General features: G+C 64.0%; 51 protein-coding genes (2 of these 51 running past the window's edge). 32 read left to right on the top strand and 19 right to left on the bottom strand.

Going from position 1 to position 57,072, the window contains the following annotated elements; genetic code table 11:
- Positions 1–159, top strand: the 3' portion of a protein-coding gene (locus P0D96_RS09320; protein ID WP_408313119.1) for a SurA N-terminal domain-containing protein. 1,779 nt of this gene lie to the left of the window's left edge; 159 of the gene's 1,938 nt are visible here — the last part of the coding sequence; the start codon falls outside the window, past its left edge; the stop codon is at positions 157–159.
- A gap of 93 nt (positions 160–252) precedes the next feature.
- On the opposite strand, the gene P0D96_RS09315 is transcribed toward P0D96_RS09320, so the two are convergent.
- Both P0D96_RS09315 and P0D96_RS09310 read right to left on the bottom strand, forming a co-directional pair.
- Positions 253–594 (bottom strand): hypothetical protein, encoded by a 342-nt coding sequence (locus P0D96_RS09315; protein WP_132374693.1) that lies wholly within the window; start codon positions 592–594, stop codon positions 253–255.
- Between the two features lie 118 nt (positions 595–712).
- Positions 713–1,384, bottom strand: coding sequence for an arylesterase (locus P0D96_RS09310; RefSeq protein WP_207915635.1), 672 nt, complete (start codon positions 1,382–1,384; stop codon positions 713–715).
- A gap of 28 nt (positions 1,385–1,412) precedes the next feature.
- Between P0D96_RS09310 and P0D96_RS09305 the strand changes: the two genes are divergently transcribed.
- Positions 1,413–2,099 carry an ABC transporter ATP-binding protein gene (locus tag P0D96_RS09305; RefSeq protein ID WP_106307454.1) on the top strand — a complete coding sequence of 229 codons (687 nt, stop codon included), beginning with the start codon at positions 1,413–1,415 and terminating at the stop codon, positions 2,097–2,099.
- Positions 2,100–2,237: 138 nt separating this feature from the next.
- Here the strand turns inward: P0D96_RS09305 and pgi are convergent, their stop codons facing one another.
- From pgi to P0D96_RS09290, 3 genes are all read right to left on the bottom strand, one after another.
- On the bottom strand, positions 2,238–3,860 hold the full coding sequence (pgi, locus tag P0D96_RS09300) for a glucose-6-phosphate isomerase (RefSeq protein ID WP_408313116.1): 1,623 nt from the start codon (positions 3,858–3,860) through the stop codon (positions 2,238–2,240).
- 247 nt (positions 3,861–4,107) lie between these two features.
- Positions 4,108–5,697, bottom strand: a complete 1,590-nt coding sequence (locus P0D96_RS09295; RefSeq protein ID WP_408313114.1) for an NAD(P)H-hydrate dehydratase — start codon at positions 5,695–5,697, stop codon at positions 4,108–4,110.
- Between the two features lie 117 nt (positions 5,698–5,814).
- Entirely contained in the window at positions 5,815–7,113 is a 1,299-nt protein-coding gene (locus P0D96_RS09290; RefSeq protein WP_408313111.1) for an FAD-dependent oxidoreductase, read from the bottom strand.
- A gap of 382 nt (positions 7,114–7,495) precedes the next feature.
- Here P0D96_RS09290 and purL point away from each other — a divergent pair, with 382 nt between their 5' ends.
- The 3 genes from purL to P0D96_RS09275 all read left to right on the top strand — a co-directional run bounded on the left by purL (position 7,496) and on the right by P0D96_RS09275 (position 13,468).
- Complete coding sequence (gene purL / locus P0D96_RS09285) at positions 7,496–11,575, top strand: phosphoribosylformylglycinamidine synthase (RefSeq protein WP_408313108.1); 4,080 nt, start codon at positions 7,496–7,498, stop codon at positions 11,573–11,575.
- Between the two features lie 353 nt (positions 11,576–11,928).
- On the top strand, positions 11,929–12,186 hold the full coding sequence (locus tag P0D96_RS09280) for a helix-turn-helix domain-containing protein (protein WP_132376909.1): 258 nt from the start codon (positions 11,929–11,931) through the stop codon (positions 12,184–12,186).
- Positions 12,176–13,468, top strand: coding sequence for a HipA domain-containing protein (locus P0D96_RS09275; protein WP_408313105.1), 1,293 nt, complete (start codon positions 12,176–12,178; stop codon positions 13,466–13,468). Before P0D96_RS09280 ends, P0D96_RS09275 begins: the two co-directional genes overlap by 11 nt.
- 161 nt (positions 13,469–13,629) lie before the next feature.
- On the opposite strand, the gene P0D96_RS09270 is transcribed toward P0D96_RS09275, so the two are convergent.
- The 5 genes from P0D96_RS09270 to P0D96_RS09250 form a co-directional block, all read right to left on the bottom strand.
- The gene (locus P0D96_RS09270; protein ID WP_408206452.1) at positions 13,630–14,409 is read right to left on the bottom strand and encodes a peptidylprolyl isomerase; all 780 of its coding nucleotides are present in this window, start codon (positions 14,407–14,409) and stop codon (positions 13,630–13,632) included.
- Between the two features lie 11 nt (positions 14,410–14,420).
- Positions 14,421–14,735 (bottom strand): BolA family protein, encoded by a 315-nt coding sequence (locus P0D96_RS09265; RefSeq protein ID WP_408175464.1) that lies wholly within the window; start codon positions 14,733–14,735, stop codon positions 14,421–14,423.
- Between the two features lies 1 nt (position 14,736).
- Positions 14,737–15,267: a septation protein A gene (locus tag P0D96_RS09260; RefSeq protein ID WP_408175463.1), complete on the bottom strand. Its 531-nt coding sequence runs from the start codon at positions 15,265–15,267 to the stop codon at positions 14,737–14,739.
- 167 nt (positions 15,268–15,434) lie between these two features.
- Positions 15,435–15,857 (bottom strand): peptide-methionine (R)-S-oxide reductase MsrB, encoded by a 423-nt coding sequence (gene msrB, locus P0D96_RS09255; protein WP_132374684.1) that lies wholly within the window; start codon positions 15,855–15,857, stop codon positions 15,435–15,437.
- A 93-nt stretch (positions 15,858–15,950) separates the two neighbouring features.
- Positions 15,951–17,507, bottom strand: coding sequence for a protein adenylyltransferase SelO (locus tag P0D96_RS09250; RefSeq protein ID WP_408175462.1), 1,557 nt, complete (start codon positions 17,505–17,507; stop codon positions 15,951–15,953).
- Positions 17,508–17,698: 191 nt separating this feature from the next.
- On the opposite strand from P0D96_RS09250, the gene P0D96_RS09245 reads away from it, so the two are divergent.
- The 3 genes from P0D96_RS09245 to P0D96_RS09235 all read left to right on the top strand — a co-directional run bounded on the left by P0D96_RS09245 (position 17,699) and on the right by P0D96_RS09235 (position 22,899).
- Positions 17,699–19,384: a 3-(methylthio)propionyl-CoA ligase gene (locus P0D96_RS09245; protein ID WP_408175460.1), complete on the top strand. Its 1,686-nt coding sequence runs from the start codon at positions 17,699–17,701 to the stop codon at positions 19,382–19,384.
- 164 nt (positions 19,385–19,548) lie between these two features.
- Complete coding sequence (locus P0D96_RS09240) at positions 19,549–21,633, top strand: 3-hydroxyacyl-CoA dehydrogenase NAD-binding domain-containing protein (protein WP_408313103.1); 2,085 nt, start codon at positions 19,549–19,551, stop codon at positions 21,631–21,633.
- A gap of 87 nt (positions 21,634–21,720) precedes the next feature.
- The gene (locus tag P0D96_RS09235; protein WP_408286662.1) at positions 21,721–22,899 is read left to right on the top strand and encodes an acetyl-CoA C-acyltransferase; all 1,179 of its coding nucleotides are present in this window, start codon (positions 21,721–21,723) and stop codon (positions 22,897–22,899) included.
- 108 nt (positions 22,900–23,007) lie between these two features.
- Here P0D96_RS09235 and P0D96_RS09230 read toward each other — a convergent pair whose 3' ends face one another.
- Both P0D96_RS09230 and P0D96_RS09225 read right to left on the bottom strand, forming a co-directional pair.
- Complete coding sequence (locus tag P0D96_RS09230; RefSeq protein ID WP_408313100.1) at positions 23,008–23,511, bottom strand: LEA/WHy family protein; 504 nt, start codon at positions 23,509–23,511, stop codon at positions 23,008–23,010.
- 70 nt (positions 23,512–23,581) lie between these two features.
- Positions 23,582–23,956 carry a cupin domain-containing protein gene (locus P0D96_RS09225; protein WP_408175455.1) on the bottom strand — a complete coding sequence of 125 codons (375 nt, stop codon included), beginning with the start codon at positions 23,954–23,956 and terminating at the stop codon, positions 23,582–23,584.
- Positions 23,957–24,134: 178 nt separating this feature from the next.
- On the opposite strand from P0D96_RS09225, the gene P0D96_RS09220 reads away from it, so the two are divergent.
- From P0D96_RS09220 to P0D96_RS09195, 6 genes are all read left to right on the top strand, one after another.
- Positions 24,135–25,631, top strand: a complete 1,497-nt coding sequence (locus P0D96_RS09220) for an aminotransferase-like domain-containing protein (protein ID WP_408175454.1) — start codon at positions 24,135–24,137, stop codon at positions 25,629–25,631.
- A gap of 250 nt (positions 25,632–25,881) precedes the next feature.
- Positions 25,882–26,271, top strand: coding sequence for a hypothetical protein (locus P0D96_RS09215; RefSeq protein ID WP_132374676.1), 390 nt, complete (start codon positions 25,882–25,884; stop codon positions 26,269–26,271).
- 409 nt (positions 26,272–26,680) lie between these two features.
- Positions 26,681–27,166, top strand: coding sequence for a PaaI family thioesterase (locus P0D96_RS09210; RefSeq protein ID WP_132374675.1), 486 nt, complete (start codon positions 26,681–26,683; stop codon positions 27,164–27,166).
- Between the two features lie 114 nt (positions 27,167–27,280).
- The gene (locus P0D96_RS09205; protein ID WP_342960283.1) at positions 27,281–28,279 is read left to right on the top strand and encodes an NADP-dependent oxidoreductase; all 999 of its coding nucleotides are present in this window, start codon (positions 27,281–27,283) and stop codon (positions 28,277–28,279) included.
- 58 nt (positions 28,280–28,337) lie between these two features.
- A complete protein-coding gene (locus P0D96_RS09200; protein ID WP_408175790.1) occupies positions 28,338–29,228 on the top strand; it encodes an SDR family oxidoreductase in 891 nt (296 codons plus the stop codon).
- A gap of 81 nt (positions 29,229–29,309) precedes the next feature.
- On the top strand, positions 29,310–30,269 hold the full coding sequence (locus P0D96_RS09195) for an alpha/beta hydrolase (protein WP_408175451.1): 960 nt from the start codon (positions 29,310–29,312) through the stop codon (positions 30,267–30,269).
- Between the two features lie 44 nt (positions 30,270–30,313).
- On the opposite strand, the gene P0D96_RS09190 is transcribed toward P0D96_RS09195, so the two are convergent.
- Both P0D96_RS09190 and ygfZ read right to left on the bottom strand, forming a co-directional pair.
- Positions 30,314–31,159, bottom strand: a complete 846-nt coding sequence (locus P0D96_RS09190) for an NRDE family protein (RefSeq protein ID WP_408175449.1) — start codon at positions 31,157–31,159, stop codon at positions 30,314–30,316.
- An 89-nt stretch (positions 31,160–31,248) separates the two neighbouring features.
- A complete protein-coding gene (ygfZ, locus tag P0D96_RS09185) occupies positions 31,249–32,322 on the bottom strand; it encodes a CAF17-like 4Fe-4S cluster assembly/insertion protein YgfZ (protein ID WP_408286653.1) in 1,074 nt (357 codons plus the stop codon).
- Between the two features lie 78 nt (positions 32,323–32,400).
- Between ygfZ and mltG the strand changes: the two genes are divergently transcribed.
- The 11 genes from mltG to P0D96_RS09130 all read left to right on the top strand — a co-directional run bounded on the left by mltG (position 32,401) and on the right by P0D96_RS09130 (position 43,909).
- Positions 32,401–33,411, top strand: a complete 1,011-nt coding sequence (gene mltG, locus P0D96_RS09180) for an endolytic transglycosylase MltG (protein ID WP_408175788.1) — start codon at positions 32,401–32,403, stop codon at positions 33,409–33,411.
- Positions 33,411–34,031 carry a dTMP kinase gene (tmk, locus tag P0D96_RS09175; RefSeq protein WP_408175446.1) on the top strand — a complete coding sequence of 207 codons (621 nt, stop codon included), beginning with the start codon at positions 33,411–33,413 and terminating at the stop codon, positions 34,029–34,031. Before mltG ends, tmk begins: the two co-directional genes overlap by 1 nt.
- A gap of 94 nt (positions 34,032–34,125) precedes the next feature.
- Positions 34,126–35,160, top strand: coding sequence for a DNA polymerase III subunit delta' (locus tag P0D96_RS09170; protein ID WP_408175445.1), 1,035 nt, complete (start codon positions 34,126–34,128; stop codon positions 35,158–35,160).
- A 101-nt stretch (positions 35,161–35,261) separates the two neighbouring features.
- Positions 35,262–35,786 (top strand): GNAT family N-acetyltransferase, encoded by a 525-nt coding sequence (locus P0D96_RS09165; protein WP_408175444.1) that lies wholly within the window; start codon positions 35,262–35,264, stop codon positions 35,784–35,786.
- A gap of 33 nt (positions 35,787–35,819) precedes the next feature.
- Positions 35,820–36,611, top strand: coding sequence for a TatD family hydrolase (locus P0D96_RS09160; RefSeq protein ID WP_408175442.1), 792 nt, complete (start codon positions 35,820–35,822; stop codon positions 36,609–36,611).
- A 67-nt stretch (positions 36,612–36,678) separates the two neighbouring features.
- Entirely contained in the window at positions 36,679–37,404 is a 726-nt protein-coding gene (locus tag P0D96_RS09155) for an ankyrin repeat domain-containing protein (protein ID WP_408175441.1), read from the top strand.
- A 318-nt stretch (positions 37,405–37,722) separates the two neighbouring features.
- Positions 37,723–38,079 (top strand): Rap1a/Tai family immunity protein, encoded by a 357-nt coding sequence (locus P0D96_RS09150; protein ID WP_132374665.1) that lies wholly within the window; start codon positions 37,723–37,725, stop codon positions 38,077–38,079.
- Positions 38,080–38,479: 400 nt separating this feature from the next.
- On the top strand, positions 38,480–39,703 hold the full coding sequence (locus P0D96_RS09145; RefSeq protein ID WP_408175440.1) for a mechanosensitive ion channel family protein: 1,224 nt from the start codon (positions 38,480–38,482) through the stop codon (positions 39,701–39,703).
- Between the two features lie 212 nt (positions 39,704–39,915).
- Complete coding sequence (gene otsA, locus P0D96_RS09140; RefSeq protein WP_408175439.1) at positions 39,916–41,328, top strand: alpha,alpha-trehalose-phosphate synthase (UDP-forming); 1,413 nt, start codon at positions 39,916–39,918, stop codon at positions 41,326–41,328.
- Between the two features lie 115 nt (positions 41,329–41,443).
- Positions 41,444–42,610, top strand: coding sequence for an AAA family ATPase (locus P0D96_RS09135; RefSeq protein WP_408175438.1), 1,167 nt, complete (start codon positions 41,444–41,446; stop codon positions 42,608–42,610).
- A 231-nt stretch (positions 42,611–42,841) separates the two neighbouring features.
- A complete protein-coding gene (locus P0D96_RS09130) occupies positions 42,842–43,909 on the top strand; it encodes a glycosyltransferase family 4 protein (protein ID WP_408175437.1) in 1,068 nt (355 codons plus the stop codon).
- 286 nt (positions 43,910–44,195) lie between these two features.
- Here the strand turns inward: P0D96_RS09130 and P0D96_RS09125 are convergent, their stop codons facing one another.
- The 3 genes from P0D96_RS09125 to P0D96_RS09115 form a co-directional block, all read right to left on the bottom strand.
- The gene (locus tag P0D96_RS09125; protein ID WP_132374660.1) at positions 44,196–44,783 is read right to left on the bottom strand and encodes a BPSL1445 family SYLF domain-containing lipoprotein; all 588 of its coding nucleotides are present in this window, start codon (positions 44,781–44,783) and stop codon (positions 44,196–44,198) included.
- 400 nt (positions 44,784–45,183) lie between these two features.
- Positions 45,184–45,633, bottom strand: a complete 450-nt coding sequence (locus P0D96_RS09120) for a hypothetical protein (protein ID WP_132374659.1) — start codon at positions 45,631–45,633, stop codon at positions 45,184–45,186.
- Positions 45,634–45,869: 236 nt separating this feature from the next.
- Positions 45,870–46,166, bottom strand: a complete 297-nt coding sequence (locus P0D96_RS09115; RefSeq protein WP_132374658.1) for a PsiF family protein — start codon at positions 46,164–46,166, stop codon at positions 45,870–45,872.
- Between the two features lie 447 nt (positions 46,167–46,613).
- Here P0D96_RS09115 and P0D96_RS09110 point away from each other — a divergent pair, with 447 nt between their 5' ends.
- Positions 46,614–46,910: a YciI-like protein gene (locus P0D96_RS09110; RefSeq protein ID WP_408313091.1), complete on the top strand. Its 297-nt coding sequence runs from the start codon at positions 46,614–46,616 to the stop codon at positions 46,908–46,910.
- A 74-nt stretch (positions 46,911–46,984) separates the two neighbouring features.
- Here P0D96_RS09110 and P0D96_RS09105 read toward each other — a convergent pair whose 3' ends face one another.
- Entirely contained in the window at positions 46,985–47,269 is a 285-nt protein-coding gene (locus P0D96_RS09105) for a hypothetical protein (RefSeq protein ID WP_408313088.1), read from the bottom strand.
- A 234-nt stretch (positions 47,270–47,503) separates the two neighbouring features.
- On the opposite strand from P0D96_RS09105, the gene P0D96_RS09100 reads away from it, so the two are divergent.
- Complete coding sequence (locus P0D96_RS09100; RefSeq protein ID WP_408313085.1) at positions 47,504–48,697, top strand: DUF6566 family protein; 1,194 nt, start codon at positions 47,504–47,506, stop codon at positions 48,695–48,697.
- Positions 48,698–48,826: 129 nt separating this feature from the next.
- On the opposite strand, the gene P0D96_RS09095 is transcribed toward P0D96_RS09100, so the two are convergent.
- A complete protein-coding gene (locus tag P0D96_RS09095; protein ID WP_408175429.1) occupies positions 48,827–50,380 on the bottom strand; it encodes a mannose-1-phosphate guanylyltransferase/mannose-6-phosphate isomerase in 1,554 nt (517 codons plus the stop codon).
- 635 nt (positions 50,381–51,015) lie between these two features.
- Here P0D96_RS09095 and P0D96_RS09090 point away from each other — a divergent pair.
- The 5 genes from P0D96_RS09090 to P0D96_RS09070 form a co-directional block, all read left to right on the top strand.
- Positions 51,016–52,413 carry an undecaprenyl-phosphate glucose phosphotransferase gene (locus tag P0D96_RS09090; protein WP_132374653.1) on the top strand — a complete coding sequence of 466 codons (1,398 nt, stop codon included), beginning with the start codon at positions 51,016–51,018 and terminating at the stop codon, positions 52,411–52,413.
- A gap of 40 nt (positions 52,414–52,453) precedes the next feature.
- Complete coding sequence (locus P0D96_RS09085) at positions 52,454–53,902, top strand: UDP-glucose dehydrogenase family protein (RefSeq protein WP_408313082.1); 1,449 nt, start codon at positions 52,454–52,456, stop codon at positions 53,900–53,902.
- Positions 53,903–53,945: 43 nt separating this feature from the next.
- Positions 53,946–54,401, top strand: a complete 456-nt coding sequence (locus P0D96_RS09080; protein ID WP_132374651.1) for an arsenate reductase/protein-tyrosine-phosphatase family protein — start codon at positions 53,946–53,948, stop codon at positions 54,399–54,401.
- The gene (locus tag P0D96_RS09075; RefSeq protein WP_408175787.1) at positions 54,395–55,624 is read left to right on the top strand and encodes a polysaccharide biosynthesis/export family protein; all 1,230 of its coding nucleotides are present in this window, start codon (positions 54,395–54,397) and stop codon (positions 55,622–55,624) included. Before P0D96_RS09080 ends, P0D96_RS09075 begins: the two co-directional genes overlap by 7 nt.
- A gap of 132 nt (positions 55,625–55,756) precedes the next feature.
- Positions 55,757–57,072 carry the 5' portion of a polysaccharide biosynthesis tyrosine autokinase gene (locus P0D96_RS09070; RefSeq protein ID WP_132376906.1) on the top strand. Its footprint extends 883 nt past the window's final position, so the window shows 1,316 of its 2,199 coding nt (coding positions 1–1,316); its start codon is at positions 55,757–55,759; its stop codon lies off the right edge, out of view.

Below are 57,072 nucleotides of genomic sequence, written 5' to 3'. Positions count from 1 at the left end.
ACGGTCGATCCGCAACGTCTGGCCGCAGCGCAGCAACAGATCGCACAGGTCGATGCGCAGTCCGAAGCAGAGGCCTACGTCGAAGCGCTGCGTGCGCGTTCGAAGGTGAAATTCTACGGCTCGCTCGACAGCAGCAATGCCCAGGCGAGCGGCGAATAACACCGCACAAACACAAAAAAGCCCCGCAATTGCGGGGCTTTTCATTTGACGAGTGCAAGCTCGTCAAACGGTTTGCTGCGGCACGCTGCGGTATTACAGGCAGCCGCTGATTGCACCTGTGGCGTCGCTGCCCGCAGCGCCATTCGCGCGGAAGCCGACCCACGTACCTTTGCCGGTGTACGACGGGCGTACGACAGCGGCGGCGCCATTAGGCGGCTGCTGACCCGGAACATAGACATCCATGGCTTGATCGTTAGCCAGCGTGTCTTGCGACACGACTTGTTGTTGCGAGCTGTCTGCCCACTTCTGCGCGATACAGGTAGCGACAGCCTTCGGCGGTTGCTGGCTTTGACCAACGGACTGAACGCCAGCGGGTGGTTGAGCGGCGCAGGCAGAAATTGCCACGGTCAAAGCGATTAACGGTAAATATTTCACGTTATCTCCTCAAAAGTCGCTCAAAATCGAGCCGGTTACGCGGGATTACGAAAGTGTCAGAGAGAACTTACCGATCCGCGTTCCCGCAGTTCTGGAAACAAGTTGTTAGCAGGCTTTTTCAGTGCGGCGAACTTGTGCGAAGGAGTGGCTTGACTGCGGGCCACACGTTGTTGAGTAGCACTGGCTGTGCCTGCTGGGTCGGATGAATCTGATCGGCCTGGAACATGTCCGGTTTGTCGGCAATGCCGGCGAGCAGAAACGGCACGAGCGGCACACGCAACTGCCTGGACAGTTCGCCGTACAAGCCGTGGAACTTTTGCGTGTAGTCCGGGCCGTAGTTAGGCGGCACATACATGCCCACCAGTACGACCTTCGCGTGACCTTGCTGAGCCTGCTCGATGATCGTGCGCAGGTTGTCTTCGGTGGTGGAGAGCGGCACGCCGCGCAATGCGTCATTGGCGCCGAGTTCGACGATCACGATGCTCGGCTTCAGGCGCTGCATGAGCGCGGGCAAGCGGGCTCGTCCGCCGCTCGTGGTGTCGCCGCTGATGCTCGCATTGGCGACGCTATAATCGATTCGCTCGTCGGTGAGGCGCTGGCGCATCAAGGCGACCCAGCCCGTGTCGCGGGGCAGGCCGTATTCGGCGGAGATGCTGTCGCCGAGCACGACGATCACCGGCTTGGCCGGTTCGGGCGCGTTGGCGGCCCGGGCCGCGAGGCTCACTGAAAACAGGGTAGCGGCCACGGCAACGCCGCATGCCGTTGTCAGCGCCGTGGCGCGAGACGTCATGGCACGCACTTTCAACCTACGCTTCACCATGCTAAACAAAACTGATCCAGTCATTGAAGTGCGGGGTTTGTGCAAGAAGGTTAAGGATGCAACGGGCGAACTGACGATTCTCGACGACATCGATCTTGCTATCGATGCCGGCAGCAGTGTGGCAATCGTCGGTGCATCCGGGTCGGGCAAGTCTACGCTGCTCGGCTTGCTCGCAGGATTGGACAGCGCGAGCTCGGGCTCGGTTCGGTTGCTCGGCCGCGAACTCGGTGAACTGAACGAAGACGAGCGCGCCGCATTGCGCAGCGGCTCCGTCGGCTTCGTGTTCCAGTCGTTTCAATTGATGCCTCATTTGACGGCGCTCGAAAACGTCACCTTGCCGCTGGAACTGCAAGGCGGCATTGGCACCCGCGAAGCCGCAACGCGTGCGCGCGGCTTGCTGGAGCAGGTGGGTCTCGGCAAGCGCACCAGTCATTATCCGAAGCTGCTGTCGGGCGGCGAGCAGCAACGTGTGGCGCTCGCGCGCGCGTTCGTCACACACCCGGCGATCCTCTTCGCCGATGAGCCGACCGGCAGTCTCGATGCCGCCACCGGTCACGCGGTGATCGATCTGATGTTCGAGATGAACCGCGCGAACGGCGCTACGTTGATTCTCGTCACGCACGACATCGAACTGGCGCGCCGCTGCGACACGACGGTGACGATCGAGGCAGGACGTCTCGCCTGAGCGGGCGTCGTTACAAAAGCAAAAGCGGGCCGCAAGGGCCCGCTTTTTTCATTCCGGCTCACTTCGTCAGCAGGCGAATTCGCCAACCACCTCAGCATAAAACTTAAGCGGCGCGGCGACGTACCGCGCCGCTCACCATTACTTCTTCAACGCCGCGCGCGCCCGCGCGATCAATGCGGACGTCGACGAGTCGTGCTTCTTCTCATCGACGCTCGGCGCCGTCAGGTCGGCCTCGACCACCTTGCCGAGAATCTTGCCCAACTCCACGCCCCACTGATCGAATGAATTGATGTTCCACACCGACCCCTGCACCAGCACCTTGTGCTCGTACAGCGCGATCAATGCGCCGAGGGAACGTGCGGTGAGCGCGTCGACCAGCAGCGTGCTGGTCGGACGGTTGCCCGGAAATACCAGATGCGGTGCGAGTTCAGGCTTGTCCGCACCGGCCACTTTCTTCGCTTCTTCGAGCGTGCGGCCGAGCATCAGCGCTTCACTTTGCGCGAAGCAATTGGCGAGCAGCTTAGGATGATGGCTGACGAGCGGATGCTCCGGCGTCAACACAGCGATGAAGTCGATCGGCACGATCGTCGGACCCTGATGCAGCATCTGGAAGAAAGCGTGCTGACCGTTCGTGCCCGGTTCGCCCCACGTCACTGCGGCGGTCGGGTAGTCGACCATCGCGCCGTCCAGACGCGCGGACTTGCCGTTGCTTTCCATCTCGAGCTGTTGCAGATACGAGGGCAGGAAATGCAGTGCTTCGGAATACGGCGCAACCAGGTAGCTTTGCGAGCCGAAGAAGTTGCGATACCAGATGCCGATCATGCCGAGCAGAACCGGCAGATTTTTTTCGAGCGGTGCGTCGCGGAAATGCTGGTCCATCTCGTTGGCGCCGGCGAGCAGTTCGTCGAACTGCTTCGGTCCGATCGCAATCATGATCGACAGACCGACTGCCGACCACAGCGAATAGCGGCCGCCGACCCAGTCCCACATCTCGAACACGTTCTCTTTCGCGATGCCGAACTTGACCACTTCCGCAGGATTGGCCGACACGCCGACGAAGTGCTTCGCCAGCGCGCTTTCCGGGCAGCCTTTCTCGATGAACCAGTCGCGCAGCGAGCGCGCGTTGGTCATGGTTTCGAGCGTGGTGAAGGTCTTGGAGACGATGATCGCGAGCGTCTCTTCAGGATCGATCTGCTGCATCACGTTGTACAGATCGGCGCCGTCGACGTTCGACACGAAGTGCGTGGTGATCTCCGGCGTGGCCAGATGATACAGCGCGTGCACGACCATCTTCGGCCCGAGATCCGAGCCGCCGATGCCGATGTTCACGACATAGCGGATACGCTTGCCGGTATAGCCTTTCCACTCGCCGCTGCGCACCTGGTCGGCGAACGCGGCCATCTTGGCGCGCTCGGCCAGCACCTGAGCGTAGAACGGCGCTTTCGGATCGGTGGCGCGCAGGGCGGTGTGCAGCACGGCGCGGCCTTCCGTCGGGTTGACGATTTCACCGGCGAACATGGCGTCGCGGCGTTTCTCGACGCCGGCTTCGCGCGCGAGTTGCACGAGCAGCTTCAGCGTCTCTTCGGTGATGCGGTTCTTCGAGAAATCGGCCGCGAGACCGCCGCCCGCGAACGCAAAGCGCTCAGCACGGGTGGGGGCGGGATCGTTCTCGGGGGCGAACCAGTCGCGCATATGTGCATCGCGAATCTTTTCGTAATGCGTTTGCAGCGAGGACCAGGAGGGGAGCGAGTTCTGGGTCATAGCGTCCGTCTAACCAAGTGGCACGAAGAAAGGCGCGCGCGTGAAGCGCTGCCGAGGATGATGCAACGATGCTGTTAGAGCGATGCCGCGCGGCCGGGTTCGCCATGGGTGGCGGGGAAAGTTCGCCGTTACCCGTGGTGGCTCCGACGCGCGGCGCAGTCAGTCAGTATAACGGCGTTGCGTGACGGGCGGCAGCGGTTTGGGGCGTCGATCCATAGGTTGGGACGGACAGTTTCAGCACTTCACCTCAGCACTCCGCCGCCGGGTAGAACAAACGGTTCAGCAAGGTTCGCACCATCGGCGCCAGTTCGCCCGCCGTCAGGCCGGCGGGACCGTGGCCTTGCGCGCTCAGCGTGTCGGCGGCGAGACCGTGCAGATAGACGCCCGCGAGCGCCGCTTCGTAACGCGGCAGATGCTGCGCGAGCAGCGCGCCGATGATGCCGCCGAGCACGTCGCCGGTGCCGCCCGTCGCGAGCGCGGCGTTGCCGGTCGGATTGATCGCGAGGCGGCCGTCCGGCGCCGCGATGACGGTGCCGGTGCCTTTGAGCACCACCACGGCGGCATAGCGCGCGGCGAGCGAGCGCGCCGCAGTGAGGCGGTCGCGCTGCACGCCCGGCGCGTCGGTGCCGAGCAAACGCGCGGCTTCGAGCGGGTGCGGCGTGAGGATGCACGGATCGCCTTGCACGCCGCGCGCGGTGACGTCGGCGGCGAGCGCGGAGTCCTTCGAGATCAGGTTCAGCGCGTCCGCGTCGAACAGCTTGGGCACGTCGAGTTGCAGCACGTCGTGCATCACGCGCGTGGCGCGCTCGCGATGACCCATGCCGCAGCCGACGGCGAGCGCGTCCATCTGGTCGAGCGGCAGATCGTCGATGGCATGCAGCATGAGTTCGGGATGCGGCGGGTCGTAGGGCGGCGCGCCTTCGCCCAGCAACGCGACGTGCACCTTGCCCGCGCCGGTGTACAGCGCCGCGCGCGAGGCGAGGATCGGCGCGCCGCACATGCCGGTTTCGCCGCCGACCACGGCGAGGCTGCCGAAGCTGCCCTTGTTGGTCGCGAAATCGCGCGCGGGCAGGAAGGCGGCGAAGAGCTCGGGCGCGTTCAACTGCACGGCCGTGCGGCCGCTAGTGTCGACGCCGATCGGCGCGACCGTGACCGCGCCGGCAAGATCACGCCCTTGCGCGGTGAAGAGCCCGGGTTTGGCGCCGATGAAGGTGACCGTATGGGTGGCATGGACGGCGGCGCCGTCGCCGTTGCCCACAACCGTGCCGGTGTCGCTGTCGAGGCCGCTCGGCACGTCGAGGGCCAGCACGCCGCCTTTGCGCGGCCGCGTTTTGGCCCGTTGCGAAAGCTGCCGGGCGACGGCCGCGAACACGCCTTCGAGCGGACGCGTGAGGCCGATGCCGAACATGCCGTCCACCAGCCACCGGTAGCCGTCCAGCGACGCGGGCGGCGTGCTGCTGATCGCGACGCCGGCCGCGCGGGCCGTGTCGAGAGCCCAGCGCGCGTCTTCCGGCTTGACCTCGACCGGCATGCACAGTTCGACGGCGATGCCGGCTTGGTGCAGTTCCGTCGCGAGAATCAGCGCGTCGCCGCCGTTGTTGCCCGGTCCAGCGATGAGCCACACCTTCTGCCTGGATTTCTCGACCGAGGTATCGCGGGTGATCTGCTCGCGCAGGAAGCTCGCGGCGGATTTCCCGGCGCGTGACATCAGCGTGTGTTTCGGCAGGGCGGCCGCCGCCTGGGATTCGGCGATCCGCAGGTCGGTGAGCGTCAGGAGCGGCAGCGCCCGATTGAGGGGGCTGATGAGCGTCGGCGGCGTGTTGTCAACTTCTGTCATAGCGAGGCTTGGCGGTTCGCCTGGTGGCAGGCGAAAAAGCTTGGGGAATCGCTATGGTAGTGCCGATGGGCGCCCGGCGGGCGCCTCTTGCGGCCCGCTCGCGCGCGGGCCGGCGATTTACCTGAACCGATCCGGACGTAGGGCGGCCAGCGTGTCCGCGGGGACGTCCGGCGTGCCGCCGGAAATCAGGTCGGCAACCAGTTTGCCCGACCCGCAGGCTAGACCCCAGCCGGCGGGGCCGTGGCCCACATTGACGAAAAGCCGCGGATGCAGTGCGTTGCCGATCACCGGCAAGCCGTCCGGCGACAGCAGTTTGACGCCTTCCCAAGGCAAGGCCACCGAGATTCGCGCGGCGCCTGGAATCCAGTCGTGCGTGGCCTGGCCGAGCAGGGCGAGGGCTTCTTTCGTCACCGCTTCGCCCAATGGCTTGTCGATCTGGCCGGCGCTTTGCAAGACCGCGCCGCCCGCGATCCGCAGCCGATGGTTCATGCGGCTGATCGCGATCCGCTTCACCGCGTCGACGATCGCGACGTGCGGCGCGCATTCCTCATGCGCGATCGGTGCAACCAGCGTGTGCAGGCGCAGCGGATGCAATGGCAGCCGCAAGCCGAGTCGTTCGAGCAGCGGCAGGCTGCCGTGGCCGGCCGCCACGACCACCGCGTCGGCGTGGATCACATCCACTTCGCGCGAACGGGAGGTCGCACCCGGCTGCGGCGCCAGTTCCACCGAGGCGCGCTGGCCTTCCAGGCGGATCGACGAAACTTCGCAGCCCAGCATGAATTGCACGCCGCCTTGCGTATCCAGCGTCTGCTTGATCAGCTTGGTGAACAGCGGCGCATTGGCCGTGCGCTCCTGGTCGAACAGCACGCCGCCCGCGAATTCCGGCTCGGTGCGCACGGAGTGCTCGAACGCGGCGCATTGTTCGGGTGTGAACTCGTGGTGCGGCACTTCGAAAAGCTGGAGCAGGTCGCGCCCGGGCCGCATCTGCTGCCACTCCTGTTCGGAGCGCACCAGATAGAGCACGCCGCTGGTCTGTTCGAACTCGAGGCCGAAGCGCGCCTCCATGTCCGCCATGGTTTCGCGCGACAGTTCGATCAGCGGTCGCAGCAGTCCGTATTGATGGCCGAACGCGTCGGGTTCCTGCAACTCGGCGAGCTGCTTGACGAACTGGCGCGCCGATCCGTTGAAGCCGGTCTTGTTGACGACGCCGTTTTTGGCGTTTTGACGGCTCGCCATGAAAGTCGGGCCGAACCAGACGTCGAGCGGGGTCGGCAGGACGGTGCCGCCGTGTCCATAGGTTGCGCCCTGCGCGACCGTGGCGTGGCGCTCGACGACGCATACCCGATGGCCGGCCGCGCGCAGTTGATAAGCGGTGGCGACGCCCACAATCCCGCCGCCGATGACGATGACATCCATGTTCTGATTCGAGTTGCCGACGGGACGCCGAAGCGGCGCATTCCCGTTGAGCGTGACATGCGGCGCGCTGCCCGGCCTGCTCAGGCCGCTCGCGCCGATCTGGTGAAAGGGCGAATGATAGCAGTCAAACCGCTGGCGCGGCCACGCGGGTGCAACGCCGGAGCGCCGCCGCCGTGTGTGCCGCGGGCGAGCCCGAGTCCGGCCGAAACGTGGCCGGGATCCGCACCGAACCGCCGCGGAACCATCTCGAAACCCGCCCGACGCCGCACCGCCAAGCCCGCTGGAAGCCTCTTCCCGGGGTATAATCTCGGACTTCCTTTCCGCCTCACGTCGCCTTCACGCGCGACTCATCGGCATCATTGAGCGACGCAACGTCAAGTCCATGGCCCACTTCTCGTGTTTCCCCGGCGCTTCGGCCCTTTCCGATTTCCGTCAAACCCGCCTGCTCGAAACGCTTACGCGCATCGATCCGAACATCACCGGTGTGCGCGGGCAATATCTGCACTTCGTCAACGCCCAGACACCGCTCTCCGCTGAAGACAACGCGAAGATCGAAGCGCTGATGCACTACGGCGATCCGCTCGAAGAAACCAAAGAGCGCGGCACGGCCGAGACCTTCCTCGTGGTGCCGCGTTTCGGCACGGTGTCGCCATGGGCCAGCAAGGCAACGGATATCGCGCATCTGTGTGGCCTCACGCAGGTGCGCCGCATCGAGCGCGGCGTCGAGTACACGGTCACGCTGAAAAGCGGCCTGCTGGGCGGCAAGAAGGCGCTCACCGACGAAGCTCGCGCGGCCGTCGCGGCGGCCCTGCACGACCGTATGACGGAAAGCGTGTCACCGTCGCGCGACCACGCGCTGCATCTGTTCGACGAACTGCCGGCCAAGCCGCTGCAAACCGTCGACGTATTGAACAACGGCCGCGGCGCGCTGGAAACGGCGAACACGGAACTGGGCCTCGCGCTCGCCGACGACGAAATCGACTACCTGGTCGACGCCTTCACGAAACTCGGCCGCAACCCGACCGACGTCGAACTGATGATGTTCGCGCAGGCCAACAGCGAACATTGCCGTCACAAGATTTTCAACGCGGACTGGACCATCGACGGCGAGAAACAGGACATCTCGCTCTTCAACATGATCCGCAATACCGAGAAGCTAAATCCGCAAGGCACGATCGTCGCGTATTCGGACAACTCGGCGATCATGGCGGGCGGCATGGCCGAGCGCTGGTTCCCGCGCACGCCGGCCGACCCCGGCGCGATGCCGGAGCACTATCGCCGCAGCAATGAACTCACGCACACCTTGATGAAGGTGGAAACGCACAACCATCCGACCGCGATCTCGCCGTTCCCGGGCGCCGCGACCGGCGCGGGCGGTGAAATTCGCGACGAAGGCGCGACCGGCCGTGGCGCGCGTCCCAAGGCGGGGCTGGCGGGCTTCACGGTGTCGAACCTGGAACTGCCGGACGGCGTCGAGACATGGGAAAACGCGCGCGACGCCGCGCAGCCTCTCGCGCACCGCAATCCGGACGACAAGCACGAAGCGTACGGCCGGCCCGACCGGATCGCCTCGCCGCTGCAGATCATGATCGACGGCCCGCTCGGCGGCGCCGCGTTCAACAACGAATTCGGCCGGCCCAACCTGGGCGGTTATTTCCGTGCGTACGAGCAGAACGTCGCGGGACTGGTGCGCGGTTATCACAAGCCGATCATGATCGCCGGCGGTATCGGCAATATCTCGGACCAACATACGCATAAGCACGATCTGCCGGAAGGGTCGCTCTTGATCCAGATCGGCGGTCCGGGCATGCGCATCGGCATGGGCGGCGGCGCCGCGAGCTCGATGGCGACCGGCACCAACACCGCTGAACTCGACTTCGATTCGGTTCAGCGCGGCAACCCGGAAATCGAACGCCGTGCGCAGGAAGTGATCAATGCGTGCTGGCAACTCGGCGAGAAGAACCCGATTCTGAGCATCCATGACGTCGGCGCGGGCGGTCTCTCGAACGCCTTCCCGGAAGTGGTCGACGGCGCCGGTAAGGGCGCGCGCTTCGATCTGCGCAAGATTCAACTGGAAGAGAGCGGTCTGTCGCCGCGCGAAATCTGGTCGAACGAAGCGCAAGAACGCTACGTGCTGGCCATCGCGCCGGCCGATCTGCCGGCGTTCGCCGCCATGTGCGAGCGCGAGCGCTGCCCGTTCGCGGTGATCGGCACGGCCACGGCCGAGCGTCAACTCAAGCTGATCGACTCCGAACTGAACGACGACACCGCGCATGAGCCGGTCGACATGCCGATGGAAGTGCTGCTCGGCAAGGCGCCGCGCATGCACCGCGACGTCAAGCGCGTCGAGCAGAAGCTCGAACCGGTGGATGTCACCGGCCTCGCGCTGTCGGATGTGGCGGTCAGCGTGCTGCGTCATCCCACAGTGGCGAGCAAGTCGTTCCTGATCACGATCGGCGACCGCTCGGTGGGCGGCACAACCGCGCGTGACCAGATGGTCGGCCCGTGGCAAGTGCCGGTGGCCGACGTCGCGATCACCACCATGGACTATGCGGGCTTTACCGGCGAAGCCATGACAATGGCCGAGCGCACGCCGCTTGCCGTGATCGACGCGCCGGCTTCGGGCCGCATGGCGGTTGGCGAGGCGGTCACGAATATCGCGGCGGCGCCGATCGCGTCGCTCGACAAGCTCAAGCTGTCGGCCAACTGGATGGCCGCGTGCGGCGCAGCGGGCGAAGACGCCGCGCTCTACGACACGGTCAAGGCGATCGGCATGGAGTTGTGCCCGGCACTCGGCATCAGCATTCCGGTCGGCAAGGATTCGCTGTCCATGCGCACCAAGTGGGAAGACCGCGGCGTCGCGAAGGAAGTGGTCGCGCCGGTCTCGCTGATCATCTCGGCGTTCGCGCCGGTCGAAGACGTGCGCCGCCACCTCACGCCGCAACTGCGCCGCACCAGCGACGTGGGCGAGTCCGTGCTGATCGCGATCGACCTTGGCCGCGGCAAGCATCGCCTGGGCGGCAGTATTCTCGCGCAGGTCACGCAGCAGGTCGGCGACACGGTGCCGGACGTGGACGATCCGGAAGACCTCAAGCGTTTCTTCGCCGCGATCCAGGCGCTGAACCAGGACGGCAAGCTGCTCGCTTACCACGACCGTTCCGACGGCGGCCTGTGGGCGACGGTGTGCGAAATGGCGTTCGCGGGGCACGTGGGCGTGTCGTTGAACGTCGACATGCTGGTGCTCGATCCCACCCATGAATCCGATTACGGCGACGCCAAAGATTGGGCGAAGCAGACCAGCGGCCGCCGTGAAGACCGCACGATTCGCGCGCTCTTCAACGAAGAACTCGGCGCCGTCGTTCAGGTGCGTGCGTCCGAGCGCGACGCGGTGCTGGCTGCATTGCGCGAACATGGCTTGTCGGCGTGCGCGCATGTGATCGGCAAGCTCAACGAGCGCGACACGATCGAAATCTATCGCGACGCCAAGAAGATTTATGAAGCGCCGCGCACCGAATTGCATCGTACGTGGAGCGAAGTGAGCTGGCGTATCGCGCGTCTGCGCGACAACCCCGCTTGCGCCGACGCCGAATACGACGCGCTCTCCGACGCGGCCGATCCGGGCATCACGCCGGTGCTGAGCTTCGATCCGGCTGAAGACGTCGCCGCGCCGTTCATTGGCAAGAGTGCGCGTCCGCGCGTCGCGATCCTGCGCGAGCAGGGCGTGAATTCGCACCTCGAAACGGCCTATGCATTCGACCGCGCCGGCTTCGACGCGCACGACGTGCACATGAGCGACCTGCTGGCCGGCCGCGCGAATCTCGCCGATTTCGCCGGCGCGGTGGCGTGCGGCGGCTTCTCTTATGGCGACACGCTGGGCGCTGGTGAAGGCTGGGCGAAGGCGATCCGCTTCAACGCGCAACTGGCCGATATGTTCGCCGCGTTCTTCGGCCGCGAAGACACGTTCGCCCTCGGTATCTGCAACGGTTGCCAGATGATGAGCAGCCTCGCCTCGATGATTCCGGGCGCCGAAGCGTGGCCGAAGTTCACGCGCAACAAGTCGGAGAAATTCGAAGCGCGCTTCTCGCTGGTCGAAGTGCAGGCTTCGCCGTCGATCTTCTTCAACGGCATGGAAGGCTCGCGCATTCCAGTGGCGATCGCGCACGGCGAAGGCTACGCGGACTTCTCGCAGCAAGGCGATGCGTCGAAGGTCGCGGTGGCGATGCGTTATGTCGATCACCGTGGTCAGGCGACCGAGCAGTATCCGTTCAACCCGAACGGTTCGCCGAACGGCATCACGTCGGTAACGACGCCGGACGGTCGCTTCACGGTGCTGATGCCACATACGGAGCGCGTGCATCGCGCTGTGCAGATGAGCTGGCATCCGGAAGGCTGGGGCGAGGGCGCCACGGACGCAAGCCCGTGGATGCGGGTGTTCCAGAACGCGCGCCGCTGGTTGGGCTGATGATGTAAGACAGGCTGCCGTGTAGTTGGCACGGCAGCCTGCTGGCCCGACGGCTGTCTAGTCCGTCTGGCGCCGGCAAGGCGGGCGGCACATGCGCCGGCCCTCGCAGCAGTGAGCAGATTGTCGACGCCTTGGTCCGTATCCGATCTGGTACGGGAAGAGCGATACACGCCAAATTATTGTGTTTCGTATCCGTTCGGGTACGAAACAGGTGTATAAGCCTCCAAAGCATCACTTGGTACCCGACCGGGTACGAAATCAAGCCTGCCCCTTCGCCCCGTGGCATAATGTTCCCGAGCGGGTACGAACATACAGGGCGGAAAGTGGTGCAATCCGAGACTTTCATTGGCGATATGACGGCCTTAGGCGATCTTGTGCGGGCATCGCGGCTCGCACAAGGTCTGACGCGCGACGACGTCGCCACCGCGACCGGCCTGTCTCCCAAGTTCATCACGCATATTGAGGCAGGTAAGCCGACAGCGCAGATCGGCAAGGTGCTGCACCTGCTCGGCGAACTGGGCATCACGCTGCGCGCCCAGGTTTCCGTAGACATCCCCGCAGACGTCTCGACCAAGGCGTCCCATCGCCGACGGAATCCTCATGGCCGCTAGAACGCTCGTCGCCTATGCGAATGGCCAACGCGTGGGCATCGTAAGCGATGACAGCGGCGTCTGGTCATTTACCTACGACGAGGATTGGCTGAGTCGTCAGGACGCGTTTGCGCTTTCACCCGCTTTCCCACTGGAAGCCCGGCCTTTCGTCGACGGATCGAGCCAGCGGCCGGTGCAATGGTTCTTCGACAACCTTTTGCCGGAAGAGGAAATGCGCAGTGCGCTCGCTCGTGAGGCCAAGGTCGATGCGAGCGATGCGTGGGGTCTGCTTGCCTATTACGGCCGGGAGTCGGCTGGCGCCTTGACGCTGCTCGCCGAGGGCGAACAGGAGGCACCGAGCGGTTTGCAACCGTTGTCGTACGCGAATCTGGAGGCACGCATTCAGGCGATGCCGCAGCATGCGCTCACCGCCACGGCGCCCAAACGCATGTCCGCGGCGGGCGCCCAACAGAAGCTGCTGTTGACCTTGCGCGGCGACGCGCCGGATTACGCGCTCTTTGAACCCGTGGGCAGTGAACCGTCCATGCATCTGCTCAAGCCCGACATGCGAAGCACGGGCTATCCGCATTCGGCGATCAACGAATTTTTCTGCATGCAACTCGCGCATGCGATGGGTGTGCGCGTACCGCCTACGCATTTTATGCGCGTGCCTTCGGCCTGCTACGTGATCGATCGCTTCGACCGTGACACGAGCAGCGAGCCGGCGCGGCGGCTGCATACCGTCGACGCCATGCAACTGTTGAACTACGACCGCAGCTTCAAATATCAGAACGCCACGGCGCAGGTGCTCAGGGACGCCATCGAGAAAACGAGCACGCGGGCAGTGGCGCGTCTCGATGTATTCCGATGGGCGATCTTCAATGTGCTCATCGGCAATGCCGACTCACATCTGAAAAACCTCTCGTTCTTCGTCACCCCGCGCGGCTACATGCTGGCTCCGTTTTACGACCTGGTCAGCACGGTCGTCTACCATACGCCGACCTACCAGCCGCAGCAGCGGGATCGTTGGCCACACTGCGACCTCACCATGCCTGTCGGAGACGCCACGCAGTTCGCGCAGATTTCCAGGAAGAACATGCTCGCATTCGGCGAAGCGCTTCGTCTCGCGCCGAAAGGCTCGGAAAAATTGCTGGATGACATGCTGGCCACGCTCGACGCCCGCGTGGCGGACACCCGGCGCAACGTCGACAAGATCGCGCAGCCGAATGCCGGTGAGGTCCGGCTGCTCGACTCGATTGTCGCGATGCCGCTTGCGGAGATGAGCCGGGCCCTGCGCAAGTGATTGCCGCCGGCCTGACCAGACATGAAAAAGCCCCGTTCAGTCATTGACTGAACGGGGCCATGAACAGAAGCCGGGACCGCTGACAAATAAGAACCGAAAGGAACCGAAAAGAACCGAAGTACCCGCTCGAAGCGAGCCGCTCGCTCTCCAGGCAAACCTGCTTACTGAATCTTCGCGTTCTTACGAAGACCTTCTTCGAACGCTTGCAGCTTTTCCTGCTGGATCTGCTGCACGATCTGCGGGCGCACTTGCTCCAGCGGCGGCGGCGTGACGTCGCGCACGTCGTCGACACGGATGATGTGCCAGCCGAATTGCGTATGCACCGGCGTGTCGGTCATCTGGCCTTTCTGCAGATGCGTGGCCGCATCCGCGAATTCAGGCACGTAGGCTTTCGGGTCCGACCAGTCCAGATCGCCGCCGTTCTTGCCCGATCCCGGGTCCTTCGAGAATTGCTTGGCCAGATCCTCGAAGCTTGCGCCGGCCTTGATCTTCGCGATCAGGTCCTTCGCCTGCTGTTCGTTATCCACGAGGATGTGGTGCAGGTGATATTCCTTGCCGCCCGCGTCCTTGATCAGCGCGTTGTAACGCGCGGTGACTTCGGCGTCGCTCGGCGTGTTGTTCTTCACGAAGTCTTCGATCAGCGCGCGCAGCACGACGGTTTGCTGTGCCACGGCGATTTGCGCCTTGATGTCCGGACGATTCGGCAGGCCGCGGCGCAGCGCTTCCTGCATCAGGATCTCGCGGTTCACCAGTTCTTCGCGCACGGCCGTTTGCAGTTGCGGCGTATTTTGCTGGCCTTGATGAACCAGTTGGTCGATCAGCGCGTCGGCGCGTGCTTTGGGAATCGGCGTGCCGTTCACGACGGCGATGTTCTGTGCGAATGCAGGTGCGGCTGCAAATGCAGCCAGCAATACCCAGAGGCGGGTTTTCTTCAAGGTCATCGAAAATTTTCCTAGCGGGGCAACAAAGCGAATTCTTCGGGCGTATACGCCGTGATGGCAAGGGCGTGAATGCCGCGCTGCATGGCATCGGCCAGCGCATCATACACCATGCGATGCCGCGCCACGCGGGCCTTGCCGGCGAATGCGGCCGCCACGATCGTGACACTGAAATGACCGCCGGCGGAGGCGCCGGCGTGACCGGCGTGCTGAGCGCTGTCGTCGGTGATCTGGATCGAAGTGACCGGCGCCAGCGCGGCGGCGAGGCGCGCCTCGATCAACGCGGCGCGCTCGGCGGTGGTGGCGTGCATGAATACATCGCTCGTCATGTCATTCTTCCTTCATATACTTCGACAACCACAAACTCTGCCCGACGATGAACACCACCAGGCACCCGGTGGCGCCGAACAGCTTGAAATTGACCCACTGGTCGGTCGTGTAGTTGTAGGCGACGAACAGATTGACCAGCCCGAGCAGCACGAAAAACACCGCCCACACGACATTCAGCTTGCCCCAGATCGCGTGCGGCAGCGTGATCTGCTTGCCCATCATCGCTTCGATCAGGTTCTTGTTGAAGGCCAGTTGCGAGACGATCAGCGCGACCGAAAACGCCCAGTAGAGCACGGTCGGCTTCCATTTGATGAACGTGTCGTTGTGCAGCACGAGCGTGGCGCCGCCGAACACGGTGACGACGCCGAGGCTCACCCACAGCATCGGATCGACCTTGCGGTGGCGGAAGGCCACCCACGCGATCTGCATCAGCGTGGCGACGATCGCCACTGCCGTCGCCGTGAAAATGCCCCAAATCTTGAAGGCGACGAAGAACAGGATGATCGGGAACAGATCGAACAGGAATTTCATTATCTGGTCGGGGAATCGGAAAGTGAGCGGAAAGCGAGTCGAAGAATAAGGGTGCGGTGCGAAGCGTCGGGGCAGCCGGTTCGCAAACTGGATGAAGGGTGTCGCGGCCGGCGCGCGCCTGAATGGTCGCAGACGCCGGCCGGCAACGCGCCGGACTCCGCGCTGCGTTACTTGGGCTCGAATTGTAACGCAGCTGAATTGATGCAGTACCGCAGGCCGGTCGGCGCGGGTCCGTCTTCGAACACGTGGCCCAGATGCGCGCCGCAGTTCTTGCACTCCACCTCGATACGCAGCATGCCGTGCGAACGGTCGGTCTTCTCGGTGATCACTTCGCCGTCGATCGGCTTGAAGTAGCTCGGCCAGCCGCAACCGGCGTCGAACTTGGTGTCCGATTCGAACAGCGGCGTGCCGCAACAGACGCAGTCATAGATGCCGCGGTCCCAGTGATCGTGATAGCGGCCGGTGAACGGGCGCTCGGTGGCCGCGTGGCGCGTCACCTGATATTCGATGTCGGAGAGCTGCTTGCGCCACTCGGCGTCGTCTTTCTGCACGGCGGGGGCGTCGGTCTTGAGTTCGTCGGGTTTGTTCATGGTCGGAGTTCCTGTCTCGGGCTTGTTTTGAGGGGACGCATGATGATCATGCAGATTCGGCTCATCACGCGCGATCACACGGCGTTCAGCACGTCACGACGAGCAGCTCACTTCCAGCGAACTCGCCCAGTCCGGCGGCAGCCCCGCATATGCTTCGTGCTCGGGCTGTTCGTCGAACGGACGGCGCAGCACGGCCGCCAGTCGTTCCACTTCGGAAAAATCCTTCTCTTTCGCGTGACGGATTGCCGTCTCCGCCAGATGATTGCGAAGTACGAATTTGGGGTTCACACGGTTCATTGCAATGGCGCGCTCGGCGTCGTCGCGTGTTTCTTCGGACAGCCGCGCGCGGTAGTCGTTCGCCCAGGCGTCGAACGCGGCACGGTCGAGAAACAGGTCGCGCACCGGCGCGTCGCCGCTCGCGTCGTGCTTCGACATGCGCGCCAGGTTGCGGAAAGTCAGCGTGAAATCCGCACGACTGGCGTGCATCACTTCGAACAGACGATTCACGAGCGAAGCGTCACCGTCACGTTCGGTTTCGAGGCCGAGCTTGGCGCGCATGCGCCGCTCCAGCGCCGGGGCGAAACGATCCTTGAAGCCGCCGAGCACGCGCTGCGCGTCTTCGATCGCCTTGTCGCCGCGCACGCTTTCCTCATGCTTTTCGCCCAGCAGCGGCAACAGCCCCTGCGCGAGGCAGAAGAGATTCCAGTAAGCGATCTGCGGCTGCATCTTGTACGCGTAACGGCCTTGCGAATCGGAGTGATTGCAGATGTAGCCGGCGTCGAAGCCGTCCATGAAACCGAACGGACCGTAGTCGATGGTGAGGCCGAGTATCGACATGTTGTCGGTGTTCATCACGCCGTGGCAAAAGCCGACCGCCTGCCACTCGACCATCAGGTCAGCGGTCGACATGACCGCTTCGTCGAGCAGCGCGAGATACGGATCGTCGGCTTCGCGGCAATGCGGATAGAAACGCTCGATCACGTGATCGGCGAGCGCGCGCAGCGCGTCGGTGCGATCGTTCGAATAGAAGTGCTCGAAGTGGCCGAAACGCACGAAGCTCGGCGCCACGCGCGTGACCACCGCCGCCGTTTCGATCGTCTCGCGCCGCACCGGCTGATCGGAGCCGATCACGCACAGCGCGCGCGTGGTCGGAATGCCGAGGTGATGCATCGCCTCCGAACACAGATACTCGCGGATCGACGAACGCAACACCGCGCGGCCATCGCCCATGCGCGAATAGGGCGTGCGCCCCGCGCCTTTGAGCTGCAACTCGAAGCGCTGGCCGTCGTGTTCGACTTCGCCGAGGCCGAGCGCGCGGCCGTCGCCGAGCTGGCCGGCCCACACGCCGAACTGATGCCCGGAATACACCGACGCATAAGGCAGCGTCTCGGCCGGCCACTCGCGCGTGACGTTGCCGGAGAACAGTTCCGCAAAGCCCGGATCCTTCTCGAGGCCCGGCTCTAGACCGAGCAGCGCGGCGGTTTCGGCGGAGAACCCGACGAGGTACGGCGCGCTGAGCGGCGCCGCGGGCAGACGCGTCAGAAACACGCTGCCGAGCCGTGCGAACGCGCTCTCGTGCAACGTGGTGAGCGCGTCGGAAAGGGCCGTCAAAGGCCCGGATAACCCTGCAATGCTTGGGGAAAACGACATGTTGAGCGCCTCTGGATTAACCGATATTGTAAGTCCGCGCCCGCGGAGCTGCTGGCCGGCCGTACGTCTGTCACGTACCGATCCTGTCCAGATCGTTTGCCGGCTTCGCGCTTTTCGCCGATGGCGCGACGAGGCGCGCCCCCCGAGCTGCAAAACCAATTGAAACGATCAAGCCGAGGAGACCACTCTTTATGACGACGCCGCTGCTTGGCCAGATGATGGACGTGCCGCTTACTGTGCCTTCGTTGCTCGCACACGCCGCGCGGCATTTCGGCAGCACCGAAATCGTGTCGCGGCGTATCGAAGGCGACCTGCATCGCTATACCTATCGTGATTGCGAAAAGCGCGCGAAGCAGCTCGCGCAGGCTTTGATCGCGCTTGGCGTCGAACCCGGCGAACGGGTCGCGACGCTTGCATGGAACGGCTACCGCCATCTGGAAGCGTATTACGGCACGACCGGTTTCGGCGCCGTTTGCCACACGATCAACCCGCGTCTCTTTCCCGATCAGATCGCTTACATCATCAATCACGCCGACGACGCCTACGTGCTGTTCGACACCACGTTCGCGCCACTCGTCGATGTCCTCGCGCCGCAATGCCCGAAAGTGCGCGGCTGGATCGCGCTCGCCGACGAAGCGCATCGGCCCGCCATGCAGACGCCGGCGCTCAGCTACGAAACGCTCGTCACCGCGCAGGACGGCAACTTCGAATGGCCGCCGCTCGACGAGCGGCAAGCCTCGTACCTGTGCTACACGTCGGGCACCACCGGCAATCCGAAGGGCGCGCTGTATTCGCATCGCTCGACGGTGCTGCATGCGTTCGGCGCGTCGCTGCCTGACGCGATGAGTCTTTCCGCGCGCGATTGCGTGCTGCCCGTCGTACCCATGTTTCATGTGAACGCGTGGGGCATTCCGCACGCCGCGCCGCTGACCGGGGCGAAGCTCGTGTTCCCCGGCAAGGACCTCGACGGCAAGTCGCTGTATGAATTGATGGAAAGCGAACGCGTTACCTATTCGGCCGGCGTGCCGACCGTGTGGCTCGGGCTGCTCAACTATCTGCGCGAGGCGAAGGTGCGGTTCTCGTCGCTCAATCGCACGGTGATCGGCGGCTCGGCCTGTCCGCCGGCCATGCTGCGCACATTCGAGGACGACTACGGCGTGCAGGTGATCCATGCGTGGGGCATGACCGAAATGTCGCCGCTCGGCACGTTGTCCAAACTGACGTGGGAACAGAGCCAGCGTCCGCTGGAAGATCAGCGCAAATTGCTCGAGAAGCAGGGGCACGTGCTCTATGGCGTCGACATGAAAATCGTCGGCGAAGACGGGCGTGAACTGCCGTGGGACGGCGTGGCATTCGGCGATCTGCACGTGCGCGGACCGTGGGTGATCAACCAGTATTTTCGCAAGGACGACTCGCCGCTCGTGGACGGCTGGTTTCCCACCGGCGACGTCGCCACCATCGACCGCGACAGCTTTCTGCACATCACGGACCGCTCAAAAGACGTGATCAAGTCAGGCGGCGAATGGATCAGTTCGATCGACGTCGAGAACGTGGCAATCGCGCATCCGGCCGTGGCCGAAGCGGCGTGCATTGCCTGCGCGCATCCGAAATGGACCGAGCGGCCGCTGCTGGTGGTCGTCAAGCGGCCCGGCTTCGAAGTCACGCGCGAAGAACTGATCGCCTTCTACGACGGCAAGGTCGCCAAATGGTGGATTCCCGACGACGTGGCCTTCGTCGACGAACTGCCGCACACGGCGACCGGCAAGCTGCAGAAACTCAAGCTGCGCGACTTTTTCCGCGACCATGTCCTGCCGTCCGCGCTCGAAGACGAAAAGGATTGTCCTCTGACGCCGCTTGCCAGGGGAAACCCCGCCTAGAAATAAAACGAACGAGAATTGAACGAGCGTGCTTTTTTGTGTATTCTGCCTGCTGACCTCGGGAAAATCAGACAATGGGTCGGATCGCTGATCCGGCTCGATGAACCGGAAGGGCGGCGCGCCCACGCGTCGCCGTATTGCATGGATCGCATGGAGGCAGGCAGATGGCAGTGGACTACACAACTCATGACGGCGTGGCCGTCATCACGCTGAACAATCCTCCCGTGAACGGCCTCGGCCTGTCGACGCGAGCGGGTATCGTCGAGGGGATCGAGCGCGCGCAGAACGATCCGGCCATCAAGGCCATCGTGCTGACGGGCGCGGGCAAGGCCTTCTCGGGCGGCGCCGACATCACCGAATTCAATACGCCGAAAGCGACCCAGGAGCCGACGCTCGCCACGGTCATCAAGATCGTGGAAGGCAGCGCGAAGCCGGTGATCGCCGCGATTCACAGCGTCGCGATGGGCGGCGGTCTGGAGTTGGCGCTCGGCGCGCATTACCGCGTGGCCGCGCCCGGCGCGCAAATCGCGCTGCCGGAAGTGAAGCTCGGCATTCTGCCGGGCGCGGGCGGCACACAGCGTCTGCCGCGCGCCATCGGTCTCGAAGCGGCGCTCAATATCATCGTCTCCGGCGCGCCCGTCATGTCGGAGAAGCTTGCTGACTCCGGTCTGTTCGATGAACTCGCGCAAGGCGATCTGGCCGAAGCAGCGCTGGCGTTCGCGCGCAAGGTCGGCGCGAAAGAAGGCCCGCATCCGAAAGTGCGCGACCGCAAGATCGAGCATCCGAACGCCGCCGGGTTCATTCAGTTCGCGCGCAATACCGTCGCGGCCGTCGCGAAGAATTTCCCCGCGCCGCAGAAATGTATCGACGCGGTGGAAGCGGGCGTGCAGAACGGCTTCGACAAGGGCCTCGCGTTCGAACGCGAATGCTTCATGGCGCTCGTGCAGACGCCGGAAAGCCATGCGCTGCGTCACGCGTTCTTCGGCGAACGCGCGGCGAGCAAGATTCCCGATGTGCCGTCGGACACGCCGGTGCGCGACATCAGCCAGGTGGCCGTGATCGGCGCGGGCACGATGGGCGGCGGCATCGCGATGAACTTCATCAACGCGGGTATTCCGGTCACGCTGCTGGAAACTAAGCAGGACGCGCTCGAGCGCGGCCTCGCCACGATCCGCAAGAACTACGAAGCGACCGTCAAGAAGGGCAAGCTCAAGCCCGAGGCGCTCGAACAGCGCATGGCGCTGATCACGCCCACGCTTTCCTACGATGACCTGAAAAACGCCGACCTGATCGTCGAAGCGGTGTTCGAAGAACTCGGCGTGAAAGAGCAGGTGTTCAAGCGTCTGGACGAAGTGGCAAAGAAAGGCGCGATCCTCGCCTCGAACACGTCGACACTCGACGTCGACAAGATCGCCGCATTCACGAAGCGTCCGCAGGACGTGGTCGGCCTGCACTTCTTCAGCCCGGCCAACGTGATGAAGCTGCTCGAAGTGGTGCGCGGCAAGGAGACGGCGAAAGACGTGCTCGCCACCGTCATGAAGCTCGCCAGGAAGATCAGGAAGACCGCGGTGGTCTCGGGTGTGTGCGACGGTTTCATCGGCAATCGCATGATCGAGCAGTACATCCGCCAGGCGCTCTTCATGCTCGAAGAAGGCGCGTTGCCCGCGCAGGTCGATCGCGCGATCGAGAAGTTCGGCTTCGCGATGGGTCCGTTCCGCATGAGCGACCTGGCCGGCAACGACATCGGCTGGGCGATCCGCAAGCGCCGCTATCAGGAACATCCTGACATGCACTACTCGAAGATCGCCGACCGTCTGTGCGAGACCGGGCGCTTCGGCCAGAAGACCGGCGGCGGCTGGTACGACTACAAGGCGGGCGACCGCACCGCGTATCCGTCGAAAGTGGTCGATGACATGATCGTCGCGTTCTCGAAGGAAACCAATAGCGAGCGCCGCAAGATCTCCGACGAGGAAATCGTCGAGCGACTCGTATTCGCGCTCGTGAACGAAGGCGCGAAGATTCTCGAAGAAGGCATTGCGTCGAAGGCGTCGGATATCGACATGGTCTATCTGACCGGCTACGGCTTTCCGCTCTATCGCGGCGGCCCGATGCTGTACGCGGATGCGGTCGGCCTCTACAACGTCGAGCGCGCGATTCGCCGCTATGCGGCGCGGCCGAACGGCGACGCCTGGGAACTGGCGCCGAGCATCGCGGAGCTGGCGGCGAAGGGCCGCGGGTTCAACGGCTGAGCTGGCGCTCTAGTGAACTGACTGAGGTGGCGCCGCGCGACGATTCGCCGGCGCGCCACCATCGATATCTGGAAGTAGGAGATATGCATGACTGATGCCGTAATCGTATCGACCGCCCGTACGGGTCTCGCCAAATCATGGCGTGGTGGTTTCAACATGACGCACGGCGCGACGCTCGGCGGTCACGTGACGCAGGCCGCCGTCGAGCGCGCGAAGCTCGACCCGGCGCGCGTCGAAGACGTGATCATGGGCTGCGCCAATCCGGAAGGCGCGACGGGCATGAACATCGCGCGGCAGATCGTGCTGCGCGCCGGTTTGCCGGTCAGCGTGCCGGGCATGACGGTGAACCGTTTCTGTTCATCGGGATTGCAAACTATTGCGCTGGCCGCGCAACGCGTGATCGCCGGAGAAGGCGACGTGTATGTGGCAGGCGGCGTCGAATCGATCTCGTGCGTGCAGAACGAGATGAACCACCACATGCTGACCGAAGGCTGGCTCAGCCTGAACAAGCCGGAAATCTACTGGTCGATGCTGCAGACCGCGGAGAACGTCGCGAAACGCTATTCGATTTCGAAGGAACGTCAGGACGAATACGGCGTGCGTTCGCAACAGCGCGCCGCGGCCGCGCTCGAAGCCGGCAAGTTCAAGGACGAGATCGTGCCGTTGACGGTGCTCGCCGGTGTCGCGGACAAAGCTACCGGGCGTCTCTTCACGAAGGAAGTGACCGTTAGCGGCGACGAAGGCATTCGCGCCGACACCACGCTCGAAGGCGTGTCGAAGATTCGCACCGCGCTGCCGGGCGGGGTCGTCACCGCGGGCAATGCGAGCCAGTTCTCGGATGGCGCGTCGGCTTGCGTGGTGATGAACGCGAAGGTGGCGGAGCGCGAAGGCCTGCAGCCGCTCGGCATTTTCCGCGGCTTCGCGGTGGCCGGTTGCGAGCCGGACGAGATGGGCATCGGGCCGGTGTTCGCGGTGCCCAAACTGCTCAAGCAGGCGGGTCTGAAGGTCGAGGACATCGACCTGTGGGAGCTGAACGAAGCGTTCGCGGTGCAGGTGCTCTATTGCGCCGATAAGCTCGGCATTCCGCAGGACCGTCTGAACGTGAACGGCGGCGCGATCGCGGTCGGCCATCCGTATGGCGTGTCGGGCGCGCGGCTGACCGGCCATGCGTTGATCGAAGGCAAGCGGCGCGGCGCGAAGCTGGTCGTCGTGACCATGTGTATCGGCGGCGGGCAGGGTGCGGCGGGGTTGTTCGAAGTGGTTTGACCGGCAGGAGCGGTAGCGGACAGCGGGTGCCATGTGGTTCAGCGCGAGAGCGGCGAAACCGCAGCACCCGTTTATATTCGTGCATGGTGTCCACCGTCATGAGCCGTCTCAGGGCAAAGCCATGCTGGACGACGGCAGGCTCAGAGTTCCCTGGTCGATGAAGCGTGTCGTGCCCGTCAGTCCGCCTGCGAGCTTGCCGCGCAGAATGTACGGAATTTGTCCCGACTCCGTGGCCCCCGCGAAGGCGAACGCCTGCCGGATCGCGGCGAAAGCCGGCACCGTCAACGGCACATTGACGACCGTTTCTCCGTAGCGCGGCACGGTGCCCGCCTGGTCGCTCACACCGCTCGCGAACGGCTTGCCGTTCAGTTCGAGATCGAGCGACACGCCGTTGAAGTTGACCGCGGAATCGTTCGGATTCTGCACGCGCAGTTTCACGTTGAAGCGCATCTCGAGGCCCTGACCGTCGATCGGTTCGATGCCCGCCACGTTGACGCGCACCGGGTCGCCGCCGAAGAAGCCGGCGCAACCGTTGAGCGTCAGCGCGACGAGGGCGAGGATCGTGGTCAGACGAACGGAACGTCCGGACAGCAGCGCGCGGAAGAAGGACATGACCTGCACCTCGCAAGAAGCGACTTGTGTCATGCATTGTACCGGGCCGTGCCTCGCGCCAAGCGGTGTTTCAGGCCGCGCGCCGCAGCCGTGTTTTGACGAGGCTGGCCAGATGGTGCAAAGCTTGACCTATCAGACTGCGATCGTCCTTCCGCGCGCCCGGAGGTTGTACGACAAACGCAGCCGCGTTCACATGCGCGGCACTGATCAACACGACGCCGCGCTGCGGCGTCACGAAGCACTCGCCTTCGTGCAAGGTGATCGACGTGAGCGGCACGGCGTCGCCCAGCCATGCGAGCGAGTGATCGCGGAATTCGAGTTGCAAGTCGCCTTCCACAGCGACGATCGAGGTCCGGGCGCGCAGGTCGCGCACGGCCAACTGGCCGGCCGTGAGGCGAGAAGCAGCGCCGGATGCCGGACCAAAGCCGGATTGACAGACTGACATGGCCGATTCCTTTAAAGCGTTTCCATGCCACTCAGCTTATTGAGTCCGTTCGCGTGAAAACAGCCGCAGCCACAGACAATGTGAACCGGTACAGCGGCGCGTTTCGGTGCGCTGTATCGGTCGGAATCGAACGGATGTGTATCTGTCGCGACGCGCGAACTGTGCGCACCATCGGTTCATGACCCAATCCATCCTGACCCGGCAGGCAGCGCCTGCGGACCGGCTGCCGGATAGCCAGCCTCTCTACCGGCAATTGGCTGATCAATACCGTCGCGCGATCGGCAGCGGCGTGCTGCGTCCGGGCGACCGCATGCCGTCGATGCGCGCCTTCATGCAGCGGCACGGCGTGAGCCTCGCCACGGCGACCGAAAGCTACCGCGTGCTGGAACGCGACGCGCTGATCGATGCCCGGCCGCGCGCCGGCTACTTCGTGCGCGTGCCGCCCACGGCTGCGCTGCCGGGCGCGTCCGAGCCCGACCTGGCGGTGCTGCCGGGCGCCGCGCAGTTCGTCGGCATTCACTCGGCGATTTCCGCGATCGTGTCGAAGTTCCAGCGCTATCCGGACGCACTGAATCTCGGCGGCGCGACGGCGTCGCCCGATCTGTATCCGACGGATGCGTTGCAGAAAGCCGCGCTGCGCGCGTTGCGCAAGCGGCCCACCTTGCTGACCGCCGCCGGACACGACCAGGGCGATCCAGCCCTGCGCGCGATCATCGCGCGCCGCGCGCTCGACGCCGGCATCCAGATCGGCGCCGACGACATCATCATGACGCACGGCGGCATCGAGGCGGTGAATCTCGCGTTGCGGGCGGTGACCCAGCCCGGCGACACCGTCGCGGTCGAGTCCCCGTGCTTTTTCGGGCTGCTGCAGGCGCTCGAAAGCCTCGGTTTGCGCGCGCTCGAAATTCCGGCCAGTCCAACCACCGGCCTCGCCATCGAAGCGCTGGCCTTTGCGCTGCAAACGCATCCCGACATCAAGGCCGTGGTCGCGGTGCCGAACTTGCAGAACCCGCTCGGCAGCGTGATGCCCGACGCGCACAAGGCGCGGCTCGTCGAACTGTGCGCGCGAGCCGGCATTCCGCTGATCGAAGACGATCCGTACCGCGAACTGGCCGACACTCCCCAGCCGCCCAAATCGCTAAAGGCGTGGGACACCGACGGCACCGTGATTCACTGCACGTCGTTCAACAAGGTGCTGGCACCCGGCATGCGGGTCGGCTGGATCAACGGCGGCCGCTGGCATCCGCGTATCGGCATGCTGAAGTTCGCGCAGTCGCGGCACAACGAACAACTGTCGCAAGTGGTGCTCGCCGAATTTCTGGAAACGAACGCGTATGAGCGGCATTTGCGGCGCTTGCGTGACCGGCTACGGCTTCAGCGCGAACGGATGGCGGCCGCGATCGCGACCTCGTTTCCCGACGGCACGCGCTTCACGCCGCCGGGCGGCGGGATGTTTTTCTGGATCGAACTGCCGCGGGAAATATCGTCGACGGCGTTCTTCGAGGCCGCGCTGGACGACGGCATTCGCGTGATGCCGGGGACGGTGTTTTCGAATGCCGGGCGCTTCGATCATTTCATCCGGCTCAGTTCACCGAGCACGGATCTCGATCTGGCCGACGAAGCCGTGCGCAGGTTAGGGCGGCTGGCTGCGCGCATGGCGGCGCATTCAGGTTGATGCGGGTGCGGCGCCGATGTATAAGTGCTTGAAGAAACACATTACTTTGATAATCGGCGGATCGTCTGCCAGCGCAGCGGTTCGTTGCAAGGAGTCACAAAAGACCTGGAAAGCACTCCGAATGGCATCTTCCTATCATTAGCAATCCGGTCATGTGCTGATTGCTCCCTGACTGCTTCTGGCAGATCGTTTCTTGAAGGCAATGCCGATCTGCCCCGCGTTACCACTCGAAGATCACCACGGAGACGATATGCCATTCATTTGTGAAAATGTCGAGTGCCGAGCTGTGCTTGCCCGCAAACAGGTCAAACCGAATCGGGACAACAATTCGTTTTACTTCTATTGCCCCGACTGCAATACGCGCAACGAGCTGATCGACGTGGGCGCCGCCGGCGGTCCCCTGGAACTGATTCAGCCCGTCCGGCAAGGGCTTCCGCACAAGGTGGTCGCAACGGCCCGGCCTCTGGAGGACGGAAGATACGCGGCGCAGTTATGCATCCAGAAAGCGCTTGGAATCAAGGGGCCTTTTGCTGCGGAGGAACGTTGGGATCAGCTTGGCATTTTCCCCGACCCACAAGACGCCGTCAGCTATGCGAAGACCACCGCAGCCGATTGGCTGGGGGCTGACTTCAGACATTAAAAACGCCGGACGGTTCGGTGCCGCGCTCGCGCGCCGATCTCGACGGTTTGTCTGTGAACGTCTCGTAGGCTCCTTCTAATTCGCTGCCGACTTAGCCTGTACCCGATTGGAGTCAATCGCCGACTCCAATCGGGCAGCAGCCCTGCCAGTCGTCGCAATGCCTTTCCGTTCGACCCCACGGGCGCGATTTCGCCGCAGTGCGCAACGTTCGCGAGCGAGCCTTCAGACGCATCGCCAGGGCCCGTTTCTGCCCGCCCAAACCGCCCGATAAAACTCCACCCATCGCGTAAGTTTGATAGGCTTGCTCTTTGCCTTGGCCGATGAGGAAGCTCGAGCAAAATGCCAAAGCCTCCTCACGCGCCCCGCATCAATCTCATGAACGTACCGACTACACAATCTGCAAACAGCCATGACCGATTCGCCTTCATCTAACGCGAGCACTGCGTCGATGCCCGAGAGCCCGTTCGTCGACCGGCTCGGCGCGCAGCTCCTCTCGGCCGCGGACGGCGCCAGCGAAGTCGTGCTGCCGCTGCGGCAAGATCATATGAACACATGGGACGTCGCCCACGGCGGCGTCACGATGACGCTCGCCGACGTCGCGCTTGCGATGGCCGCGCGCAGTCTCGCCGGCGACGGCGTCGGCGTCGTCACGGTCGAGATGAAGGTCAATTTCATGCAGCCGGGCCGCGGCGAATTGCGCGCGAGCGGCCGCGTGTTGCACCGCTCGACCACCATGGCCTACTGCGAAGGCGAGATCCGCGACAGCGAAGGCCACTTCGTCGCCAAGGCGCTCGGCACCTTCAAGTACATGCGGCGTCTCGCCGTGGGCCGCGACATCACGCAGCAGCGCCTGCGCAGCGACCCGTCGGCAAAACCCGGTCCTAGCGACGGCTGAGTACAGCCGTTCGAACCGCGCGCGTGTCCGAGAGCCGTGCGCTGGTTCCTGCCTTCACAAAACGCCGTTCGAATCATTCGCCGAATTCATCGGCAACTCATGGAGACGATCGTCATGCCCCAGATCAACCGTCAACTCGTGCTGGCGTCGCGCCCGCAAGGCGCCGTGACGCCCGACAATTTCCGTCTCGTCGAAACACCGCTCGCCCCGCTGGCCGACGGCGAATTGCGCGTGCGCAATCATTTCCTGTCACTCGATCCGTACATGCGCGGCCGCATGAACGACAGCAAGTCGTACGCGGCGCCGCAGCCGTTGAACGAAGTGATGATCGGCGGCACGGTGGGTGAAGTGGTGGAGTCGAAGAATCCGAAGTTCGCGGTCGGCGACAAGGTCGTCGCGATGTTCGGCTGGCAGGAATACGGCACCTCGAACGGAACCGGCGTGCAGAAAGTCGATGATACGCATGTGCCCTTGTCGGCCTATCTCGGCCCGGTCGGCATGCCGGGTGTCACGGCGTGGTACGGCCTGAATCGCATCATCGCGCCGAAAGCGGGCGAGACCGTGGTGGTCAGCGCGGCGAGCGGCGCGGTGGGCAGCGTGGTCGGCCAACTGGCGAAGCTGGCGGGCGCACGAGCGGTCGGCATCGCCGGCGGTGCGGACAAGTGCCGCTATGTGACCGAGACGCTCGGCTTCGATGCCTGCGTCGATTACAAGGCCGGCAATCTCTATCAGGACCTCAAGGCCGTGACGCCGAATGGCGTGGACGGCTACTTCGAGAACGTCGGCGGCGAAGTGCTCGACGCGACGCTCGCGCGCATGAACGCGTTCGGCCGGATCGCGCTGTGCGGATTTATCGCGGGCTACGACGGCCAGCCGCTGCCGCTCAAGCATCCGTCGCTGATGCTCACGCAGCGTTTGCTCGTGCAAGGCTTCATCGTCAGCGAGCACATGGACGTGTGGCCGGAAGCGCTCAAGCAACTCGGCACGCTGGTCGCGCAAAAGAAGCTGGAATATCGCGAGACCATCGCGCAAGGACTCGATGCGGCGCCCGACGCGTTCATCGGGCTGCTCAAAGGCAAGAACTTCGGCAAGCAACTCGTCAAGCTGATCTGATGGCGACGGCGGCCAAGCGAATCACACAACACGCCGATCAACCCAGGGGAGTCACATGATGTTCGAATTCGCAGGCAAGGTGGCGGTGATCACCGGTGCGGCGAGCGGTTTCGGCCGCGCGTTCGCGCAGAAGGGGGCGGCGCTCGGCATGAAGCTCGTGCTGGCCGACGTCAATCCCGACGCGCTTGCGCAAACCGTCGATGCCTTGCGCGCCGACGGCGCCGAGGCGATCGGCGTGCCGACGGATGTCGCGAGCGCCGCGCAAGTCGAAGCCCTCGCGCAAGCGGCACTCGACGCCTACGGCCGCGTGCATCTGCTCTTCAATAACGCGGGCGTGGGCTCGGGCGGCTTCCTCTGGGAAAGCTCGGCGAACGACTGGTCGTGGGTGTTCGGCGTGAACGTGATGGGCGTGGCGCACGGCGTACGGGTCTTCACGCCGATCATGCTGGCGCAGAACGAGCCGGCGCATATCATCAACACGGCGTCGGTGGCGGGGCTGCTGTCGCCGCCCGCGATGGGCATCTACAACGCGTCCAAGCATGCCGTGGTGTCGCTCACCGAAACGCTGTATCACGACCTGCAGCTGGCGCAAGGTGGAGAGGCGGCAGCGCGTGGGCTCGTCGGCTGTTCGCTGCTGTGTCCGGCCTTCGTGCCGACCGGCATCGCCGATGCGGAACGCGCGCGCCCCGCGGACCTGCGCAACGACAGCGGACCGACGCGCTCGCAGATCGCCGCAGGCAAGCAACTGCAGCGTGCGGTGCAATCGGGCAAGCTGAGTGCCGACGATGTCGCCGACATCACCTTCGAGGCGATCGCCGCGCGGCGTTTTTACATCGTCACGCATCCAGGCATCATGGCGACGGTGAAGCTGCGTCACGAGGACATCGAGCAGTTGCGCAATCCCACCGATCCGATGTCGCTCAAGCCGGAAGTGAAGAACGCCGGTTAGGCGAGACTTTCATCGCATCGCCGGCGCGCTATCGCGCCGGTTTTTTTGAACCTTCGGCGCTCATGCGCCAACAGACGCACCATGCCGCTGAATCCGAAGATCGAGCAGGTGCTCGACATGATCGCGCGGGCGAAGCGCCCGAAGCTTCACGAAATGACCGCGCAAGACGCGCGGGCCTCGTACGAAAAAAGCGCACCGATTCTGGAGATCGCCAGCGCGCCGATGTTCGCGCTCGAAGATCTGCGAATCCCGACACGCGACGGCGCGACGATTCGCGCGCGCCTTTATCAGCCAGTCGAGCCGAGCTGGGCCGAGCCCGCGCCGGCGCTGGTGTACTACCACGGCGGCGGCTTCACGGTGGGCAGCGTCGATACGCACGATGCGCTGTGCCGCATGTTCGCGCGCGACGGCCAGTGCACGGTGATGTCGGTGGATTACCGGCTTGCGCCGGAGCACAAATTTCCCACTGCCGTCGACGACGCGTTCGACGCTTTGAGCTGGCTGCATACGCACGCCGCGGAATACGGATTGGATACCGGCCGGCTCGCGGTAGGCGGCGATAGCGCGGGCGGCACATTGGCGACGGTCTGCGCAGTGCTCGCACGCGATGCCGGGATCAAGCTCGCGTTGCAAATGCTGATCTATCCGGGCACGACCGGCTATCAGCAAACCGATTCGCACTCGCGCCTCGCAAACGGCTTTCTGCTGTCAGGCGACACGATTCAATGGTTCTTCGAGCATTACGTGCGCGATACGGGCGACCGCGACGACTGGCGTTTCGCGCCGCTCGACGGCCAACGCGGCGCGCCCGACTTCAGCGGCGTTGCGCCGGCATGGATCGCCACCGCCGAATACGATCCCTTGAGCGACGAAGGCGATGCCTACGCGGAGAAATTGCGCGCCGCGGGCAATGCGGTCACGCTCAAGCGCTATCCGGGCATGATCCACGAGTTCTTCAAAATGGGCGGCTTCGTACCCGAGGTCGCAGAGGCGCACGCGGATGCCGCCGCGGCATTGCGTGCGGCGTTCGGCATCGAGTGAACGCGGTTGTGTGGCTGGCCAATCAACCGCCGACGGAATGACCTTTAGACAATCTCGCGTTCGATATTGAAAGCGAAGCTGCGCTCGAAGTCGCCGGGCCGCGCGATCCGGTGCGAGCCGTTGTCGTCGCTACGCTCGGCGACGGCCACGCTGACCACTTCGCCATGCGCGGCCACGCGCAACGCGGTCGTGCCGCGCGTGCCGTACTCCGGCGTTTCGATGAAGGCCGCCGACAACGCCCGCTCGCGTTCGAGCGGAATGCCGGTGGACGGCAATTCGTCGTCGCGCGCGAGGCGCGGATCGCGCATCAGATCGATCAGGCGTTCGAGCGGCGGCGTGGCGTCGCGCGCGAGCAGCGTGCCCAGTTCCGCGCGCTTTTTCACCAGCTTCGGCCACGCGGTATCGAGCACCGCGTTCGAGATGCCGTGCGTGCCCGCAGCGAGCAGCGCGGGCGCGAGATCGCCCCGGTTGCAGTACCAGGCGAGTTCGCGGCGCGTCCAGTCGCCCACCAGCAGATTGAAACCGTTGTAGATGTCGCCGGTTTGCGCGACGTGTTGCAGGTACGCGAGCGGGGTGTCGTGCGGGTTTCCCGCCGCGTCGCGCGCGGCGCCGCTCAGCCAGTCGCTGACGAGCGTGCCGCGGGTCGGCGCATCGGCGCGCATTTCGTGCGGCGCGCGGTAATTGGTCAGCGCGGCGAACCGGCCGTCGCGCGACATGCCGAGCCACGTCCCGCCGCCCACCAGATCGCGGCCGGCCAGCACGCCCGGCTCGTCATGCCACCAACTGATCGGTTCGGCCGTGCGGCGAAAGAATTCGTCGCGATTCGCGGCGAGCGTGAAAAGCGGGCCGTCGACCGCGTCGGGTCGCCAGTCGAAGACGATCAGGCACATCGGGGAGCATCTCCCGGTGGGGGCATTGCGGTTGACGAGGCCAGTAAAAAGCGGCGCCTGATTGCGCCGCTTCGTACCGTGCGAGAAGTTCAAATTTCGGTCGGCAACCCGTAGGGCAGCGCGAGAAACCGAAGCGCAGGGCCGTCCGCCGCGCCCAGATGCACCGAGCCGTTTTCCAGCGCCGCGAGCTTGATTTCGACGAGCACATCGACGCCGCCGTCCGGCGCCGACGCCGCGTTCACGACCATGCCACACGGCTGGCCCGGATCGTCCGAATGGAACAGTTCCGCGCCGGCGTGCACCGTGTCGAGTTCGCCGGCCACATTGGCCAGCGACGTGCGCCGCTTGATCGTGCCGCGATACTGGCTGCGCGCCACCACTTCCTGGCCGGGATAGCAGCCTTTGCGGAAATTCACCGCGCCGAGCACGTCGAAATTGACCATTTGCGGCACGAACTGCTCGACCACCGGCTGGGTGATGCGCGGCTCGCCTGCGCGAATGTCGAGCCAGTCCCACACGGCCGGCGAGACGCGTTTGAGTTTTTCGTCTAGCAAGGGCAGGAGCGACTCGACCTGCGCTTTCGGGCCGATCCACAGAAAACGCAGATGCTCGAGCGCATCCGGCACGCGAATCAGCGAGCCCGCCGCGCCGTCCACCTTCACGTGTACACCGTCCGGCAACGCGTCGAACACGCCGGAGAGCGCCTTGCGCACGTCGCCGGCGAGGCCGATCACGGCCAGTTCGCCGCTCGCGTCGACGAGCTTGGCTTTGGCGCGCAGCACGAACATGGAGAGCCGCTTCTGCACGGCGGCCTGCACGTCTTTCGACGCCAGCAGGCGGATCGTGTCGCCGCTGCGCCAAGTCAGGAACGACGCCAGCAGACGTCCCTTGGCTGAACAGTAGCCGGCCAGACGCGCATTGGCGGCGTCGAGGTGCTGGGTGTCGTTGGTCAACTGGCCGTGCAGGAAGCTCGCTGCGTCGTCGCCGGTGGCGTCGATCACGCCGAACTGCGTGAGCGGCATGTACGCGCCGTGGTGAATCACGGCGTCGAATTCATCGGCAGAAGGGCGCGGCAGCGTGGGCAGGCCGGCGGGCGCCGTGGAAGCTGCCGTGACGGCGGTGCCAGAGAGAGTGCCTGAAGCGGTAGCGAGCGGTGTGTTCATGGATTCCGAGAACAGTCAATTCTGACTTTAGCTAAGGCAAACAAGTATTATATGCAGTCCAACCCTGCCACGTTTCGCATGTCCCTTCTGAAGAAATGTTTCGTCGCCGGCGCAATCGTCGTTGTGCTGGCCGCAGCCGCAATTGCCGGTGGGTATCACTGGGCCAACAGCCCGCTCGATCTGAACCCTGCGCAACTCGATGTCACCGTCAAGCCGCACAGCAGCTTGCGCAGCGTCACGCTGCAGCTCAATCGCGGCGGTGTGCCGGTCGAGCCTGAACTGTTCGTCATCATGACGCGGCTGCTGGGCCTGCAAAGCGAGCTGAAATCGGGCAACTACGAGTTCAAGACGGGCGTGACGCCCTATGAGGTGCTGCAGAAAATCGCCCGCGGCGACGTCAACGAGTATGTGGCGACCATCATCGAAGGCTGGACCTTCAGGCGCATGCGCGCCGAGCTGGACGCCAATCCGGCGCTCAAGCACGACACGATCGGCATGAGCGACAGCGATCTGATGAACGCGATCAATGCGCCGGAAGCGCCGATCGGCAATGGTGAAGGACTGTTTTTCCCGGATACGTATCTGTTCGACAAGAACACCAGCGATCTCGACGTGTACCGCCGCGCCTACCGTCTGATGCGCCTGCGTCTGGACGAGGCGTGGACCGCGCGCGCGCCGAACCTGCCGTACAAGACGCCGTACGACGCGCTGACCATGGCGTCGATCATCGAAAAGGAAACCGGCAAGAAGTCCGACCGGCCGATGGTGGCGGCGGTGTTCGCGAACCGTCTGCGCGTGGGTATGCCGCTGCAAACCGACCCGACCGTGATCTACGGCATGGGCGACGGCTACACCGGCCACATCAGGAAAAAAGACCTGCAGACCGACACTCCCTACAATACCTACACCCGGATGGGTCTGCCGCCGACGCCCATCTCGCTGCCCGGTGTGGCGTCGCTGCAAGCGGCGCTGAACCCGGCGCAAACTACCGCGCTGTATTTCGTGTCGCGCGGCGACGGTAGCAGTATCTTTTCTGACACCCTCGGCGATCACAACAAGGCCGTGGACAAATACATTCGAGGGCAATGATGGCGCGGGGTAAATTCATTACGTTTGAGGGCATCGATGGGGCGGGCAAGACCACCCACCTCGGCTGGTTTCGGGAGCGCCTCGAACAGAAAGTCGCAAGCACCGGCCGCGCGGTCGTCATGACGCGCGAACCGGGCGGCACGCCGCTCGGCGAGCAGATCCGCGAGATCGTGCTGCATCAGAAAATGGACCTCGAAACCGAGGCGCTGCTGATGTTCGCGCTGCGCCGCCAGCATCTGGCCGAGGTGATCGAGCCGGCGCTCGCGCGCGGCGACTGGGTGCTGTCGGACCGTTTCACCGACGCGACCTTCGCTTACCAGGGCGGCGGCCGCGGTCTGCCGCGCGACAAGCTCGAAACGCTGGAGCGCTGGGTGCAGGGCGGTTTCCAACCGGACCTGACGGTGCTGTTCGACCTCGCGCCGGAGGTCGCCAACGAACGGCGCAGCGCGGTGCGCGATCCGGATCGCTTCGAAAGCGAGTCGGTGGCGTTTTTCAACCGTACCCGCGCCGAATATCTGCGCCGTGCCGAAGAAGCGCCATACCGGTTCGCTATCATTGACTCCGCGCAGAGCATTGTGCAGATTCAGAGGAAACTTGAAGAGTTGATCGCAGTTCTTTGATTTTAAAAGAATATAACTTCGTTTTATAACGCTATGCAGAGTTCGTGTTATGTCTCATAAAACTCCTGCAACAGTTTGATTTCAAAGAGAAACGATGATTTATCCGTGGCAAGCCGATGACTGGAACCGCCTGCAGCAGCTGCGCGGCCACTGGCCGCACGCCCTGTTGCTGCATGGACAGGCCGGAATCGGCAAGCTGCGCTTCGCGCAGCATCTCGCGCAAGGCCTGCTGTGCGAAGCGCAACAGCCCAACGGCGAGCCGTGCGGCGCGTGTGTGGCCTGCACCTGGTTCGCGCAAGGCAATCATCCGGACTACCGGATCGTCGTGCCCGAGGCGCTGGCCGCCGAAGCGGGCCTGAACAACGCCGCGGACGAGAAAGCCGACAAGGCCGACGCCGATGAAAGCAAGAAGACCCGCACGCCGAGCAAGGAAATCAAGATCGAGCAGATTCGCGGCTTGCTCGACTTCGTCGGCGTGGGTTCGCACCGCGGCGGCGCGCGCGTGGTCGTGCTGTACCCGGCGGAAGGGTTGAATATCGCCGCGGCCAACGCGCTCCTGAAAACGTTGGAAGAACCGCCGGCGGGCGTCGTGTTCCTGATGGTGTCGGCGCGTATCGACCGCCTGCTGCCCACCATCATCAGCCGCTGTCGCCAATGGCCGATGACCATCCCCGCGCCCGAGGTGGCGACGAAATGGCTCGCCGCGCAAGGCGTGGCCGAAGCGCCCGCGCTGCTCGCCGAAGCCGGTGGTGCGCCGCTCACCGCACTCGCACTCGCCAGCGACGAGAACCGCGCACTGCGCGACTGGACACTCAAGCAGCTCGCCGCCGGGCCCGATTGCGACGCCTTCGCGTGCGGCGAGGCGCTGCAAAAACTGCCCGTGCCGCTGGTGCTAGGCTGGCTGCAACGCTGGATGTACGATTTGCTGGCGCAGCGCACGGCAGGCGCGCCACGGTACTTTCCACAAGCGTCGGCGGCGTTGACGCGCTGCGCGTCGCAGGCCGATGCCAGCGCGTTCGCGCGCTTCATGCGCAACGTCACGCGCCAGCGCGCCGTCGAGAACCATCCGCTGAATGCGCGGCTGGTGTTCGAAGAACTGTTTATCGGCTACCGCGAACTGTTCGCGTAAGCCCTGTCCGCGGGACAGGCCGGCAGCGGCGCGCGGCTGGCGCTCCGGTCCATCTTTCGTCCTGTTCCTGCATTGGCCTTTCATCTCACGTTCAACGCACCATGAGCCTTTCCTACCGCGATGCCACGCTCGACGATCTGCCCGCCATCGTCGCCATCTACAACTCGACTGTGCCGTCCCGGCAAGTCACGGCCGATCTCGAGCCGGTCAGCGTCGAAAGCCGGCTGGCCTGGTTTCACGCGCACGGTCCGCAAAAGCGACCGTTGTGGGTGGTGGAAGATGCGCAACAGCCCGGCCGAGTGATCGCCTGGCTGAGCTTTTCGGACTTCTACGGCCGTCCGGCCTATCAGCGCACCGCCGAAGTCAGCATCTATCTCGACGAAAGCGCGCGTGGCCGCGGCCTCGGCAAGCAAATGCTGGCGGCTTCGCTGGCGGCGGCGCCGGCGCTCGGCATCGACTCCGTGCTCGGCTTTATCTTCGGCCACAATGAGGCGAGCTTGCGCCTGTTCCGCGCGTTCGGTTTCGACACGTGGGGCACGCTGCCGCGCGTGGCCGTGCTGGATGGCGTGGAGCGCGATCTGGTGATTCTCGGCAAACGCCTTGACGCCGCCGCGGCCGCCGCCTGATTCACCCCGAGCACTCCTACGCAGGACATCACCATGTTTGTCGACTCGCACTGCCATATCAACTTCGAAGGACTCGCCGACCGCCTGCCGCAAGTGCTCGAGAATATGCGCAGCCACTCGGTCACGCATGCGCTGTGCGTGTCCGTCGATCTCGAAACGCTGCCGTCCGTGCTCGATATCGCCAGCCGGTATGAAAACGTGTACGCCTCGGTCGGCGTGCATCCGGATCACGAGGATATGCGCGAGCCGAGCGTCGTCGAACTGGTCGAGCTTGCCGGGCATCCGAAGGTGGTCGCGATCGGCGAGACGGGTCTCGACTACTATCGTCTGGAAGGCCGCACGATCGCCGACATGGAATGGCAGCGCGAGCGCTTTCGCACCCATATCCGCGCGGCGCATGCCACTGGAAAGCCGCTGATCATCCATACGCGCTCGTCGTCGGAAGACACGCTGCGCATCATGGCCGAGGAGCGCGCGGGCGAGCCGGGCGGCGTGATGCACTGCTTCACGGAGCCGTGGGCCGTCGCCGAACAGGCGCTGGCGCAGAATTTTTATATCTCGCTGTCGGGCATCGTCACGTTCAAGAGCGCGACGGATGTGCAGGACGTCGCGCGCCGCGTGCCGCTCGAGCGCTTGCTGATCGAAACCGACTCGCCGTACCTCGCGCCCGTGCCGTATCGCGGCAAGCCTAATGAACCTGCGTACGTCAGTTATGTCGGACGCTTCATCGCGCAGCAACGCGAGATGCAGGAAACGGCGCTGGCCGCCGCGACCACGCAGAACTTTTTCCGCCTTTTCAAGATCCCCGCGCCCACTGGCGTGTGAGACGTAAAGTCGATCAATATCAAAAGGATAGGGACGTTTCCTAAAGTCAAATATGAGAGAAATTTCGATGTCGATCGCAGCATCCCAGGACACTTTGGCGGCGCATGGCGCGCTGGCTTCGGCGCGGCGCCGCGCCTCGCGCGTCGCATTCGCGGCAACGCTGGCCTGTGCGGCGCTGACTTCGCTGATGGTGTCGCCGGCTCAGGCTGCGCCGATCGATTCGCTGATCAAATCGGTCAAGTTCGACGACGTCGACGGCGTCAACAAACTGCTCGCCAAGGGCATGGACCCGAACAGCGTGGACAACCAGGGCATGCCACTGCTGGTGCTGGCCGCGCGCGAGAAATCGGACAAGGTCGGCGCGGCCCTAGTCGCCAATCCGAAGACCAACATCGAGATTCAGGACAAAGCCGGCGAGAACGCGATGATGATGGCGTCGCTCAACGGCGACCTCGACTTCGTCAACCTGCTGATCGCGAAAGACGCCGAGGTCAACAAGAAGGGCTGGGCGCCGTTGCACTACGCGGCGGCGAACGGCCATGACGACGTCGTCAAGGTGCTGCTCGACCATTCGGCCTATGTCGATGCCGGCTCGCCGAACGGCACCACGCCGCTGATGATGGCCGCGCGCGGCGGCCATGTGTCGACGGTGAAGCTGCTGCTCGACAACGGCGCGGACCTGACGGTGAAGAACCAGATCGGCATGACGGCGCTCGATTTCGCCAAGACCTACAAAGAGCCGGATGTGGTCGAAGGGCTGACCGCGCGCCTGCAGCAGATGCAACAGAAGTGATGCGCGCGGCGGCGCGAGGCGGCGGCGGTTCATGGGCAGCCGACGCGCGTCGCCCAAACGCCGTGCTCAAAGGCCAGCCTGGTCAGCCGGCCGCCTGGGCGCGCTATCCGAGCTTTAGGCGTGCCAGCGTCGAAGCGCGAAAGTACCGGTGCAGCGGCCGCCGCCTGGCAAGGCAGTAAAAAGTGCCTGAAGATAGCGGCGCCGCGCACGCTTGAGCTTCGCAAAACAGTGCAGAATGACGACTTTGGCGCGCCGCCTGGGCGCGCCGTTTGGACGCGGCGAAAGACCGCCTGATAAACGACCCTGGAAAGGAACACCATGCTGCGGGCTTTGATTTTCGCCAGCGCGCTTGCCGTACCGCTATCGGCAGCAGCGTTTACGGGAGGCGACCTCAACAAGCTGTGCACCAAGACGGACGTGGCATCGCGTAGCGCGTGTGCCGCTTATATCGAAGGCGCCGCCGACGGCATCTTCAACACCATCGACGCGATCGGCGGCACGACCGGTCCGCGCGTCGGCCAGTACTTCTGCTTGCCGCAGGACGCGCGTTCGGCGCAACTGACCGACGCGGTGCGCAAATATATTGCGGAGAATCCGAACGTCGCGGGCTACAACGCCAGCACGGCGATCTCGCTGGGGCTCGGCAAGGCGTTTCCCTGCAGGAGCGGTAGTTGAATTGAATCACGGCTGATGCCTCGCGTGCCCGCATCGGGTGCGTTGGGCGTTTTAGCTAGCGCGTGTGTTTCGGGTTTTCAGCCGCCGGAATCCCGCCGGGGCTTTTTCGAAGCCCCGCCTGAAAACCGGTTTGAACCCCGGCCGTCCGTTTGCAGAAGCGGCTTGCCTCGGCACCTTTCCAGGATCGCGCTGACGAACGACCTAAGATGGTTGTAGGCAGTCCGCGACGGCGCGCAGTCGTGCGGCTCGCGCCTGCTTCTTTGGCGGATGCTTCGCCACCGGCGCCGTTCGGCGCAACGGCGCATCACGCACCACCGCAGCCACGTTCGATGCTCGCCGGTTCCGCGCCCGCTCTGCGCTGGTCCTGTTCACCGCTCAAGCCAGGAGGAAAAGCCCCTTCATGCCAACTCTCGACGAACTCAGCCGCATGGCCGAAGCGCCGCTGCATACGTGGCTCGGCGCGTTGATCGTCTCGGTCATCGCGATGGTGCTGGCGGTGGGCATTCATCGGATCGGCGCGCGCATCGTGAAGCGGCTCGCGCGGCCTTATCCGCTCACCAGTGTGGTGCTGCGCTATATCGACAAGCCGTCGCTGTGCGTGCTCGTGATCCTCGCGCTGGAGGCGGTGTGGTGGGAAGCGCCCGACACACTGACCTTCATCACGCCGTTGCGCGACGCCGTCGCGATTACGCTGATCGGCGCGATCACGTGGCTCTCGGTGCGCTCGGCGGCGGCGATCGGCGAGGCGATCATTCAGGCCCATCCACTCGATACCGCCGACAACCTGCAGGCGCGCCGCATCCATACGCAAGCCCGCGTGCTGGCGCGCTCGGTGATGTTCGTGATCGTGATCGTCGGCGTGGGCGGGGCGTTGATGACGTTTCCCAACGTCCGGCAGATCGGCGCGAGCCTGCTGGCGTCGGCGGGGGTGGCGGGCCTGGTCGCCGGTATCGCGGCGCGGCCGGTGCTCGGCAATCTGATCGCCGGCTTGCAGATCGCGCTGTCGCAGCCGATCCGTCTCGACGACGTCGTCGTGATTCAGGGCGAGTGGGGGCGTATCGAGGAAATCACCGGCACGTATGTGTCGGTGCGTCTGTGGGATCAGCGACGGTTGATCGTGCCGCTGCAATGGTTTATCGAAAACCCGTTTTCCAATTGGACCCGCAGCAGTTCGCAGATCATCGGCACGGTGTTTCTTTACGTCGACTACCACATGCCGCTCGCGCCGTTGCGCGAGGAGCTGGCTCGTATCGTCGAGGGCGCGCCCGAGTGGGACCGTCGCGTGCAGGTGCTGCAGGTTACGGACGGTACCGAGCGCTCCATGCAATTGCGTGCGCTGGTCAGTTCGCTCGATTCCGGCCTGAACTGGGATTTGCGCTGCCGGGTGCGCGAGGGGCTGCTCCATTTCATCCAGCAGCATTACCCGCAGTATTTGCCGCGGGCCCGTGCGGAAGTGTCGGCGGAACTCGAAACCGGCAACGGCGAACCGCTCGACTGGGTGCCGCGCAGCACGCAGACGCCGGCCGGCAGCACCGCCGCGCATACCGAGGCCGATCCGGTGGCGAGCCGCGCCGGACGGCCGTCGGCGACCGATGCGCCGCGGCAGGTGAAGGAAAAGGTTTGACACCGGAAAGCAGCGTACTCTGGCATGGCGGTGCCGATGAATGCAACTGATCGGGCACCCAAGCGGTCGAACCGTCCACGCACTCACCAACCTGGCGCGGCATCGCGTGCTTCATCGTGCTTCCGGTTCTCGCTGCGCCATTGCGCGCGAGACACCGCGAACACCTGACAACGCACCCGAGCGCGCCGCGCGAACCAAGGAGGACATGCAACATGGGTCGACTGATCGTCGTGTCGAATCGCGTCGCAACGCCGACGGAAACCAAGGGATCGGCCGGCGGCCTCGCGGTCGGCGTATTCGGCGCGCTGAAGGACGCCGGAGGGGTGTGGTTCGGCTGGAGCGGCGACGTGGTCAGCGAGACCGTCGCCAACGCCGGTCCGACGCTGGAACAGGACGGCGCGGTCACCTTCGCGACCGTCGGTCTGACGCGCAAGGATTACGACCAGTACTATCGCGGCTTTTCCAACGCGACGCTGTGGCCGGTGTTCCACTACCGCAACGACCTCGCACGCTACGAGCGCGAGGAGTACGCGGGCTACCGGCGTGTCAACGCGTGGCTCGCGCACAAGCTCATCAAGCTGCTCGAACCCGAGGACGTGATCTGGATTCACGACTACCATCTGATCCCGTTCGCCGAGGCGCTGCGCAACGAGGGCATTACGAACCGCATCGGCTTCTTCCTGCACATTCCGTTTCCCGCGCCGCAGATCCTGCTGAACATTCCACCGCATGAAGAGCTGGTGAAGTCGTTGTCGTGCTACGACCTGCTGGGTTTCCAGACCGCGACCGACGAGCTCGCCTTCAAGGATTACGTCACGCGCCACGCGCGCGGCACGGTGGGCGCGGACGGACTCGTCGAAGCATTCGGCCGCAAACTGCGTACCGGCGTTTACCGCATCGGCGTGTTCCCCGACGAAATCGCCGAACAGGCGAAGCGCTACGAAAGCCGTCAGCACGTGCTCGACCTGAAGCAAAGCCTGGAAGGCCGCAAGCTGATCATGAGCGTCGACCGGCTCGATTACTCGAAGGGTCTCGTCGAGCGGTTCCGGGCGTTCGAGCATCTGCTGGAGCGCTCGCCGGAATGGCGCGGCAATGTCACGCTGGTGCAGATCGCGCCGCCGACCCGCTCGGACGTCGCCACCTATCAGAAGATTCGCCAGGACCTGGAGTACGAAGCAGGGCGCATCAACGGCCGCTACTCGGGGCTCGACTACACGCCGATCCGCTATCTGAACCAGCAGTACGACCGCTGGAAGCTGATGTCGCTGTTTCGCGAATCGCAGATCGGTTTCGTCACGCCGCTGCACGACGGCATGAATCTGGTCGCGAAGGAATACGTCGCCGCGCAGAATCCCGACGACCCCGGCGTGCTGGTGCTGTCGATTTTCGCGGGCGCGGCGGCGGAGTTGACCGGCGCGCTGCTGGTCAATCCGCACGATGCGATCGGCATGTGCGAAGCCTTGCAGCGCGCGTTGCAGATGCCGCTCGACGCGCGTCAGCGGCGTCACGAGATCAATATGGCGGCGCTGCGCGAGAACGATCTCGGCGTGTGGCGCGATACCTTCCTGCGCGATCTGCGCAGCGTGCCGGCACAGAAACCGGGCAAGGGCGGCGGGCATAAGTGATGGGGCGTGTCGACCAGTGTTTGTCCGGCGTCGGGCGCGGCCTCGTGAGCGCGTGTCCAGGTACGGCAGAGTTAAGGAACGCGCGCGCGTGCGCGACTGAATGTCGGGCCAGCGCATGCTGACCACTTTGGCAATTGCGGGCTATCGCTCGTTGCGCGAGTTGATCGTCCCGCTTGGCAGGCTGAACGTGATCACAGGTCCAAACGGCAGCGGCAAGTCGAGTGTGTATCGCTCGCTGCGGCTGCTGGCCGAAGCGGCGCGCGGCGGGTTGATTACCTCGCTCGCGCGCGAAGGCGGTTTGCCGTCCACGCTATGGGCCGGACCTGAGCGCTTTTCGCGCGCCGTGCTGGCGGGCGAGTTCGCGGTTGAACCGCTGCGCCGCAAAGATCCGGTTAGTCTGCGGCTCGGTTTTTCCGGCGATCAGTTCGGCTACGCGATCGATCTCGGTTTGCCGCTCGTCAATGACGCCACGCGCTTTCCGCTCGATCCGACCATCAAGCGCGAATGCATCTGGAGCGGCCCCGTGCTGCGGCCGTCGACCTTGCTGGTGGACCGCCACGGCCCGGCGCTGCGCACGCGCGACGAGCGCGGCGACTGGCAGACCATTCCACAACCCGTCGCCAGCTTCGACAGCATGATGACGGAGTTCTCCGACCCGCGGAGCGCACCCGAGATGATCAGGGTGCGTGAGCAGATCCGCTCGTGGCGCTTTTACGACCATTTCCGCACCGACGCCGACGCGCCCGCGCGTCTGCCGCAGATCGGCACGCACACGCCCGTGCTCGCCAACGACGGCGCGGACCTCGCCGCCGCGTTGCAAACCATCCGCGAAATCGGCGACCCGGCCGCCCTCGACGCCGCCATCGACGACGCCTTTCCCGGCTCGCGCCTCGACGTCACGACACAGGACGGCCGCTTCGAAGTGGTGATGCAGCAGCACGGCCTGCTGCGGCCGCTGAAAGGCGCGGAGCTGTCGGACGGCACCTTGCGCTATCTGCTGCTGGTCGCGGCCTTGCTGACGCCGCGTCCGCCTGAACTCCTCGTGTTGAACGAACCTGAGACGAGCCTGCATCCGGACCTGCTGCCGGCGCTCGCCCGCCTGATCGCGCGGGCCGCCGCGCATTCGCAGGTGCTGGTGGTGTCGCATGCGGCGCGTCTGATCGCGGCGCTCGAACGTGAGGAGGCGAGCCAGTCGATCGTGCTGGAAAAGCAGTTCGGCGCGACCCGTATCGCCGACGCGGACGACCGCGATTTGCCGGCCTGGAAATGGTCCACGCGCTGACACGTGCCGCTGTTCACGTGTGGAGCCGTATGTAAGCTGAATGTAACAGCACCGAGGAAATGCAAGACCAGAGGCTTTTTGTTGTCCTCTAGTGAATAATGCTTCGATGCCGGTGGTGCACGCGGCCGGATTCGGCCGTTGCATTGATCGGAGGTATTGGCGCTGTCATACTCAGCGCCGCTGACGCGCACCGCCCTCAAGGCGCAAGCCGCCAGCTCACGGAGACATAATATGAAGATTGCGCAGATCGCCCCTTTGACCGAATCGGTGCCGCCGAAGCTGTATGGCGGCACGGAGCGCGTCGTGTCGTACATCACCGAGGCGCTGGTCGATCTCGGCCATGACGTGACGCTGTTCGCGAGCGGCGACTCCGTCACCAGCGCGAAGCTCGAAGCCGTCTGGCCACGCGCGCTGCGTCTCGATCCGGGCATTCGCGACCGCGTGGCGCCCCATATGCTGCTGATGGAACTGGTGCGCCGCCAGGCCGAAAATTTCGACGTCCTGCACTTTCACCTCGACTACTACTCGTTCTCGGTCTTCAAGCGCCAGGACACGCCGTTTGTCACGACGATGCACGGCCGCCTCGACTTGCCCGAGCAACAGCCGGTGTTCGACACGTTCAACACCGCGCCGGTGATCTCGATTTCGAATTCGCAGCGGCATCCGCTGCCGCAGGCCAAGTGGCTGACCACCGTCTATCACGGCTTGCCGGAACAGCTCTACACGCCGCAGCCGGTCGAGCAGAAGTACCTTGCGTTTCTCGGCCGGATCTCGCCGGAAAAACGAGTCGACACCGCGATCCGGATTGCCGGCCGCTGCGGCATGCCGATTCGCATCGCCGCGAAAGTGGATGCCGCCGATCGCGAGTATTTCGAGCGCGACATCCGGCCGTTACTGGATTTGCCTTATGTCGAGTTCATCGGCGAGATCGCGGATAACCAGAAGGCCGAATTCCTGTCCGGCGCTCACGCGCTGCTGTTTCCGATCGACTGGCCGGAGCCGTTCGGCCTCGTGATGATCGAAGCGATGGCATGCGGCACGCCGGTGATCGCGTTCAACCGCGGCTCGGTGCCGGAAGTGCTGGAAGACGGCGTGACGGGTTTTATCGTCGAAGACGAAATCGGCGCGGTGGCGGCGGTCAATCGGCTGCATAAGATGCCGCGCGCGGGAGTGCGGCAGCGCTTCGAGGAGCGCTTCACCTCGCACCGCATGGCGCAACAGTATGTGGATGCGTATCAGTTGGTGATTCGCGCGCAAAAGCGTTCGCGCTTCAAGGTGATCGATACGTCGGGCAGTTGAGCTGAAGAGATTCGGCTCACGCGGCAGAGTGAAAAAGAGCGGCGATGCGTGGTGCGCATCGCCGTTTTTTATTGGCGCACGGCTTGAGACGAATGAGGCTTCTGCATCCGACAACGGGCGGTGGTCTGCGGCTGCGGCCCACAAAAGCTCGCCGTCGCGGCCGCATGCCACGTTGCTCCCACTGCAAAGGCAGGCTGCGCAGGATTGCGTCTGACCCGGCCACCGCTGCTCACGGAACCCGGCGGATCAGACGCACACCCCGCAGACCGGCAACCAGACGGCGTGCCTAGATCTTCAGGCGCGTGACCTTGGTGCCTTGCAGCGATACATCGGCCATCAGGCCGGCATTGGTCAGCACGAACACTTCGACCGGGGCGGTGGCCGTGGTGGTGTCGATCGCGCCATTGGCGCCCATCTTGATCAGCGCGACGGACGCGTCGCCGCCCGCCGACCAGCCGTCGGCATTGCGGAATTTGTCCAGTGCGTCCTGCGTCATGAACAGGAAGATGATCGCCTTCGACTGCGCACCCGCCTGCAGGCCGAATGAGCCGGAAATCGTGCTGTAGTAACCGACTGTGCCGCCGCCTACGCGCAGCGAACCTTCGCCATACTGTCCGCCGACGACGAAGCCCACCTGCAGCACCGACGGGAACACGAGAACGCCGCGCGCCTTCGAGACCAGTTCGCGCGATCCCTTCACCGTCGTGAAGAGCCGCGACATGGTGCCGTCGACGCTAGCGTCGATCGACTGGCGCTTGGCTGAATCGGTGGCGGGTGTATCCGGGTTGCCTTTGTTGGTCGTACAACCAGCCAGTGCAAGGCCTCCGAAAGCGAGCGCAGCGGTAGTCTTCAACATGAAGTTTCGTCTTTGCATCGTTTTTCTCCGTCATGGTTCCGGGGCGCAACCTCATCTGATTTGCCGGGTTGCCTTTGAGTTATATCACACGCAAGCACAAAAGGCGCAGTTCGTCGCTAGGCGAAAAGCCTTGTGGGGCGGGGGTTTCGGGCTAATCGTAAGGCGCCGTGCCGTAATTTTGACCGGCACCGCAGTGCGCGTGGAAGCTACGCGCAGCGCGCTTTCAAATGGGCTCCGGCGGTTCGCGCCGGGTTTGCCCGCAGCCAATAGGAGCAAGGCGGCGACGGTGTCGACCATTCGTTTTTACCGATTTTACGCCGCGCAAATGTGCGTTGAAATCAAATTGAAAGTGTTGCCTCGACGCTGCAGATCGGCCGGCGTAGCGGCCCGCAATCGGCCTTCTGATCCGGACGCGCGCTCAGCCGTGGTTCGCCGGACTCTTGACCGCCGGCGGACGCCGCAGCGCGCGGCGCACCATGCCGATCAGCACGCCGAGCAGAAACAGCACCACGGCCGGCACGATCCAGTAGCCGACGAATGCATGCCAGAGATAGGCCATCAAAGTGGAGCGGCGCACGCTGTATTCGTTGCGGGCGTCCTGCTGACGCGGCGCGTTGGCGGCCAGCACCTCGGCCGGACAGCCGGCGGCTTGCGCTTCGTCGGGCTTGCCGTGGCAGCGCGCGGGGGCGCCGGCGGCGCGCTGCGCGTCGGTGAAATTCCAGGTGGTCAGCGCACGGTCGAGGTCGACGGCGTTGTACGCCATTTCCTCCCGGATCTCGCTCACCGCCACGATCGCCACGGGCACCGCCCAAAATATGATGACGACCAGCCACCGCCTCAACCAGCGGTTTTTATGCTTCGATACCATCCTTGCCTCCGATGGATGCTCTGCAGCACCAACGACAAGATGGCGGCCCGTCTAATGTTGTATAGGGGGGTGGGCCGTCTCCGCAGCCATCATAGAAGAAAAATGGCGGGTTCGGGCAGATGGACTGTGAAGGGCGGGGTGGGACGCGGGGAGCGAGTGCCGGACGGCAGCGCCGCTGTGTTCGAGCGGCGCGCGCTCAGGCGCCGCGCATGTCGCGCGACGCCGATTTGTTGTGTTTAATTAGCCGGTGCGGACGACAGGCAGGTCTTCATGAACGCCTTGCGGTCATCACCCTTCTTGCCGGTGGCTTGCGCGTTGCACGCCTTCATCTTGTCCTGCTGGCTCATCGGCGCAGCGGCGGCCGGTTTGGCGGACAGGCAGGTCTTCATGAACGCCTTACGGTCGTCGCCCTTCTTGTCACCGGCCTGCTTGTTACAGTCGGCCATTTTGGTTTGCTGGCTGTTCTCTGCGAACACCGGCGAAACGAGGACAGCGCCCAGCACCAGCGTGGCGATAGCGGATTGGATTTTCATGTGACACTCCATCGGTGGTGAAAACGTTTTTGGTCGTTCATGCGCGCGGGCGTCAACCGTATCCAGGACCCTCGGCACGTCCATTATGGCAAATGCTGTCTGCCAGAACGGCTAAAAGCGCATTCCGGTTGACAGGCGCTCACGCTGGTTTTCCCTTACGTGGCGGGGACTGACGGCGGATTGGAGTATCCAGTGGCGAATGGCGCGAGCGTGGAATGATGTTATGCATTCCAGATTAAATGCATGAAGCAAATTCAAACGAATTAGCACCAAGCTATTCCACAAGATTGATGAAAAATTAACACAAACTTTGCGCATTGCTGCACACGCAATTGAATTGTAATTCGGCAGGAAATTCCACCGCCCAACATATGGGTAATATCGACCAGGATGCGTGCCGCCCGTTGCGTCGCTGGTCTGCTCTCACACCGGCCAAGGAGGCTCGCCATGCACTATCTGTTGATGTACGACCTGGTGTCCGACTATCTCGAACGGCGCGCCGCGTATCGCGATGAGCATCTGAAGCTCGCGTGGGCCGCCACGGAGCGCGGCGAGCTGCTGCTGGCCGGCGCGCTGGCCGAGCGCACCGACACCGCCATGCTACTCTTTCAAGGCGACTCTGCCGCTGCCGCCGAAGCCTTTGCCAAGGCCGATCCGTATGTACTCGCCGGTCTCGTGACACGCTGGCGCGTGCGTCAATGGACGACAGTGGTGGGCGAGGGCGCGGCGAACCCGGTGCGCTAAAACCTGGTCTATCGGTTGTATCGGTGGAGTGTCGAGCGGCGAAACCGGTCGCTCACTCAATGCTCCCGCGTCGTTCAGGCCGCGCTATTTTCACCGCGTTGATGCACTGCACATAGCGTGTTCAGCGCTGCTTCCCGCGCCTTGGTCGATTGGCCAAAGCCGAGCCAAAATGCATCGAAATCCTGTGTCAGACGGACGACGGATTCAAAAAAGTTATTCGCCCGTGATGCATTTTGGTTGTGCGGTGCAATAGCGTCATTTCGCCGCCGAAAGCGACCGGACTTTTGTGACGGCATTGCGAGAAAAGACGCAGCAAAAAGGACAAGTTTGTTTCCATCCGTAACACTTGTCTCATTCATATTCACGGAAACCCTGGGGATGGTATGCTTCGTGCACAAATTCTCCCATGCACGAGTGAGACCACGTTTTGTGCTTCGCAATAGGGACAAACCGCACTAAGTCGGGGCGGTATTGACCAGCCAACAGAACGTACAAAACATATTTGTGCAACCGAGGCCTGCACACGGGTCGTGACAGTTGAATCCGTGGCAGTCCAAAGCCGCAGCCCGGCCAGGCTGCGTGGAGAAAACCCAATGTTTTTCGATGAGCTAAGCAATGACGAATGGGCGCTGCTGGCAGCGCTTGTTTCAGATGAGCCGGCCGTCCGTCTAAACCGACGCGGCCGGCCCCGCGCCGAACCACGCATCGTGGCGAATGCCGTCCTGTGGATTCTGACAACCGGTGAACCCTGGTCGAAACTGCCAGGGCGCTACCCGTCTGGTCCGACTTGCCGGCGCCGTTTTGAAGAGTGGCAGTTGAACGGCACGCTGCTGGAGATGGTTCGGCTGTTGTCGCAAACCGGGCGCACCTTTGCGTACGTCCCCCAACCGGCGCCGCCCGTCGCGGCCAAACCCGCGGCACCGGTAGCGGAAACCCCCAGCGTGCGCGACGAGCATCCGCGTGGCGTGTCCTGGAGAAGCCCCGAGTCGTGGCAAGCGCCCGGCGGCATGTCGAATAGCCTGAGCAGTTGGCGTTCGGCCGATCCGATCGCCGATATCACGCGCCAGTTGTCCGGCGTCGCGAATGTGCCGCCGGTGTCTCGTGCGCCAGCGGCACCCGTCGCAGCGCCCGCACGGCATGTCGTGCGGGCCGGCTTGCCGCGCCCGGATGAAGCGCGCGCGGTAGGCGCGGCCATGCATGGTTTGAATTCGGCCGTCGCTTCGGCGCGCGGCACGCCTGTGCCTGACGATCGGCGCAGTCCGTTGTCGATGAGCCTCGCGCCCCGCGGCACGGAAATCCTCGACCGGCGTGGCTATGTGATTTACGTCGCGGCCGAGCAGGTGCCTAACGCCATGTATCGCGCGTGGGCGGAAATCATGAAGGACGGCAAACGCGTCGAGCGTTCTGGCCTCGTCGGCCCGCGCTTTGAGCAAGCCGAGGCGGCGGAGCAATACGCGCTCGACTGGGCGCGGCAGTGGATCGACCGCGAATGCCTCACGTTGGCGGCAGCGGCGCAATCCGCGGCTGCGGCACAAGCATCCGCTCAAGCGCCGGCTCATGTCTCAGCGAACCCTGCGCCCACGGCGGCTCGTCCGTTGCCTGCCTTGCGCCATGTGCCCGAACCAGTCGCGGCCAATCACGGCGCGCCGTTGCATGGACCGCTCAACGCATTCCGTGGTCCGTTGCGCCGTTATCCCGGCGAACCGGCCGCTGCCACGGCGGCGACCGAGAACAGTGCATCCGATCGTTATCCGTCGTACACAGAACTCATCTCCCACGCGGGGTGAGCACAGCAGTTCCCCGCGGCCGGTAGGAGCAACCGCCGCAGGTTCCCGTTTCATTCGTTGTGACATTCGCTGTGATTCACTGGTGTTATCAGAAGGACGCCGTTCACCGACGCCCCTCGTCCACGCGCGTTACTGACGTCCGTAGGTGTCGTCGAAACGCACGATGTCGTCCTCGCCGAGATACGAACCGGACTGGACCTCGATCATTTCGAGCGGCATCTTGCCCGGATTCTCGAGACGGTGGGTGACACCCAGCGGAATATAGGCCGATTCGTTTTCGGAGACGATAAAGCGCTCTTCACCGCGCGTGACGAGCGCCGTGCCGCGCACGACGATCCAATGTTCGGCGCGGTGATGATGCATTTGCAGCGAGAGCCGCGCACCCGGTTTCACCACGATCCGTTTGACCTGGAAGCGCTCGCCGGTGTCGACGGAATCGTAGTTGCCCCACGGGCGATGCACCTTGCGATGGTTGGCCGCCTCCAGCCCACCGTCGTTGCGAATCCGGCCCACGATCTTCTTGACGTCCTGCACGCGCGACTTGTCGGCGACCAGAATGGCGTCGGCCGTTTCCACCACCACGAGATCGTGCGTGCCCACGCAGGCGATCAGGCGTCCTTCCGAATGCGCGAAGGTCGAGGCCGCGCCTTCGAACATCACGCGCCCACGGCCCACGTTCTGATCGGCGTCCTTATCCGAGATGTCCCAGATCGCGTCCCACGAACCCACGTCGGACCAGCCGGCCTGCAACGGCACGACCACGCCCGAGGCGGCGCTTTGATCATTGCCGAGTTGCTCCATCACCGCGTAGTCGATCGAATTCGACGGCGATGCGCTGAACGCGTCGCGTTGCAGCCGGAAGAAGTCGCCGTCCGCCTTGCCGCCCGCGAAGGCCGCATCGCAGGCTTCGTAAATGGCCGGCTGGAAATGGCGGATCGCCTTCAGCCAGGTCGACGCGCGCATGATGAAGATGCCGCTATTCCACCAGTACTCCTTCGATTCGATATATCGCTGCGCGAGCTCCAGATGCGGCTTCTCGACGAAGCGATCGAGTTTGTGCGCGCCGACCTTGCCGGTCACTTCCGCGTCGGCGGTTTGCGTGTCGTTAGTCGTGCCAAGCGCCGCGCCAATGCGAATGTAGCCGTACCCCGTTTCCGCGCGCGTCGGCACGATACCCATCGTGACGATATGACCGGCCGCCGCATGCTGCACGCCGGCGGCCACGGCCGCGTGAAAGCCGTCGATGTCGGTGACCGCGTGATCGGCGGGCATCACGACCATGATGCCGTCTTCGTCCTGCGCGGCGACCGAGAGGGCGGCCACCGTGAGTGCCGGCGCCGTGTCGCGGCCGGCGGGTTCGAGAATCAGCCGGGTCGGCTTGCCGCTCGTGCGCAATTGCTCGGCGGTGGTGAAGCGTTGTTCTTCATTGGCCACCACGACGAGTTGCTCGGTGAGCGGATAGCCGGCCTCGAGTCCCTCGAGACGGCGCGTGGTGGATTGCAGCAGCGAATCGTCGCCGAGCAGGCCGATCAACTGTTTCGGATGCTGTTCGCGCGACATCGGCCACAACCGCGTGCCGGAGCCGCCCGCCAGAATCACGGGATGAACCTTGAGCTTGACGTTCAGGGACTTGACTTGCGTGGACCGGGTGTCGGCGGGCGTGGCCGTGACCGGAGCTGTCATGATGGACTCCTCGAGGCTGGGTGAATGCGTCGAGTTTTATCACGAACTCAGGAATCAATAAAAGCGCGTTAAATAGAAACTATATAAAATGCCTAATAAATTTCTCCATTTCGTGAAGAAAAAATGTCCCGATAATTTTTTAAAAAGAAAAATTACGCGAAAAAAATAGCCGGCTATTTTTTTATCGCCATTCATGCCGCAGAATGATGACGGAAGGCGCGGCGTAAGCTTCGTAGGAAAACACTCGCAAAGTACGAGATTGGCTTACATCAAGGCTTGCAGGATGCCTGTCAAACGCAGAATCCGGTAACAATTGCCGAACAAAATTCAGAAAAAATGCCGAAACATTGACCGATACAATTTGAGATTTTTTGCGGTCTTGCAGTGGGAATTTTAATATCGCTTTATCTATACCTGTACAAGGGTATTCACTCATTCCGACACAGGTTTCCCAATCCGGCTGTTCAGGCAGTTTTTTTGGGCGGGAAACAGAAGGGCAATTAGCACCGGTTCAAACAGTTACGCGTCGCGCATGGAATTGCATGACGCGGTTACCGGCGTTGTGCGTCCCATCGCCGGACTGGATTTCAACCAACCAACGGATGGCACTTGACTGACGAACTGAGGGGCAGCGCATGCTGAGCGTTCTATCGAGAATCATCGACATCGCCATGGTCGCGCTCGGCGCCGCCATCGCGACGGCCGTGCACAGCGGGAAAGTCGTGTGGCTGGACGATATGCAAAGCGTCTCGCTCGCATTCGACTGCCTGCTGGTGGTGGTGTTTTTCCCTGCGCTCGGGATCTATCAGTCGTGGCGCGGCAAGCCGCTGTACGACCTGCTGTGCCGCGTGGCGGGCGGCTGGCTGCTGGTGGAAGTCACCGGCGTGCTGATCAGCTTCAGCCTGCACCGCTCGGACAGCCTGTCGCGGCTGTGGCTCGTCTATTGGGCCGTGGCCACGATCGTGCTGCTGATCGTCACCAAGGTGATCGTCTATTCGATTCTGCGCGGACTGCGCCGCGAAGGCTTCAATCAGCGCGCGGTGGCGATCGTCGGCGGCGCGCCGTATGGGCGCTTTCTGATTCAGCAGATGCGCAGCCGTCCGGACGCGGGCTTCTCGCCGGTCGTGGTGTTCGATGAAGACAGCACGATCAATCACTACGAAGACCCGGATGCGGGTGAGGTGATCGAAGGCGTGCCGGTCGAGCGTGACTATCAACGCATGCTGCATCTCGTGCGCCAGCGCGCGATCCGTGAACTGTGGCTGGCGCTGCCGATCTCGAAGGAGAAAGCGATCCATCGCTTCGTGATGGATCTGCGCAACGACTTCGTGAACATCCGCTTCATTCCGGACGTGCGCAGCCTGACGCTCTTCAATCAGCCGATGGTCGATCTGCTCGGCGTGCCGGCGATCAATCTTGCCGCCTCGCCGATCACGGATCTGCGCGTGCTGCCCAAGCGCGTGTTCGATCGTCTGTTCGCGCTGGCCGCGTTGACCGCGCTCGCGCCGGTAATGCTGGTGATCGCCGCCGCGGTGAAGCTGAACTCGCCGGGCCCGGTGTTCTTCCGGCAAAAGCGCAAAGGCATCGACGGCAATCAGTTCGAGATCTACAAGTTCCGCTCGATGAAGATGCACAAGGAAGAGCACGGCAAGATCACCCAGGCCACGCGGCGCGATCCGCGCATCACCGCGGTCGGCGCGTTCCTGCGGCGCACCAGTCTCGACGAGTTGCCGCAGTTCATCAACGTGTTGCGCGGCGAGATGTCGGTGGTTGGCCCGCGTCCGCATGCGCTCGAACACGACGACATCTACAAGGATCTGGTGAAGGGCTACATGCACCGTTACCGGATCAAGCCGGGCATCACCGGGTGGGCGCAGATCAACGGCTATCGCGGCGAAACCGACCGCATCGAAAAGATGATGGGCCGCGTCAAGCTCGATCTGTACTACATGCAGCACTGGACCTTCTGGCTCGACATCAAGATCGTCGTGCTGACGCTGTGGAAAGGCTTCGTCGGCAGCAACGCTTACTAAGCTCCTTTCCCAATCAACTCAATTCTGCGAGGTGTAATACATGAACCTGACGATCATCGGTAGTGGCTACGTAGGCCTCGTGACGGGCGCATGTCTGGCCGACATCGGCCACGATGTGTTCTGTCTCGACGTCGATCAGCGCAAGATCGACGTGCTCAACAACGGCGGCGTGCCGATCCATGAACCGGGTCTGCAGGAGATCATCGCGCGCAATCGCAAGGCCGGCCGCCTGAAGTTCTCGACCGACGTCGAAGCCGCGGTCGCGCATGGCGAAATCCAGTTCATCGCGGTCGGCACGCCGTCCGACGAGGACGGCTCCGCCGACCTGCAATACGTGCTCGCCGCCGCCCGCAACATCGGCCGCCATATGACGGGCTTCAAGGTGATCGTCGACAAATCGACGGTGCCGGTCGGCACGGCCTCGCGCGTGCGCGAAGTGATCGCCGCCGAACTCGCCGAACGCAATGCCGCGCACATGTTCTCGGTGGTGTCGAATCCCGAATTCCTGAAAGAAGGCGCGGCGGTGGAAGACTTCACGCGGCCCGATCGCATCGTGCTTGGTTGCGACGAGGACGTGCCGGGCGAGAAAGCGCGCGACCTGATGAAGCGCCTCTACGCGCCGTTCAACCGCAATCGCGAACGCACGCTGTATATGGACGTGCGCTCGGCCGAATTCACCAAGTACGCGGCCAACGCGATGCTCGCCACGCGCATTTCGTACATGAACGAACTCGCGAATCTGGCCGACCGCGTCGGCGCGGATATCGAGGCCGTGCGTCGCGGCATCGGTTCCGATCCGCGCATCGGCTACGACTTCCTGTATGCCGGTTGCGGCTACGGCGGCTCGTGCTTCCCGAAGGACGTGCAGGCGCTGATCCGCACGGCCGCCGATCACAAGGCGAATCTGCGTATTCTCGAAGCGGTCGAAGCGGTCAACGACACGCAGAAGAAAGTGCTCGCGAACAAGATCGTCGCGCGGCTGGGCGAAGACCTGTCGGACCGCACCTTCGGCGTGTGGGGCCTTGCCTTCAAGCCGAACACCGACGACATGCGCGAAGCGCCGAGCCGTCCGCTGATCGCCGAGCTGCTGCGCCGCGGCGCGCGCGTGAAAGCGTACGACCCGGTCGCGATCGACGAATCGAAGCGCGTGTTCGCGCTGGACCTGAAGGACGTGCCGCAACAGCACGCGCGCCTCGAGTTCGTGAAGGAAGAGATGGAAGCCGCCGAAGGCGCCGACGCGTTGGTGATCCTCACCGAGTGGAAGGCGTTCAAGAGCCCGGACTTCGACTCGCTCAAGCGGATCCTCAAGACACCGCTGATTTTCGACGGCCGCAACCTGTACGAACCGGACGCGCTGCTCGAGCTCGGTATCGAGTATCACGCGATCGGCCGTCAGCACGCGCTGCGCATCGCGCCTGCGAAGGTCGGCACGAACGGCTTGCCGCTCGCGCAGGAAGAAACGGCGGACGCAGCCGAAGCCGGCCGCTGATCCGCTGCCAACGCATCGACAAGCCGTTATCACGGAGCCCGCCATGTTCGCCAACGTTCTGATCGTCTGCCACGCAAACGTCTGCCGTTCGCCCGCCGCCGAAATGCTGTTCAAGGCCCGGCAGGGCGCGGCGTCGCGTTCGCAGGCGGCGCCGATCGCGTTTCATTCGGCGGGCATCCGGGCCGTGAACGGCCACGGCATGGACCCGGTCATGCAACGCCTGCTCGCCGAGCAGGGCGTTGCCTCGGGCATCCACTACTCGCGGCGTCTTGACCGGCAACTCGTGCGCGACGCCGATCTGGTGCTGGTCACCGAGCGCGCGCAGGTGAGCGACGTCGAAGCGCTCGATCCGGCCTCGCGCGGCAAGGTCTATCCGCTCGGCAAGTGGGAAGCGGATTCCGACGTCGCCGATCCGCACGGCGGTGCGGAAACCGCTTATAGGGAGAGTCTCGTGCTCATCGAACATCTGGTCATGGGATGGCTGAAGAAAATATGCTGATGAAAAAACTCACTGCACACTCATTCGCGAACGGCAAGTCGACGCATTTCAACTCGAAACTTGCCGCCACGCTTTTGCTGACGTCCTTTCTGTCGGCCTGCGCCACCGCACCTGGCAATTACCTCGATACGTCCCGTCTGAAAGACGACGGCCAGCACGACAGCCAGCCCGCGGAAACCTATCCGGTCCATGTGATCGATGCCGCTGTCGTGACCGCGCAGGCGCAAGCCGCCGCCGCGAAGACCCAGGTGCTGCCGACCTCGACCCTGAGCGACCCGTCGCAGTACGTATACCGGCTCTCGCCGCAGGACATTCTCGGCATCACCGTGTGGGACCACCCTGAATTGACCACCCCGCAGGGCAGCACGCTGTCGGCGGGCGGCAACACCACGCAGTCGATCGGCGGCGCCTTGCAGCAGCCGTACACGGCCGCGCTGCCGGGCCAGGCCGATCCGTACGGCCAGACCATCGCGGCCGACGGCACGATCTTTTTCCCGTTCGTCGGCCGTATTCGGGCCGCCGGCAAAACCGTCGGTGAGTTGCGCGATCAATTGAGCTCCGGCCTCGTGCGCTATATCCGCAATCCGCAGGTCGACGTGCGCGTGCTGTCGTACCGCGGCCAGAAGGTGCAGGTGACCGGCGAAGTGAAGACGCCGGGCCCGCTCGCGGTGAGCGACGTGCCGCTCACGCTGGTCGACGCGATCACGCGCTCGGGCGGCACGAACGCGGACGCCGACATTCAGCGCGTACGTCTCACGCGCAACAACAAACTCTACGTACTCGACGCCGACCGCATGCTCGATCGCGGCGACACCACGCAGAACGTGATGCTGCAAAACGGCGACGTGATCAACGTGCCGGACCGCACCGACAGCCGCGTCTTCGTAATGGGTGAAGTGAAAACGCCGATCCAGTTGCCGATCATCAAGGGCCGGATGACGATCGCCGATGCGCTGACGCAAGGCGGCGGCATTCTCGACACCGATGCCAATCCGCGCCAGATCTTCGTGATGCGCGGCATGAAGGATCACCCGACCACGCCGGACGTGTACCGCCTCGACATGACGCAGCCGGACGCCATCATGCTGTCCTCGCAGTTCCAGTTGCAGCCGCTGGATGTCGTGTATGTGGGCACCGCCGCGTCGACCACCTTCAACCGTGTGTTGCAGCAGGTGTTGCCGAGTGTGCAGACGTTGTTCTACCTGAAGCAGCTGACGCGTTGATCATCTGAACCGCAGTCTGAGCCGTCGTCAGGCCCGCGCCGCGCCGTCCGTGATGGACGCGGCGCGGGACCGAAGCAAACACCGCTGTAACCGATACGGGATCGAATTGTGAGCAACCAAATCTCTCCACACATGGCCGGTCCGATCAAGACCGAAGAAGAGGACGTCGTCCTCGGACAACTGGTGCAGGTGATCCTCGACGACATCTGGTGGCTCATCGCCATCGCCGCGGTGATCGTCGGGATCGCCGGCGCCTATTGTTTTCTCGCCAAGCCGATCTATTCGGCGGATGCGCATGTGCGGGTCGAGCAATCCGACAACACGTCGCAGGCGCTCACGCAGACGCAGACCGGTGCGGCCATCACCACCGGCTCGACCTCGCTGCCGACCGACGCCGAGATCGAAATCATCAAGAGCCGCGGCGTGGTCGGCCCTGTCGTGCAGCAACTGAAGCTGAACTTCAGCGTCACGCCGAAGACGCTGCCGCTTCTGGGCAGCATCGCCGCGCGCATGGCGACGCCGGGTCAGCCGGCGCGTCCGTGGCTGGGTCTGTCGTCGTACGCATGGGGCGGTGAAGAGGCCGACGTCGATTCGATCGACGTGATCCCCGCGCTGGAAGGTCAGAAGCTGACCATGAAGGTGATCGACGACCAGCACTACAGCCTGTATGCGCAGAACGGTTCGCTGCTGCTGCGCGGTCTCGTCGGCCAGCAGGAGCAGGGCGGCGGCGTGACCATCATGGTCAATAAACTGGTGGCGCGGCCGGGCGAGGAATTCACGGTGATGCGCGCCAACGACCTCGACGCGATCTCCGCGTTCCAGTCGGCCATCACGGTGCAGGAGCAAGGCAAGCAGACCGGCGTGATCCAGATCTCGCTGGAAGACAAGAGCCCTGAGCATGCCGCGCTGGTCGCCAACGCGCTCGCACAGTCGTATGTGCGCCAGCACGTGCTGAACAAGCAGGCCGACGCCAGCAAGATGCTCGACTTCCTGAAGAGCGAGGAGCCGCGCCTGAAGTCCGATCTCGAACGCGCCGAAGCCGCCCTGACCGCGTATCAGCGCCAGTCCGGCTCGATCAACGCGAGCGACGAGGCCAAGGTGTACCTCGAAGGCAGCGTGCAGTACGAGCAGCAGATCGCCGGCTTGCGTCTGCAGATGGCGCAGCTCACCGAGCGCTACGGCGACGACCATCCGATGCTGGTGGCCGCGCGTGAGCAGATGGCCGAATTACAGGCGCAGCGCACCAAATACGCCGACCGCTTCCGCGATCTGCCGGCCACCGAAGTGAAGGCCGTGCAGTTGCAGCGCGACGCCAAGGTGGCGGAAGACATCTACGTGCTGCTGCTTAACCGCGTGCAGGAGTTGTCGGTGCAGAAGGCCGGCACCGGCGGCAACGTGCATATCGTCGACGCCGCGCTGCGTCCGGGCGTGCCGGTCAAGCCGAAGAA

The organism is Paraburkholderia sp. RL17-347-BIC-D (assembly GCF_046027915.1).
In the GTDB taxonomy this organism is placed as follows: domain Bacteria; phylum Pseudomonadota; class Gammaproteobacteria; order Burkholderiales; family Burkholderiaceae; genus Paraburkholderia.
The sequence above is the reverse complement of the archived record's forward strand: the minus strand, read 5'-3'. Positions and strand labels throughout refer to the sequence as shown.

Excerpts from the sequence above, each read along its gene's own strand:
- P0D96_RS09310 (WP_207915635.1), bottom strand. The coding sequence starts at position 1,384 with ATGACGTCTCGCGCCACGGCGCTGACAACGGCATGCGGCGTTGCCGTG.
- P0D96_RS09305 (WP_106307454.1), top strand. The coding sequence starts at position 1,413 with ATGCTAAACAAAACTGATCCAGTCATTGAAGTGCGGGGTTTGTGCAAG.
- pgi (WP_408313116.1), bottom strand. The coding sequence starts at position 3,860 with ATGACCCAGAACTCGCTCCCCTCCTGGTCCTCGCTGCAAACGCATTAC.
- P0D96_RS09295 (WP_408313114.1), bottom strand. The coding sequence starts at position 5,697 with ATGACAGAAGTTGACAACACGCCGCCGACGCTCATCAGCCCCCTCAAT.
- P0D96_RS09290 (WP_408313111.1), bottom strand. The coding sequence starts at position 7,113 with ATGGATGTCATCGTCATCGGCGGCGGGATTGTGGGCGTCGCCACCGCT.
- purL (WP_408313108.1), top strand. The coding sequence starts at position 7,496 with ATGGCCCACTTCTCGTGTTTCCCCGGCGCTTCGGCCCTTTCCGATTTC.
- P0D96_RS09280 (WP_132376909.1), top strand. The coding sequence starts at position 11,929 with ATGACGGCCTTAGGCGATCTTGTGCGGGCATCGCGGCTCGCACAAGGT.
- P0D96_RS09275 (WP_408313105.1), top strand. The coding sequence starts at position 12,176 with ATGGCCGCTAGAACGCTCGTCGCCTATGCGAATGGCCAACGCGTGGGC.
- P0D96_RS09270 (WP_408206452.1), bottom strand. The coding sequence starts at position 14,409 with ATGACCTTGAAGAAAACCCGCCTCTGGGTATTGCTGGCTGCATTTGCA.
- P0D96_RS09265 (WP_408175464.1), bottom strand. The coding sequence starts at position 14,735 with ATGACGAGCGATGTATTCATGCACGCCACCACCGCCGAGCGCGCCGCG.
- P0D96_RS09260 (WP_408175463.1), bottom strand. The coding sequence starts at position 15,267 with ATGAAATTCCTGTTCGATCTGTTCCCGATCATCCTGTTCTTCGTCGCC.
- msrB (WP_132374684.1), bottom strand. The coding sequence starts at position 15,857 with ATGAACAAACCCGACGAACTCAAGACCGACGCCCCCGCCGTGCAGAAA.
- P0D96_RS09250 (WP_408175462.1), bottom strand. The coding sequence starts at position 17,507 with ATGTCGTTTTCCCCAAGCATTGCAGGGTTATCCGGGCCTTTGACGGCC.
- P0D96_RS09245 (WP_408175460.1), top strand. The coding sequence starts at position 17,699 with ATGACGACGCCGCTGCTTGGCCAGATGATGGACGTGCCGCTTACTGTG.
- P0D96_RS09240 (WP_408313103.1), top strand. The coding sequence starts at position 19,549 with ATGGCAGTGGACTACACAACTCATGACGGCGTGGCCGTCATCACGCTG.
- P0D96_RS09235 (WP_408286662.1), top strand. The coding sequence starts at position 21,721 with ATGACTGATGCCGTAATCGTATCGACCGCCCGTACGGGTCTCGCCAAA.
- P0D96_RS09230 (WP_408313100.1), bottom strand. The coding sequence starts at position 23,511 with ATGTCCTTCTTCCGCGCGCTGCTGTCCGGACGTTCCGTTCGTCTGACC.
- P0D96_RS09225 (WP_408175455.1), bottom strand. The coding sequence starts at position 23,956 with ATGTCAGTCTGTCAATCCGGCTTTGGTCCGGCATCCGGCGCTGCTTCT.
- P0D96_RS09220 (WP_408175454.1), top strand. The coding sequence starts at position 24,135 with ATGACCCAATCCATCCTGACCCGGCAGGCAGCGCCTGCGGACCGGCTG.
- P0D96_RS09215 (WP_132374676.1), top strand. The coding sequence starts at position 25,882 with ATGCCATTCATTTGTGAAAATGTCGAGTGCCGAGCTGTGCTTGCCCGC.
- P0D96_RS09210 (WP_132374675.1), top strand. The coding sequence starts at position 26,681 with ATGACCGATTCGCCTTCATCTAACGCGAGCACTGCGTCGATGCCCGAG.
- P0D96_RS09205 (WP_342960283.1), top strand. The coding sequence starts at position 27,281 with ATGCCCCAGATCAACCGTCAACTCGTGCTGGCGTCGCGCCCGCAAGGC.
- P0D96_RS09200 (WP_408175790.1), top strand. The coding sequence starts at position 28,338 with ATGTTCGAATTCGCAGGCAAGGTGGCGGTGATCACCGGTGCGGCGAGC.
- P0D96_RS09195 (WP_408175451.1), top strand. The coding sequence starts at position 29,310 with ATGCCGCTGAATCCGAAGATCGAGCAGGTGCTCGACATGATCGCGCGG.
- P0D96_RS09190 (WP_408175449.1), bottom strand. The coding sequence starts at position 31,159 with ATGTGCCTGATCGTCTTCGACTGGCGACCCGACGCGGTCGACGGCCCG.
- ygfZ (WP_408286653.1), bottom strand. The coding sequence starts at position 32,322 with ATGAACACACCGCTCGCTACCGCTTCAGGCACTCTCTCTGGCACCGCC.
- mltG (WP_408175788.1), top strand. The coding sequence starts at position 32,401 with ATGTCCCTTCTGAAGAAATGTTTCGTCGCCGGCGCAATCGTCGTTGTG.
- tmk (WP_408175446.1), top strand. The coding sequence starts at position 33,411 with ATGGCGCGGGGTAAATTCATTACGTTTGAGGGCATCGATGGGGCGGGC.
- P0D96_RS09170 (WP_408175445.1), top strand. The coding sequence starts at position 34,126 with ATGATTTATCCGTGGCAAGCCGATGACTGGAACCGCCTGCAGCAGCTG.
- P0D96_RS09165 (WP_408175444.1), top strand. The coding sequence starts at position 35,262 with ATGAGCCTTTCCTACCGCGATGCCACGCTCGACGATCTGCCCGCCATC.
- P0D96_RS09160 (WP_408175442.1), top strand. The coding sequence starts at position 35,820 with ATGTTTGTCGACTCGCACTGCCATATCAACTTCGAAGGACTCGCCGAC.
- P0D96_RS09155 (WP_408175441.1), top strand. The coding sequence starts at position 36,679 with ATGTCGATCGCAGCATCCCAGGACACTTTGGCGGCGCATGGCGCGCTG.
- P0D96_RS09150 (WP_132374665.1), top strand. The coding sequence starts at position 37,723 with ATGCTGCGGGCTTTGATTTTCGCCAGCGCGCTTGCCGTACCGCTATCG.
- P0D96_RS09145 (WP_408175440.1), top strand. The coding sequence starts at position 38,480 with ATGCCAACTCTCGACGAACTCAGCCGCATGGCCGAAGCGCCGCTGCAT.
- otsA (WP_408175439.1), top strand. The coding sequence starts at position 39,916 with ATGGGTCGACTGATCGTCGTGTCGAATCGCGTCGCAACGCCGACGGAA.
- P0D96_RS09135 (WP_408175438.1), top strand. The coding sequence starts at position 41,444 with ATGCTGACCACTTTGGCAATTGCGGGCTATCGCTCGTTGCGCGAGTTG.
- P0D96_RS09130 (WP_408175437.1), top strand. The coding sequence starts at position 42,842 with ATGAAGATTGCGCAGATCGCCCCTTTGACCGAATCGGTGCCGCCGAAG.
- P0D96_RS09125 (WP_132374660.1), bottom strand. The coding sequence starts at position 44,783 with ATGCAAAGACGAAACTTCATGTTGAAGACTACCGCTGCGCTCGCTTTC.
- P0D96_RS09120 (WP_132374659.1), bottom strand. The coding sequence starts at position 45,633 with ATGGTATCGAAGCATAAAAACCGCTGGTTGAGGCGGTGGCTGGTCGTC.
- P0D96_RS09115 (WP_132374658.1), bottom strand. The coding sequence starts at position 46,166 with ATGAAAATCCAATCCGCTATCGCCACGCTGGTGCTGGGCGCTGTCCTC.
- P0D96_RS09110 (WP_408313091.1), top strand. The coding sequence starts at position 46,614 with ATGCACTATCTGTTGATGTACGACCTGGTGTCCGACTATCTCGAACGG.
- P0D96_RS09105 (WP_408313088.1), bottom strand. The coding sequence starts at position 47,269 with ATGAATGAGACAAGTGTTACGGATGGAAACAAACTTGTCCTTTTTGCT.
- P0D96_RS09100 (WP_408313085.1), top strand. The coding sequence starts at position 47,504 with ATGTTTTTCGATGAGCTAAGCAATGACGAATGGGCGCTGCTGGCAGCG.
- P0D96_RS09095 (WP_408175429.1), bottom strand. The coding sequence starts at position 50,380 with ATGACAGCTCCGGTCACGGCCACGCCCGCCGACACCCGGTCCACGCAA.
- P0D96_RS09090 (WP_132374653.1), top strand. The coding sequence starts at position 51,016 with ATGCTGAGCGTTCTATCGAGAATCATCGACATCGCCATGGTCGCGCTC.
- P0D96_RS09085 (WP_408313082.1), top strand. The coding sequence starts at position 52,454 with ATGAACCTGACGATCATCGGTAGTGGCTACGTAGGCCTCGTGACGGGC.
- P0D96_RS09080 (WP_132374651.1), top strand. The coding sequence starts at position 53,946 with ATGTTCGCCAACGTTCTGATCGTCTGCCACGCAAACGTCTGCCGTTCG.
- P0D96_RS09075 (WP_408175787.1), top strand. The coding sequence starts at position 54,395 with ATGCTGATGAAAAAACTCACTGCACACTCATTCGCGAACGGCAAGTCG.